Source organism: Micromonospora inaquosa, assembly GCF_003857055.1.
GTDB classification, from domain to species: domain Bacteria; phylum Actinomycetota; class Actinomycetes; order Mycobacteriales; family Micromonosporaceae; genus Micromonospora; species Micromonospora inaquosa.
In genome coordinates this window covers 1-57671 of sequence record NZ_QGSZ01000214.1, presented here as the reverse complement: position 1 = coordinate 57671, position 57671 = coordinate 1, and the positions used below count along the sequence as shown (strand labels likewise).

The window sequence follows — 57671 nt, the reverse complement described above, 5'->3', positions numbered from 1 at the left end:
AACCGTGGGTCATGACGCCGCGCAGCTCCTGGGAACCCTGGCACCGCGCCTACCAGGAGCAGTTCCGGCAAGCGGGCTTCACACCGAACATCGTTCAGGAGGAGGCCGGCGTGCAGAGCCTCCTCGGCCTCGTCGCCGCCGGGCTCGGCGTCACCCGGCTCGCCGGCTCGGCGGCCAGCCTTCGCCGCACCGGCGTGGTGTTCGTCCCGCTGGTCGGCGCCTACGCGTACACCGAGATGGTGTGGTTGGCGGGCAACACCGCACCCGCGCTGCACCGGCTCCTGGACGTGGTCACCGACCTCGCGGCGACGACCGACCTCACCAGCACCGGTTGACGGTGAGGCGGCCGAGGCAGGTCGATGTGACACGCGCGAGGGCCACCGTCGGACGGCCGCGTTCACTATCCTTGGCGCGATGAGCCGATCCGTTGCCTCCGGTCGGGCTCCACTCTGGCGGGATCGCACCTTCGGCACGTACTGGGTCGCGCAGTCGCTCTCGGCGGCCGGCGACTCGTTCGCCTACCTGGCCGTGCCGCTGCTGGTGCTCCAGGCGACCGGGTCGGTGGCGCAGATGGGCCTGCTCACCGCGGTCGCGGGTGCGGCCTCCGTGGTCGCCGGGATCTTCGGCGGGGTGCTGGTCGACCGGTACGACCGCCGCACCCTGATGATCGTGGCGGATCTGACCCGGTTGGTGCTCTACGCCCTGGTGCCACTGGCGTGGCTCGCCGGCCCGCAGGTGTGGCTGCTCTTCGTTGTGCTGCCGATCTGCGAGGCGGCCGGCATGGTCTTCCAGGTCGCCGCGGTGACCGCGGTCCGCAACCTGGTCGACTCCGACCGGATCACCGAGGCCAACGGGCGGTTGCAGGCGACGTACGCGGCGGCGGCCGTCCTCGGGCCGCTGCTCGCCGGGGTGGTGGCGGCCCGCTTCGGCCCGGCGACCGCCATCGCCGTCAACGCGGCCAGCTTCGCGCTCTCGGCGGCCGGGCTGTGGCTGATCCGACTGCGCCCCGTCGAGGTGGACGAGGGGGTGACCCGGCAGCGCCCGCTGGCCGAGTTCCTCGCCGGGGCGCGGTTCCTGTGGCGGCACCCCGTGCTGCGGGCGCTGACCGTCCTGCTGTCGGTCTTCATCTTCCTCACCTACGGCTTCGTCGACGTGCTGATCTACCACGTCACGCACGATCTCGACGGCTCGGAGGGCACCGTCGGCGCGGTGCTCGGCCTGGCGGCGCTGGGCACGGTCGCCGGTGCGCTGCTGGTGGCCCCGCTGCGTCGCCGCCGCGGCTTCGGTGCCACCTGGATCGGCGCGCACGCGATCTGCGGTTTCGCGGTGGCGGGTGTCGGCGTCGCCACGACAGTGCCGGCGGTCACCGCGCTGACCGCGGTGTACCTGTGCTGTCTCAGCGTCGGTGGGATCTGTTCGATGTCGCTGCGTCAGGAGATCACCCCCGATCACCTGCTGGGCCGGGTCACGTCGGCGTTCTGGAGCACGCACTACGCCCTCGGTCCGGCCGGAGCTGTGGTGCTGACCTGGGCCGCCGGCCGGCACGGTGCCGCGGTGGTCACGCTCGCGGCGGGCACGGGGTGCCTGCTGGTCGCGGTCGGTGGCCTCTTCACCCCGATCCGCCGCGCCGGTGGGGAGCCAGCCGCTGGACAACCCGGGCTGCGCCCGGCACCGGCCGGAGGCACCGTCGGTGGTTGAGACGCTATGGAGCTGATGTCGTAAACGATTCACACGGTGGCGACGGTCCGGGTGGTGGCGACGGTCCGGCCAGGGGAGCAGACCCGACGGTGGAGACGGCTCGGGCGGCACGGCCAGCAGCCGATTCGTTTGTGACATCAGCTCCAAAGGCGCCGACCACCGGCACAGCTCCGAGGGCGCCGACCACCGGCACAGCTCCGAGGGCGCCGACCACCGGCACAGCTCCGAGGGCGCTGACCACCGGCACCGCTCAGAACCCCTGGTACATCACATGCAGGCCGACCCGGCCGAGGGTGGGGTGCCGGAACGCGCCCGGCACGGTGCCGACCACCGCGAAGCCCTCGCGCTGGTACAACTCCACCGCCGACCGGTTGCTCTGCGCCACGGCGTTGAACTGCATCCCGGCGTACCCCCGCGCGCGGGCCCAGGCCAGCGCGTCGCGGCACAGCGCGGTGCCCACGCCCCGCCCGCGCGCGTCGGCGGCCACCATGAAACTCGCGGTGGACACGTGCGCGCCGGGCCCGGGGCGGTTGGTGCCCATCTTCGCGGTGCCGAGGACCCGCCCGCCGTCGACCGCGACGACGGTCCGGCCCGGCGGGGCCCCCACCCACATGCCGTACGACTGCTCGGCGGTCATCGCGGGATCGTAGGTGAACGTCTCCTGTGCCCGGATCACCTCCTGGATGATCGGCCACACCTGCGACCAGTCCTGGTCGACGAACTCCCGAATCAGCACTCGGGGAGGTTAGGCCCCGGGTGGCGGCGCGGACAATCCGTTATCCGCAGCCGCATCCAGCGCGGCGATCTCCTCGTCGAGCAGGGCCGTCAGTTGGGCGTACCGCCGGGGATGGCTCTGCTCGGTCATCCCACGGCTGGGCATCTCCACAGTCATCAGCAGGTACAGGTGCAACCGGTAGAAACCGAGCCGGCGGCGTGCCGACGCGTCCAGCACCAACGGCTGGGGTGCGGTGGCCCGGTAACCGCGCAGCAGGGGGTGCTCCGGTTCGTCCTCGACGCGCCGGAAGAGCCGCGGCGAGACCAGGTCCAGCAGTGGATCGCCGTAGAGGAAGCGCTCGCCGTCCACCAGGCCACAGAGCCGCAACCGGCCGTCCCGGTCGGGCGCCGCCAGCACATTGCCGTCCCAGCAGTCGAAGTGCAGCAGCGCCGGGCGGCGAACCTCGTCCAGCACGTCGGCGTGCCGCCCCACCAGGTCGTGCAGGCGGCCCGGGGTCACCGGCAGTCGGACGTCCCAGTCGGCCGCGTCGGCCAGGAGTTCGTCGAGCATCGCCGTGAACGCCGACCGCCAGGTCGGCCCGGCGGCCCGATCGCCGTCGTAACCGAACCGGTCACCGGTCACCTGGTGCAACGTGGCGAGGGCCACCCCCAGGTCGTAGCGCGCCGGACCGTCGTCGACCGCGCCATCGGCCTCGGCCAGGTCGGACAGCGACCGGCCGGGCAGCAACTCGGTGACCAACCACTCGCCGTACGCCGGGTCGGTGCCGTGCCACAGCACCGCGGGGACGGGCACCTGCGGCGCCCGGTCCGCGACGAGCCGGAAATATCGCCCCTCGGCGGCGCAGAGCCCGCGCTCGTAGCGCAGCAGCGGCGTCTCGGCCGACGGAGCCAGCTTCAACACCACCCGACGGCCGTCGTCGAGCAGCGCCCACCAGACCGTCGCGTACCCACCGCCGGCCAGCGGACCGGCGTCGCGGACCCGGGTGTGCGCCCCGAACGACGCACCGACCAGGTATGCCACATCGGCGCTGGTGAGGGACTGTTGGGTTGGGCTGAGGGCGGTCACGACGCGGTGCCACCTCGCCGTGCGCGTGGCGCGGAACCCGCGGTGGCGCGGGTGGAATGTGGGACGGGGCCGGCGGTGTCGCGGCGGACCAACTCGGCGGGCAGCACCTCGACCCGGGGTGTCGGGGCCCCGACGCCGAGCACCAGAGACATGGCCCGCACTCCCATGTGGACCAAGGGTAGTCGCACGGTGGTCAACGCGGGGGTCACGTCCCGGGCGATCGGCATGTCGTCGAAACCCAACACCGAGATCTGCTGCGGCACCGCCAGCCCGCGGGCGCGCAGGGTGGCGAGCGCGCCGATGGCCATCGAGTCGTTGAGCGCCACGACCGCGGTCAGCTCCGGGTCGGCGTCGAGCAGTCGGGCGGTGGCCTCGGCGCCACCGTCCCGGTCGAACTCCGCGTACCGGATGCGCCGTTCGGGCAGCTCGCGGCCCTGCTCGGTGAGGGCCTGCCGGAGGCCGGCCAGCCGGTCGGTAGTGGTGGTCAGGATGCGTGGACCGGCGATCACACCGATCGCCCGGTGCCCCAGACCGCACAGCTCCCGCCCGGCCAGGTAGCCGCCGGCCCGGTTGTCCGGCATCACCGCGTCGCCGGAGTGCTCGTGCCGGCCGATCACCGCCACCCGCCCGCCGGTGGCCTCGTACGCGGCGAGCTTCTCGTTGAGCTGCCGGGTGAACGCCTCGTCGTGGTAGCCCGAGCCGGCCAGGATCAGCGCCGCCACCTGGTGGCCGCGCAGCAGCTCCACGTATTCCAACTCGCGGTCCGGGTCCCGGTAGCTGTTGCAGATCATCAGCAGCCGGCCCTGGTCGGTGGCGACCCGTTGCAGCCCCCGGGTGATCTCGGCGAAGTACGGGTCGGAGACGTCGTGCACGATCACCCCGACCGCGCTGCGGTGCGAGCGGGCCAGCAGTTGGGCGTGCGCGTTCGGCACGTACTGCAACTCGGCGACGGCGGCGAGCACCCGCTCGCGCAGCTCGTCGGTGACCGGTTTGCTGCTGCCGTTGATGACGCGGGAAGCGGTGGCCGGTGAGACGCCCGCCCGGCGGGCCACATCGGACAGGGTCGCCATGGCCCGCCCCCTCGATCTGTTGACGGCGTTTCGTCGTGCCGGCTAGCGTCACCGTACCGCAGAGAAAGCCCTTTCCCGCAGGGAGGCCCGGCCATGCCCGATCGCTTCGCCGCCCCGCTACCCGGTGGGATCGGGGTGTCCCGGCTGCGCGTCTACGACAGCGTGGCCTCGGACGGCCTGGTCGGCGGCACCCCACACGTGCACCTGTGCTGCACCGAGGGGTACGTGGTGACCGACGGCGAGGGCGCGGTGCAGACCCTTACCACCGCCGGTTTCCGGGAGACGCCGCTGCGGCCGGGGGCGGTGGTCTGGTTCGAGCCGGGCACCGTGCATCGCCTGGTCAGCCGGGGAGGGCTGCGCATCGTGGTGCTGATGCAGAACAGCGGCCTGCCCGAGGCCGGCGACGCCGTGCTGACCTTCCCGCCGGAGGTGCTGGCCGACCCGGCCGCGTACGCCGCGGCGGCGGCGTTGCCCGACGGGGGAGCGCCGGGCGCGGACGTGCACGCCGCGTACCGCCGACGGGATCTGGCGGTGAGCGGCTTCCAGGCGCTACGAGCCGGCGGGCCGGCGGCGCTGGCCGCGTTCCACGCCGCCGCGATCGCCCTGCGTCAGCCGTTGCTGGCGCGGTGGCGACAGCGGTGGGAGGCCGGCGCCGGCCGCGCTGCCGCCGACACGGCCCGGCAGTTGGACGCCCTGGAGCGGGGGGATCCCGCACACCTGGGCGAGGCCGGGGTGTACGCGGTGGCCGAGCCGGTCGAGCGCGGCCGGTTGGGCATGTGCGGCCTCCTCGAGACCTACCCGACGGCCGGATGACGGCCCGCGACGCGCGCTGAGTCCCGGTTGGACTGTCGACGGATTCACTCGCTGCACTGAGATCGGGGCGTCCGAAGGCCGTCGACAGCCCGGTTTTCAGGAAGCCGAGTCGATCTCGAATAGATCGAGGAAAGGCCTTGCCTGGCGTGAGGGTGCCGCCTACGCTCCAGGAAAGCGTTTGCCTGATCCGCCGACCGGCCCGGTCCCCTGAATGCCGTGCCGGGCCCCGAGGAGGTTCCGCGTGACCGAGAACTCTCTGGACACGGCGGGCCGGCAGGCCGCCACCGACCAGGCCGGCGCCGCGCGGACAGCCACCTCCGGGCCGGCGAGAGCCGGCACGGCTTCGTCCACCCTGGAGCGAGGGCCACACGATGGTGGCCGCCCGCCCCGCCCGACGCTCGGTCGACGGGCGGTGGCCCTCGCCGACTCGCTCTGGCGCCCGGCGCTGGTGCTCGCGGTCTTCTTCGCCGCCTGGTGGTTCGTGGCGGCCCGGGAGTACGTCCCGAACTACCTGGTCCCCACACCCGGTCAGGTCTGGGAGACGATGACCAGCCAGTGGTCCGAGCTGGCGCGGCACACCCTGGTCACCCTCTACGAGACGGTGCTCGGGTTCGTGCTGGCCGCCGCGTTGGGCCTGATCACCGCGGTCGCCATCGCCTACTCCCGCACCCTGGACAAGGCGCTCTACCCGATCGTCCTGTTCGCACAGGTCATCCCGAAGATCGCCATCGCGCCGCTGCTGGTGGTCTGGTTCGGCCTCGGCCTCACCCCGAAGATCATTCTGGCGGTGCTCATCGCGTTCTTCCCGGTGGTCATCTCCGGGGTGGCCGGGCTGCGCTCCACCGACCCGGAGCTGCTCGACCTCGCCGCCACGATGGGCGCCGGGCCATGGCGTACGTTCCGCAAGATCCGCTTCCCGAACGCGCTGCCGCACCTGATGGCCGGCCTGAAGGTGGCCGTCACCCTCGCCGTGGTCGGTGCCGTGGTCGGTGAGTTCGTCGGCGCCAGCGAGGGGCTCGGCTACGTCCTGTTGCTGGCCAACGGCAACCTCGACGCCCCACTGCTGTTCGCCGACCTGATCCTGATGTCCGCCATCGGCATCGTCCTGTTCGTCCTGGTCGAGATCGCCGAGGCACTGCTCATTCCGTGGCACGCCAGCCGCCGGGCCGGCGTGTCCCTCACCACCTCCTGACCGACCCCATCACGGAGGCACCGATGAAACGCACCGCCACCACCATCCTGGCCACCGCCGCCCTGCTCCTCGCCGCCACCGGCTGCGGTGGGGACGACCCCGCCGGCGGCACCAACGCCGACGGCAGCAAGCAGGTCACCCTCACCCTCAACTGGGTGCCCTACGGCGAGCACGCGCCCTTCTACTACGGCCTGCAGAAGGGCTACTACTCCGCCGAGGGCATCGACCTGAAGATCCTGCCCGGCAACGGCTCGGGCAACACGGTCAAGCAGGTCGCCCAGAAGCAGACCGACTTCGGCTGGGCGGACAGCCCGGTGCTGCTCAAGTCGGTGGCCAGCGGGATGCCGGTGCGCAGCCTCGGCGCATACCTGGAGAAGGGTCCGTCCTCGGTGGAGTTCTTCACCGAGGAGAACATCAAGACCCCGGCCGACCTCAAGGGCAAGACCGTCGGCGGCACCCCCGGCGACGCCCTCTACGCGACCTTCCCGGCCTGGCTGGAGAAGAACGGCGTCAAGAAGGACGACGTCAAGGTGGTCAACGTCGACGCCGCCGGCAAGATCGCCGCCCTGGCCGAGGGCAAGGTCGACGCCATCATGGGCTTCTTCCACGACCAGGCGCCCACCATCGAGAGCAAGACCGGCAAGAAGGTCGACGTGCTGCTCTTCGCCGACTACGGGATGAACCTGCTCGGCACCGGTCTGATCGCCAACACCCAGACCCTGCAGAAGGACCCGGAGCTGGCCCGCAAGTTCGTCCGGGCCACCCAGAAGTCCTGGGCCGACGCCGCCCGCGACCCGGCCGGCGCGGTGAGCGCGATGGTGGCACTGGCCGAGAACGAGCCGGCGCCCGAGGTGCTCACCAAGCAGCTCACGCTCAACCTGCCGCTGATCGGCGCGGACGGCCCGCCCGGGGTGAACACCGAGGCCCAGTGGACCGAGACCATCGAGCTGATGTCCCGCTACGCCGAGCTGAAGGACCCGGGCGCGCCCAGCGCGTACTGGGACTCCTCGTACGCGGCGCAGGGGTGACCCGGTGACCGCCGCGAAGGCAGCCACCGGCACCGCCATCGGGATGTCCGGGCTGACCGTCCGGTTCACCACCCGACGGTCGCGGACCACCGCGTTGGACGACGTGTCGCTGGACATCGAGCCGGGCGAGTTCGTCACGATCGTCGGCCCGTCCGGCTGTGGCAAGTCCACCCTCCTGAAGATCGTCGCGGGGCTGGTCAGGCCGACCAGCGGCGAGGTGTCGCTGCTGGAACGCCCGGTGCGCGGCCCGCAGAAGGAGATCGGCTTCGTCTTCCAGAAGGCCGCGTTGCTGGAGTGGCGCGGCGCCCGAGCCAACATCCTGCTCCAGGCCGAGATGCGCGGCATGGACCGGACGCAGGCGGCCCGCCGCGCCGACGAGCTGATCGAGATGACCGGCCTGACCGGCTTCGAGAAGGCGTTGCCACACGAGCTGTCCGGCGGCATGCAGCAGCGGGTGGCGCTCTGCCGCGCGCTGCTGCACTCGCCGCCGGTGCTGCTCATGGACGAACCGTTCGGCGCCCTGGACGCCCTGACCCGGGAGCAGATGAACGCCGAGCTGCACCGGATCTGGCGGGAGACCGGGACCACCGTGGTGCTGGTCACCCACTCCATCGCCGAGGCGGTCTTCCTCGGCACCCGGGTCGTGGTGATGAGTCCCCGGCCCGGCCGGATCATCCGCACCTTCCCGGTCGAGCTGCCGGCGCACCGCGACTACGCGCAGGTGATGTCGGATCCCCGCTTCGACCGGCTCGCCACCGACCTGCGTGGGTTGCTCGGCAGCGCGGCCGCCAACCACTGAGCGCGGATCGGCACGACCAGCACGACGGAAGGAACACCATGACCCGCAGGTCGATCGGCATCATCGTCAACGGCGTGACCGGACGGATGGGCTACCGGCAGCACCTCGTCCGGTCGCTGCTGGCCATCCGCGAATCCGGCGGTGTGGCGTTGGCCGATGGCACCACCATCTGGCCGGAACCGGTCCTGGTCGGGCGCAACGAGACGAAGCTCCGCGAGCTCGCCGAGCGCCACGGGCTGACCGACTGGACCACCGACCTGACCTCGGCGCTGGCCCGCGACGACGTCGAGATCTACTTCGACGCGCAGGTCACCCAGCAGCGGGAAAAGGCGATCCGGCAGGCCATCGAGGCCGGCAAGCACATCTACACGGAGAAGCCCCTGGCCGAGGACACCGCGGCCGCGCTCGACCTGGCCCGGGCGGCGGACGCGGCCGGTGTACGGACCGGTGTGGTGCAGGACAAACTCTTCCTGCCCGGTCTGCGCAAGCTCAAGCGCCTCATCGACGGCGGCTTCTTCGGCCGGATCCTCTCGGTGCGCGGCGAGTTCGGGTACTGGGTCTTCGAGGGCGACTGGCAGCCCGCCCAGCGGCCGTCGTGGAACTACCGGGCCGAGGACGGCGGCGGCATCGTGGTCGACATGTTCCCGCACTGGCACTACCTGCTGGAGGAGCTGTTCGGTCGGGTCACTGCCGTCTCCTGCGTGATCGCCACGCACGTGCCCGAACGGGTCGACGAGGCCGATCAGGCGTACCCGGCCACCGCCGACGACGCCGCGTACGCCATCTTCGAGCTCGACGGCGGGGTGATCGCGCAGATCAACTCGTCGTGGGCCGTGCGGGTGTACCGCGACGAGCTGGTGGAGTTCCAGGTCGACGGCGTCGAGGGCAGCGCGATCGCCGGCCTGCGCAACTGCCGGATCCAGCACCGGGCGGTCACCCCGAAGCCGGTCTGGAACCCGGACCTGCCGGCCACCGAGAACTTCCGTGCCCAGTGGGCCGAGGTGCCGGACAACGAGGAGTTCGACAACGGCTTCAAGGTGCAGTGGGAGGCGTACCTGCGGCACGTCGTGGCCGGCGAGCCGTTCCGGTGGGACTTCCTGGCCGGCGCGCGCGGGGTGCAGCTCGCCGAGCTGGGGCTGCGCGCGGCCCGCCAGGGTGGTCGCGTCGAGGTGCCGGAGCTGAACTCATGACCGGCGAGGTGGTGCTGCCCGGTGGTCGGCGGCACCGGTTCGCCGGGGGAGGCGGCTTCGCCCGACCGGACACGCCCGTGACCAGCCGGATCGCGTACGCCGCCGCGCACGTGGTCGCCGACCCGGGCGCGGAGAACGTCCCGGGTGCCCCGGCGTCGGTGGACTGGGACACCACCCTCGCCTTCCGGCGGCACCTCTGGTCGTACGGGCTGGGGGTCGCCGAGGCGATGGACACCGCCCAGCGGGGGATGGGGCTGGACTATCCGGCGACCCGGGAGCTGATTCGGCGTAGCGCCGCCGAGGCCCGCGCGGTGGGCGGCCGGATGGTCGCCGGGGTCGGCACCGACCAGCTGCCGGTCGGTCCGGCCACCCTGACGGCGGTCACCGCCGCGTACGCCGAACAGCTCGACGACGTGCGTGCCGCCGGCGCCCGGCCGGTGCTGATGTGCAGCCGGCACCTGGCCGCCGCCGCGCGCGGCCCGGACGACTACCTGCGGGTGTACGACGAACTGCTGAGCGCCGCCGACGAGCCGGTGGTGCTGCACTGGTTGGGTCCGATGTTCGACCCGGCGTTGAGCGGCTACTGGGGTGCGGTCGACCTGGACCTGGCCGCCGACACGGTCATCGAGCTGATCAAGGCCCATCAGTCCACTGTGGACGGCATCAAGGTGTCGCTGCTCGACGCCGACCGGGAGATCGCGTTGCGCCGCCGCCTGCCGGCCGGGGTACGCCTCTACACCGGTGACGACTTCCACTACCCGGAGCTGGTCCGGGGCGACGAGGTGGGTCACTCCGACGCGCTGCTCGGGGTGTTCGCGGCGATCGCGCCGGCCGCCGCCGCCGCGCTGGCCGCCCTGGACCGGGGGGACCTGACGGTCTACGACGAGATCTTCGCGCCCACCGTGCCGCTGGCCCGGCACCTGTTCGCGGCCCCGACCTGGCACTACAAGACGGGGATCGTGTTCCTGGCCTGGTTGGCCGGGCACCAGGACCACTTCACCATGGTCGGTGGTGCGCAGTCCGGCCGGTCTCCGGCGCACCTGGCCACCCTGCTCACCCTGGCCGACGCGGCCGGGCTGCTGCCCGACGCCGACCTGGCCGCCGCCCGCGCCCGCGCGTTGTTCACCGTGGCGGGAGTGGCCCAATGAGCCTGGCCCGCTTCTCGTTCAACCAGGCCACCGCGCAGCGTTGGGCGCTGCCGGAGGTGGTGGCCGGGTGCGTGGCGGCCGGCGTACCGGGCATCGGCCTGTGGCGGGAGCCGGTGGCCGAGTACGGATTGGCCCGTTCGGCGAAACTGGTCCGCGAGGCTGGCCTGGCCGTCACGTCGCTGTGCCGGGGCGGGTTCTTCTCCGCCGACGACTGGCGCGCGCAGAACCTGCGGGCCATCGACGAGGCCGCCGCCCTCGGGGCCCCGGAGCTGGTACTGGTGTCCGGTGGCTTGCCGACCGGCAGCCGGGACCTCGACGGCGCCCGGCGTCGGGTCGGCGACGCGATCGGCGAGTTGGCCCCGCACGCCGAGGCCGCCGGGGTGCGCCTGGCCATCGAGCCGCTGCACCCGATGTTCGCCGCCGACCGGTGCGTGATCACCACCCTCGGACAGGCGCTGGACATCGCCGAGCGGTTCGACCCCACGGTGGTCGGTGTGGTCGTGGACGCGTACCACGTCTGGTGGGACGACACGGTGTACGCGCAGATCGCGCGGGCCGCCGCCCGGATCGCCGCGTTCCAGGTCTGCGACTGGGTGACCCCGCTGCCGGAGGGGGTGCTGCTCGGCCGGGCGCTGCCCGGCGACGGGTGCATCGAGCTGCGCCGGCTACGCGAGGCGGTCGACGCCGCCGGCTACGTCGGCCCGATCGAGGTGGAGGTCTTCTCCGCGCAGGTGTGGGCGCGTCCGGGCGCGGAGGTGCTCGACGCGGCGATCGCCGGCTACCTGCGCCACGTTGTCTGACCACCCCGAACGGCGGTGGCCGGCGGCGGTCGGCGCCTGGCTGGGCATCGGCACCGCACCCGCCACGCTGGTGCTCGGCGCGGCGATGGCCGCCCGGCACGGCGGCGCGGTGCCGGTGGCCGGGCTGCTGGTCGGCGGGACGCTGATGGCAGCGCTGCTCTGGGGGCAGGGCCTGATCGGTCTGCGCCGGCCCCTCGGCGACGGCGGAACGCTGACCGCGGTGCTGCCCGCGTACCTGGGGGACACCTCGCGGCTGCTGCTGGCGGCGGTGCTCGCCGTTTCGATGGTCGGTTGGAACGGGTTCAACGTCGGGCTCGGTGGAGCCTCGCTGGCCGCGCTGACCCATCTGCCGGGCTGGGCCGGGCCGGCGCTGCTGGAGGTGGCGGTCCTCGCCGTCTCCTGGGCGCCGGCCCGGCTCGGCAACCGGGTCGCGGTGGTCACCACGCTCAGCGCGGTGGTGTTGGTCGGTTGGTGCCTGACGATGCTGCCACCGCCCGGTGCGCCGGTCCGCCTGGCCGCCGGTGGGCTCGCCGACGCCGCGGCGCTGATCGGGTACGCGGCCGTGTTCGCGCTGCGCGCGCCGGACTTCAGCGTGGGTCTCGGCCGGCGGCGGGACCTGGCCTGGTGCGTGGGCTTGTTGATCGGGCCGGCGCTGCTCGGGGTGCTCGCCGGTGCCGGCCTGTGGCTGCGGAGCGGCTCCGCCGACGTGGTCGCGTTGCTCGCGGCTGGCTCGGGGCTGGCCGCGTACGCGAACCTGTTCGTCGCGGTGGCGGTCTTCGCGGCGGCGCTGACCACCACGTACTCCGGTTCGCTGGCGTTGCGTGGCCTGGCCCCCCGGATGCCGGCGCGGGCGGCGATGCTGCTCGTCGCGGTGCTCGGCGGTGTGCTGGCGGTGGCGCGGTTCGACCGTCTGGTGCTGCCGTGGTTGACCCTGCTCGCCGCCGCGCTGCCGGTGCTGGTGGTGCCGATGGCCGTGGAGGCCGCGGCCCGTCGGCGCGGTCGGGTCCCGCGTACCGTGCCCGCCTGGTGTTGGATGCCGCCGGCGTTGCTGGCGGTGGCCTGCACGCTCGCCGGGGTGGGTGTCGCCCCGCTGCTGGGGCTGGCCCTCGCCGGCGGGTGCACCGCGCTCTGGCGGCGTCGCGGAGGCAGGCCCTAGTCGCTTCGGTTCGTGGCCACCCAGTCCCGGGAGGCGGTGAACTTCTCGACCGGGTCGCCGAGGACCGACCACGGCCACTCGGTGACCATCCCGTCGAGCAACGCGAACGCGTGCGCTGCCGCGTCGAACTCCTCGGCCAGTTCGAAGGTCAGCGCGAAGATCGCCACGCGCGGCGCCCAGCCGGGACCGGCGGGAACGTAGTCCGGGTGGAAGATCGAGTTTTCCGCCGCGGTGAGCAACTCGGCGCGGATCTCGTCCGAGTCGAAGTACGCGTTGCCCTCTTCCGGGTCGGTGGCCTCCCACCTCTCGAAGTGGGCGACGGCCGCCAACTCGTGCAGGAGGCTGTTGGGTCCGGCCGCCGCGGCGGCGCCCCTCGCGAAGTCGAACATCTCCTCGTGGCTGCCCGACCACTTCTCGCACAGATACTGCAACCGCTGCTCGTGCGCGACCACATGCCCCGGGTGGAGGCGCGTCACCGCCTCGAAGCGCCGCTGAGCCTCCGCCGCGCCGACGGGCAGGCCACGGGAACTGGTGACCAGCCAGGCCCGTGCTGTCACGTTGTCGGGTTCCTGGGCGAGGACCTTCTCCAACAACGCTTCGGCGTGGTGCAGTCGCTTGTGGAATGCCGCGAACTGGGCGGCGGCGGTGTACCTGGCCCGTTTGCCGCCACGTGCCTCCCACGCCCAGTGCACCGCGTGACAACCGGCGACCAGCACGGGCAGCGTCGACTCGGGCTCGGCGTCGATCCAATCGCCGATCCAGTCCTGGATCCCGTCGACACCGCCGACCGCCTCCATGAGAAGGCCATCTCGTCCGGGTCCGCGGCCATGGTGAGCAGTTCCCGGGCGAACTTCCACCTGCGCTTCTCCAACGCCCGGATCAGGGCCTTGCGGTGTGGGTCACCATAGGTCGGGTCCAGGGCCGGGGCCTTTGCCCGCTTGATGAATCCCCACATGCCACCGAACCCCCATGTCGTACGCCAGGTGGCCGCTGATACTAGATGATCACGTGGCCGGCGGCCGACCGGTGCGTGCCTCAGCGGTGGCGGCACCGACTGGTGGGGCTCGGCGGTGTGCCCGACGGCTTGTGATCTTATACGCAGCAGTGATCCGTAACACCGCGCGAACCGGCGCTTAACCGTCGACTACTTAGGTGGGGCAGCGCTCCCATCGGCGGATCGCGAAAGATCAGTAGGACTCCACAAGGGAGTACGTGAGAGGAGCCTCGTGGCTACCAGCACGAGCGGAAAAAGACTGCGAAGACTAGCGATACCGACGCTGGTCTTCGCCCTGGTCAGCGGCACCACCGGTGTCGCGGGAACGGCGTCGGCGGCACCCGTCGGGTCGTCGGGTAACGGCAACGGCGCCGGTTACTTCACCTCGGGGTCCGACAAGAAAGCCACACTGACCGACGGAGCCGACCGTCGACCCGGCGGCAACCGCGCGGCCAACCCGAAGGCGGCCGTGGACGCGACCGGCTCCGGCATGTACGTCGTCGAACTGGCCGAGGAGCCGTTGACCACGTACACCGGTGGGGTGTCCGGTCTGGCGCGGACCCGCCCGGCGGCGGGCAACCGGCTGGACGTGACGTCGACGCCGTCGCAGGTGTACCGCCGGCACCTCGACGCGCAGCGCGGCGCCGTCGCCGCCGCAGCCGGGGTCAAGGTAAACGCCGTCTACACCACAGCCTTCAACGGGTTCTCGGCGAAGCTGACCGCCCAGCAGGTGAGCACGCTGCGGGCGGACAAGCGGGTCCGCGCCGTCACCGCCGCGCAGGCCCTCGGCACCCCTTCGACGCCGCCCGCCGCAGCCACGCCGCCGGCCGCCAACCCGACGCCCGCCGCCCCCAGTGGCGCCGAGCAGTCGGCACCGACGGACCGCGCCGGCCGACCGGCCAAGCCCGGTCCCGGCACGGGCGCGGGCACGGTGATCGGCGTCCTGGACACCGGCATCTGGCCGGAGAGCGCGTCGTTCGCCAAGAAGATGACCGCCCCCGCGACCTGGCACGGCACCTGCCAGGCCGGCGTCGCCTTCGTGGCCGAGCACTGCAACGGCAAGATCGTTGGCGCCCGCTACTTCGCCGACACCTGGCTCGCCGGCGGCGGCTCGGTACCCGACGGTGAGGTGCTCTCCCCCCGCGACATGTCCGGGCACGGCACCCACACCGCGTCCACGGCGGCCGGTCTGGCCCTGCCGAACGTCACCATCGACGGCCGCGGCTTCGGTCCCGTCTCCGGGGTGGCGCCGGACGCCCAGATCGCCGTCTACAAGGTGCTCTGGGGCGGCATGGGGTTCGACGCCGACATCATCGCCGGCATCGACGCGGCCGTCGCCGACGGCGTGCAGGTGCTGAACTTCTCGATCGGTTCCGAGCTCGGCGACTGGGAGGCCAACACCCCCATCGGCGTGGCGTTCCTCAACGCCTCGCTGGCTGGGGTCTTCGTAGCGGCGTCGGCCGGCAACACCGGCATCGTGAGTGGGGCGATCAGCAACGCGGCACCCTGGGTGACCACGGTCGGCGCGGCGGTGACCAAGCTCGACGAGGCCACCGCCAAGTTGGGCGACGGCACCAAGCTGGTCGGCGGCTCGCTGGACGCCCTGCCCGGTGGCGACGCACGGCCGATGGTCTTCGGTGAACAGGCCGGCTCGCCGGATCTGGGTGCGGTCTACTGCGAGCCGGGCAGCCTCGACCCCGCCAAGATCAAGGGCAAGGTGGTCGCCTGCGCGCTCTCCGACATGTTCGGCTCCGCCGCCGAGATCAAGGCCAAGGGCGGGGCGGCGATGGTGGTGTTCGACCCGGTCGGCAACTACCGGATCAACTCCATCTTCAACTTCCCGGTGGTCTACCTGCCGACCGAGAAGCAGGCCGGCAAGCTGTTCAACTACCTGATGCGCCACCCGACCGACGCGACGGTGTCGTTGCGCACCGGCGGCGACGGCTCCAGCGTTCCCGGCATCCCCAGCGTGGCGGACTTCTCCTCCACCGGCCCGGACAAGGTGACCCTCGGCGTCTTCAAGCCGGACCTGGTCGCGCCGGGGTCGAACATCATCGCCGCGGTCTCACCGGCGGGCAACTTCGGGCGACAGTACGACGCGTACTCGGGCACCTCGATGGCCTCGCCGTACGTGGCCGGCGCGGCAGCGATCCTGCGCGCCACCCACCCGGAGTGGTCGCCCGGCGCGGTCGCCTCGGCGTTGCGCACCACCGCCACCGACACGGTCGGCACCAGCAACCCCCTGGAGCAGGGCAGCGGGTTCATCAACCTGCCCGGGGCCTCCGACCCGGGTCTGGTCATCGAGCCGACGGCGGCGGAACTGGTCGAGTTCAGCGAGACGGCGCAGCCCGACGGCAAGGCACTCAACCTGCCGGCCATCTCGTTGCGCGAATACGACGGCACCCGCCCGGTGACCCTCACCCGCACCCTGACCAATGTGGGCAAGGCGCGGGAGACCTACCGCTCGTCGGTTTCCGGCCTGCCCGGCATGAAGGTCACCGTGTCGCCGGCAGCGGTGACGCTGGCCCCCGGCAAGTCCAAGACGGTCACCATCACCCTGCGTCGGGGCAGCGCACCCTGGGACCGGTACGTGACCGGGTCGATCACCTGGCGCGGCACTGCCCACACCGCCCGGATCCCGGTCGCCGCCCGGCCGTGGGGCATCGCACCCCGCCCGTACGCCGACGACGGTGAGGAATTCGCCCGGATGACCAACGGGGCGCTCGGCTCGGTCCAGCCGGGCTTCACCGGGCCGCTCGCCGGACGCAGCACCGGCTACACCCCGATGCGGCGCGACTCGTACTCGATGCCGGCCGGCGTCTACGGCGGCGTGTTCGACCCGAGCGCCGCCGGCGTGAAGAAGGTCGACTTCACAGTGCCGGCGAACACCGCCGGCATTGTCGTCGAGACCAGCACCGACGATCCGAACGCGAACCTCGATCTCTACCTGTACAAGGGCAACACCCTGATCTACAGCAGTGACAGGTTCTGGACCAGCGACGAGCAGGCGTACAAGTTCCTGCCCGAGCCGGGGCGCTACACCGCCTACGTGTTCGCGCAGGTGTCCGGTGGCCCGGTCGTCGACTTCGACCTGAGTCACGCCATCATCGGTCGCGACGCCAAGTACGCCGGTGCGACCCTCACCCTGCCGTCCACGGTGGAGCGGGGATTGACGTACGGGTTCACGTTGCAGCCGAAGAAGCCGCTGGCCGAGGGTGACTTCTGGGCGTACACCGAGTACCGCACCAAGGGCGGGGTGGTCGTCCCGGGCAACCTCGTCTACACCCAGCAGGGTTCCTGGCAGTAACCGTGCAGCCGGGGTGTGGGGCGGTGCCGACGTGCACCGCCCCACACCCCGGGGCCACCGGTCAGATCATTTGCTGGACATCTGCACGACGTTGCCGGCGATGATCGACGTCGCTGTCTGGGCCACGCGTCCGGGCGCCTTGACGTCTCGGACGGGTCGGGCGGGGCGAGTGGTGGCGGGCGGGCTCGACCTCCGCCCGCCACCGTGCTGTGGTCAGGTGACCCTGATGGTCAGGTTGATCGAGCGGGTCTCGCCGGTGCTGTAGGTGGTCGTCACCCGGGCGGTGAAGGTCCCCTTGCGACTGTAGCTGTGGGCGATCGACCGTAGCGTCGCTCCGTGCGTGACGGCGCTGTTGTCACCGAAGTCCCACGCGTAGTCGGTGATGCTCTGCCCGGCCGGTGCGGTGGCGGTGGCGGTCAGCGTGGTGTTCAGCGTTCCGGTGCCGCTGGCCGGGTTCGCCGCCACTGACAGCGTCCCGCCCGGCTCCAGTTTGACCCCGGCGCCGTTGAACCGTAGCCAGTCGAGTGCGAGCAGGTCCGGGGTGCCGCCGGACTGGGCGGCGTTGACGAACTTCGCGTACAGGGTGGTGGTGCCGGTGGGCTTGTTGGTCAGGGTGACGGTGGGGGAGACCAGGTTGTCCCACCCGCCGGTCGACCCGATGGTGGCCGAGCCGATCAGCGTGCCGGTCGGCGAGCCGGTCCGCAGCTCGATGGTGCCGCCGAAGCCGCCGTTGGTCACCCCCAGCGTCACCGAGCCGACGTTGCGCAGGTCCGCCGGCCCGAACGCCACCCAGTCGTTGTGGTCGACGTCGCCGAGCCGTTTGCCGGCGCGGGCGGTGGCCCGGTCGTTGACCGTGACGCCGGACTGGGCGCTGAAGTGCTCGGCCTCCTTGCTCTTGGGCTGCAACTGGACCCGGGTCGAGCCGGTCAGCGCCGGTACGCCGCCGGCCGCGCCGCCGTCGGTGTACTGCGCGGTGATCAGGGTGTAGAGGTTCTGCCCCGGCCCGTGGCCGTCACCCGCGTCCGCCTCGGTGGCGAGCAGCCCCGAGCAGCCGGTATACACGTCCAACGGGTGGGCGTGCTGGTCGTGGCCGAGCTGCGTCTGCACCGTCACCTTCGCGCAGTCGATGTTGGTGTCCTCCGGGTCGGTGACCGTCACCGTGTACGGGATCTTGTCGCCGAAGTCGAAGAAGCCACCGTCGGGCACGCTGATGGTCACCGTGGGTCGGGTGTTGCCGACCACCACCTCGGTGACCGCGGTGGCGGTCAACCCGTTGCCGCCGTTGCGGACGGTCAGCCGGGCGGTGTGCCTGCCGGCCGTCGAGTAGGTGTGGCTCGGGTTGGCGGCGGTGGAGTCGGTGCTGCCGTCGTTGGTGAAGTCCCAGGCGTAGCTGAGCGCCGACCCGTCACCGGCTGTCGACCCGGCCGAGGACAAGCTGACAGCGAGCGGCGTACGCCCGCTGTCCGGGGTGGCGGCGATCTTCGCGGTCGGTGGCCGTCCGTTGGCGACGTAGTCGATCCGGTAGATGCCCGCGCCGGCGTTGCTGCCGCCGCGTCCGCTGCCGGTGCCCTCGCCGAAGTCGATGACGTAGAGCGAACCGTCCGGGCCGAACTCCGCCTCGAAGGGCTGGACCCAGCTCATGTTGCCGAAGATCCCGTTGATCGACTGGAGGTCACCGACGGCGGTCGGCCCGAAGCGCGAGTTGTTGAAGGTCTGCGCCGTCTTGTGGATCGACAGCGTCTTGAACCACCTGCGGGTCAGCTCATAGGTGATCCACTTGCCCTCGAAGTACTCCGGGAACTTCGTCGTGCGGGTGTTGGCCGGGTCGTAGTCGTAGACCGGGCCACTCATCGGCCCGCCACCGCCGGTGCCCAGCTCCGGGAACTGGGTGGAGGCGGAGTACGCGTACCAGACCAGCGCCGACTTTGCCGCCGGCAGGGTGGTCAGGCCGGTGTTGTTGGGTGAGTTGTTCACCGGTGCGGCGCAGTTGAACTTCGCCCCCGAGGTGTTGGTGGCAAAGTTGTAGTCGTTGAACGGGATGTTGTTGCCCACACAGTACGGCCAGCCGAAGTTGCCGGCGCTGGTGATCCGGTTGAACTCGACAGTCCCCTCCGGGCCACGGTTGGGGTCGGCGGCGCGGGCGTCCGGGCCGTAGTCGGCCACCAGCACCGCGTTGGTCTGCGGCTCGATGGTGATCCGGAACGGGTTGCGCATGCCCATCGCGTAGATCTCCGGCCGGGTCCTCGCGGTGCCGGCAGGGAAGAGGTTGCCGCTCGGCACTGTGTACGTACCGTCGGCTTGTGGGGTGATCCGCAGGATCTTGCCGCGTAGGTCGTTGGTGTTGCCGGCGGTGCCCTGGGCGTCCCAGGCGGCGCGGCCGGCGCGCTCGTCGACGGGGGTGTAGCCGCTGGAGGCGAACGGGTCGGTGTTGTCACCGATCGCCGCGTAGAGCCGTCCGGCGGCGTCCATGGCCAGCGATCCGCCCATGTGCGAGTTGGCCCGGCCCTCACCCCGGTAGGTGGGGATGGCCAGCAGGCGTTTCTCCGAGGAGAGCGCGACGCTGTTGTTGGCGACAGTGAACCGGGACAGGTTGAGCTGTTTGAGGGTCTTGTCCGACCAGAGCAGGTAGATCCAGCCGTTGCTGGCGAAGTTGCGGTCCAGGGTCATTCCGAGCAGCCCGTCGGACTGGTCGGTCATCGCCGAGGTGTACGCGAAGTCCAGCAGCGTGGTGACCTGGAGGGTGTCGGAGTTGACCACCTTCAACGCGCCGGTGCGCTGGATGTAGTAGACCTTCCGGTCCGGGCCGACGGCCAGCTCGAACGGGTCGGCCAGGTTCTCGGTGACCAGCCCGACCCGTTCGAAGTTGCTGGTCTTCGTGGCCGAGCAGTCACCAGCGACCGCTCCGGCCGCCCACTCGATGCCGTAGCGCAGGTGCTCCAGGAAGGTCGCGCTGCTGAACTGGGAGCTGGCGTGCCCACCGGCGGTGAACCAGGACCGGCCGCCGTCGTAGCGCTGACACCAGGAGTACGCGTGGTCGACGCCCTCGTCCAGGCCGTTGATCCCGTCGCGCACCTTGATCTGGGCGAGGGTGTGCACGTTGCCGGTCGGGTTGGTCCGCCAGTTGTACCACTCCTCGCTCTGCTCCCAGAGCTCCGGCAGGTTGCGGGTGGAGGGGTGCGCCCGGTCGAGCACCTTGACCCGGCCGGGGAAGGCGCCGCCGGTGGACGAGAAGTCGGGGTGGTAGTCGAAGATCGTGCCGACCAGGCCCTCGTACCACTGCCAGTCGCGTTCGCTGGCTGAGGCGGCGTGCAGGCCGGCCCAGCCGCCGCCGTTGCGGATGAACGTCTGTAGTGCCGCCCGCTGGCTGGCGTTGAGCAGGTCGCCCGAGGTCGGGAGGCTGTTGGTGTTGTTGAAAACGAGAGCGTCGAAGGTGGCGAGGTTGGCGTCGGTGAAGGCACCGGCGTCGGTGGTGGCGACGACCTCGAAGTTGTGGGCGGTGCCGAGCTGCTGGATCGCCGCGATGCCGGCCGGGATCGAGTCGTGGTAGAAGTTGGTGATCTTGGAGAAGACCAACACCCGGAAGCGTGGGGCGGCCTCGGCGGGCAGGGCGGTGGTGGTGCTCGCCACGGTGGCGATGGCGAGCAGGATCAGGCAGAACGCGCGGAGGTGTCGGGGCATGGGGGCGCTCCCTGTCGGACGGTGAGGGTCGGAAAGCGCTTTCTCGCTGCCCGCATCACGGTACTGACGGCCAGTGACGATCGTCAATAGCTTGCTGGTAAGCGGTTTCCCACCGTGCCGGCGTCCACCGAGTTCCAGGTGTCGACACGTCATCGAACTTCTGGTGATTGACTTCCAGGCGCTCCCCGGCGAAGTCGAGCACCACCGGGCAGTCGGCAAACCACTCGTCACGTTCGGAATCCCACACGATCCACGAACCCGTGAGCGTTCGGCCGACTAGCCTGCCCAGGCGCCCTCCGTGTTGCTTCGCGACCCGGTCTGTCCCGTTCAACCAACACGGTTGATACCCGTCGATCCCGAAGTCGAAGACCCGGCCAAGTGTGCCGGCCTTTCGGCCGACGGCTCAGCGACGCGACGTGTCTCGTCGAGCGGTATATCGCTGAGTCATAGAAATACCTTCGAGGTATACCGCCTTCCACCAACCTGGCGCTCGACGGTGGACCGGCCCTGGGCGTGGTGCAGCACGGTGCCACCGACCGGTAGGAGATCGCGACGTCGCGACGACGGCGCATCCTGATGAGCAATGAGGTAGGGACCGCAGCCGGCCGCGTCGGGCGTCGCGGCGCGGGCCAGGCTCGTCCCCGGTCAGGCGAACGGCTTCGGGTCGAAGCCGATGCCACCCCGTTCGGCCATCCGGAGCACCCGAGGGCCGTAACGCGGGGGCTGGCGCAGGTACAAGGTGTAGCTCGACGCCTGGAACCTCAGGTCCAGGTTGCGCCCCTCCAGGTGCCAGCAAGGCTCCCCTGACTGTGAGGGGGCCTCCTGGCGCAGGTTCTTCAACTCGAACGGCAGACACACGGAGTGCAAGCCGCCGACGATGTCCCACACGCTGTGAAAGATCAGCGTGGCCGGCGCGACCCAGAAGCGGATGTCCCGCATCGGCCCCGGATCGACCCGCCGCACGATGTAGTCGAGGTCGAGACGCAACTGCAAGGCCGACGGTGCGGTGGGGTCGAGGTCGTCGTCCTCCCGGTAGTCCAGGGTCGGGTCCTCGGGCGGGCCCTCGTCGTCGGTCACGGCGAGCGCGTGAACTCGGCAGTGATCCCACGATGTTTCCACCAGGTCCTGATCCGTCAAGGTGGCCTTGCGAAGACCGGATTCAGGGTGCGCATCCGTCGTCATAGCACGATTATCGCCCGCCAACGTCCACAGTGGCAGATGTCAGTCTGTGCGTGCCGGTTCCGCCGGCCGGCTGAAGAAGCGAACAATGTCTTCCGCCGCGGTAGGGGAGAGCATCATGGCCTGGACTCGTGCGGACATCTCGGCGATCGGGTGAGTCCTGGTGAACATCGACTCTTCGTAACTCCGGATCGCCGCATTCGGGTCGGCGGGGTTGGCGGCGAGCTGGCCGGCGAGTTCTGCGGCGTCGAGCATGGCCTGGTTCGCTCCCTCGCCGACCGGTGGCATGAGGTGCGCGGCGTCGCCGATGAGGGTGACGCCCGGCCGGTTGGTCCAGCGCGTACCGGTGGGCATCGCCTCGATCAGGCGTGGCGTCGGCGGGCTGTCGGCGGCCATGATGAGTGCGGTGAGGCAGGGGTCCCAGCCAGCGAACATGTCCAGCAGGGCTCGCTCACTACGGTACGTGTCGAGGGGCTGGTCCTGCGCGCGCAGCGAGATTCCGACCCGGAGGCTGCCGTCGCCGAGACGTTGTGCTGCCAGGATCCGGTTCACGCCGACGCACCACAGGTTCCCGGGGCCGACCAACTCGGCGAGATCGGGATGGCGCCGGTCGACGTCGTCGACACTCAGCTCCACGAGCGTTGCCACATAGGACAGTTCGACGTCGGTCAGCAGTGACCGGACGACCGAACGTGCGCCGTCCGCGCCGATGAGGATGTCGCAGCTGGTTCGGTGGCCGTCGTGGAACGTCAGTTCCCAGCCCGTGTCGGGTCGCGGGGTCGCCGCGACCAGCCGGTGCCGCCAGAGAACCGTGTCGCCGGGGAGGGAGTCGAGTAGGAGATCACGCAGTGCGCTCCGGTCGATCTCGGGTCGTCCGGAGAATGAGCCAGGTTGCGGCTCATGGTGCACCAGGGTGCGTCCGGTCGGGTCGAGGATGCGATGTTCCTCGCCGTCGGGCCGCGCCTCCGACCGGAACCGGCCGGCGAGACCCGCCTCAGCCAGGGCCAGTTGCCCGGACTCCGGGTGCAGATCGAGGGCACCGCCCTGGGGGCGCGCGGACCGGCTTGCCTCCCGGTCGTACACCACCGCGTCGATGCCGTGCTGGTGCAGGATCCGTGCCAGCGTCAACCCGCCGAGACCGCCACCGGCGATCGCAATTCGCGTTCTCACGGAGCTACCGTACACTGTATCTGTGGATACACCGTACGGTAGCGGGCCGCTCCCCGTGTGGGAGCGGCCCGAACCTCAGCCGAGGGCGGTGCCGGTGCCGTTGAGCCGGGAGAAGATCGCTGCTACGGCGATCCGGCTTGCCGACGCGGACGGCCTCGACGGGCTGTCGTTGCGCAAGATCGCCAAAGAGCTCGGTGTCGGTCCGATGCGGCTCTACGACTACGTGATGAACAAGTCCGAGCTACTCGACCTGATGGTCGACGTTGTCTATGCCCGGATCGCCGAGGTAGGCCAGCGGGGCGGGTGGCGCGCCACGGTGCTGGGCATCGCCCAGGCGACCCGCGATGCCGCCCTTGATCATGAGTGGTTCGCGGACCTGCTCGGCGGACGGCCACACCTGGGACCGCACGCGCTCGCCGTGGGCGAAGCGACCGCAGCGGCGCTCAGTGCGGCCCCCGGCGTGCGTGACATCGACGACCTTCAGCGAGCCGTGGGTGCCCTCAACGCCTTCATCATCGGAGCGGTCCGCAAAGAGGTCACCGAGCGACGCACCGCACGTTCCACCGGCACCGACGAAGCCGCCTTTCAGGCCAGCCTCGGCCCATACCTCACGCGCATGTTGAAAACCGGCAGGTACCCCACCGTGGCCCGGCTCGTCATCGACGGCGCCCACCTCAATGCCGAGGAAACCTTCAACCACAATCTGACCACCATCCTGGACGGCATCACGCGCCGAAGCCCAACGTGATCCGAAGCGCGACCACGAGCGGGTCAGCACCGACCTCCCGCCCCACCGCGGTCGCCGGGCTGGCCGCAGCGCCGGCCGTCGGGCGATCCTGGCCGTACCCACACAATGGCGACGCTAGCCCAGACAGGAGCCTACGAGTGCAGGTCAGCATGGCGACGAGCGCCGGCAGGGCCGATCGGCCGAACGAGGACTTCGTCGGTGCGGTTCCTGGCGCTGTCGTCCTGCTCGACGGTGCCGGCATTCCGGGGGCCGAGCACCTCTGCTTCCACGGTGTCGCCTGGTACACGCACCGCCTCGGCGGCGCGCTGCTCGGCCACCTGTCACGCGGCGACGGGCGGGACCTCGCCGCGGTCCTCGCCACCGCCATCGGTGAGATTGCCACCGAGCACGGCGACACCTGCGACATCGCGGATCCCAGCAGCCCGCAGGCCACGGTCGCGATGGTCCGCGTCCAGCCGGGCCGCCTGGACTGGCTCGTGCTCGCGGATTCCTTCCTCGTCCTCGACCGGGCCGACGCCGGCCCGCAGGTGGTCACCGATGAGCGCGAGACGGCCGCACGGCGGGAATGCTCGGCGCCGCTGGCCGGCGTGGTCCGGGGAACCCCGCAGTACGACCGGGTGCGCGCCTCCTGCGCCACCGTGCTGCGTGCCCGCCGCAACCAGCCGGGCGGCTACTGGATCGCCAAGGACGACCCGCGCGCGGCGCGCGAGGCGGTGACCGGCAGCCGATCCCTCGCCGGCCTGAACGGCGTCGCGGTGCTCAGCAACGGCGCCAGCCGCATCGTCAGCCCGTACGGTCAGACCGACTGGCCGGGTGTGCTGGACCTGCTCCGCAGCAGCGGGCCGGCCGGCGTCATCGCCCGCGTCCGGCAGGCCGAGGCGCAGACCACCGGTGGCGCGGATGGGCACAGCCCGGACGACGCCACAGTGGCCCACTGCACGCACCTGCCGCGTTGAGCACCCACCCGTGCCGCGAGAGCGTGCTCGGCTTCACGCGTGCGACGGGGGAGTCGCGACAGGGGCTCGGTCGTCCGACCCCTCGGGCAGGGTGATCGGTGCCGCGATGAGCCGGCTGGGCACCACCGGCGCGTCCCGGCCCGTGCCCCGCCGGCTGTCGCCGCCACCGGATTGCTCGTGATAGTCCTGCTCCACGTTGACCGACCAGACGTCGTGCGTACTCCCGGTGGCGATGTTCTCGGCGGTGAGCATCGCGGTCAGCATCGAGTGGTCCTGGTTGTTGTAGCGGTGCATGCCGTTGCGGCCCACCGGATGCACGTTCGGCACCGCCTCGGCCAGCCAGGCCCGAATCACGTCCACGTTGTGCTGGTAGCGCTCGTCGTACACCGGGTAGGCCTTGGGCATGCGCACGACGTAGCCGGCCTCCACCACACCGGGTCGCACCAACCCCAACCGCGTAAGCTCCGCGGTGGCGAGGGCCACCAGATCGGCATCCGCGGTACGCCACATCTCGTCGTCCTCGAACACGAAGTACTCCAGCCCCAGGCAGGTGCGGCCGTCCTTCACCAGGTACGGCGACCAGGAGCCGAAGTTCTGAATTCGGCCCACCCGCACTCCCGGATCGTGCACGTAGATCCAGTTGTCCGGAAACGAGAATTCCGCCGGCACGACCAGGGCGACCGTCAGGAAGTCGCGGTAGCGCAGGTCAGCCGCGCAGGCCAGCACCTCCGGCGGCGCCGGTGGGTGAAGCGCGGTCACCAGCTCCGAGATCGGCATGGACGAGATCACATGGTCGGCTGCCTCGGTACGCTGCCCGCCCGTGCCGTTGACCGTCACGCTGATCGCCCGCTGGCGGGCCGGGTCGCGGTGCACGGCGGTGACCCAACTGCCGGTGGACAACTGCCCGCCTCGCTTGCGGACCTGCTCGGCGCAGCGCTCCCACATCATCCCGGGCCCGTACTTCGGGTACTGGAACTCCTCGATCAGGCTGGTCACGTCGGTGCGCCGACGCCGGGGCAGCAGCGCGTTGCGGATCGCCGTGGCCAGCGACAGGTTCTTGATCCGTTGCGCCGCCCAGTCGGCCTGCAACCGGTCCGCCGGCATACCCCACACCTTCTCGGTGTACGTCTTGAAGAAGATCGAGTACAGCCGCCAGCCGAACCGGGCCGACACCCAGCCCTCGAAGTGTGACTGGTCGCGTGGGGGTCGCAGCCGGGCGCGGGCGTACGAGCCGAGGCAGCGGGCGGCCTCCGGCAGACCCAGATTGCGCAGGGCGTTCATGGCGCTCAGCGGGTAGTCGAACAGGGCTCCCCGGTAGAAGATGCGGCTCATCCGGGGCCGGGTCAGGAAGTCCTCGTCCGGCAGGATCTCGTGCCAGAACGCCTGCACCCGCGGCACCTTGGTGAAGAACCGGTGCCCGCCGATGTCGAACCGCCACCCGTCGCGCTCCACGGTCCGGCTGATCCCGCCGACCACCTCGTCGGCCTCGAACACATGGACCGACCGGCCGTGCCGGAGCAGTTCGTAGGCCGCGGTGAGCCCGGCCGGCCCCGCGCCGATGACCACCGTGCAGTTCTGCTCGCTCATGCTGACGCGCTCCCCCTGCTCACCGCCATGGTTGAGGCGCGGCGTCTACCCGTTCTGCGCAGAATGTCACACTTAGTGGCGGCTGGTCCTCGCTTCGGCGGGGCGCGCTGCGGCGTACCACGAGAAGAGCGACGTTCCGCGCGGCCGGCGGAGCGGGGGAGCGGGCGGATGGACAGGTGGCGCAGCGGCGCGGCGGCGCTGGCCGCGCGGGCGGTCGTGGCAGGCCGCGGCGGGGCGCGCCTGGCCCGTCGGGTGCCGGCGCCCTGGCCGTACGTCATCGGCCTGTTCCTCGGCGCGAAGCTGCTGCTCACCCTGCTCGGGCTCCTGGTTCTGCACGCCTGGGACGGTGTCCCCGGGGCCCCGCCGCCGGACGAGGCGTTGATGTGGGCACAACAGCGGGAGGTCTCCGGGCACCGCTGGATATCCTTCTGGTTCGCCTGGGACTCGCTGCTCTACCTGCGGCTGAGCACCCTGCCGCTGACCGGGACGTGGGTGGACTTCGGCTTTCCCCTGCTGTACCCGTTCCTGGCCCGGCCGGTCGGTGTGCTGTTCGGCGGCGACACCGCCCTCGCCCTGCTGCTGATCAGCAACGTCGCGTTCCTGCTGGCGCTCTGGTACGGCTACCGGCTGGCCGAGTTGCTGCTCGGCGACGTCCACGCGGCCCGCCGGTTCACCCGGTATCTGGTGCTGCTGCCGACCGCGTTCCTGTTCCAGGCCGCGTTGACCGAGTCGCTCTTCGTCTGCCTCGCGTTGGCCACCTTCTACTACGCCGAGCGACGCCGGTGGCTGCTGGTCGGAGTGTTGGGTTACTTCCTGGCGATGAGCCGCTCCGTCGGCCTGCTCGTGGTGCTGCCGCTGGCCCTGGTGCTGCTCCGGCAGCACGACTGGCGGCTCGGCCCCCGCGCCCTGCTCGGCTACCTGCGCATCGGTTGGCCGTTGCTGCTGCTGCCCCTCGGGTGGTTCACCTTCATGGCGTACTGCCGGTGGCGGGGTGGGGACTGGTTCGCCTACCAGCATGCCCAGCAGACCGGGTGGGGGATCAAGGTGCAGAACCCGGTGCCGGTGCTGGTGAACGGGTTGACCGGAGAGCCGTTCGACGCCGCCCGGGTGTGGTTCGCCGTGGCCGTCCTGGCCGTGCTGGTCGCCGGGTTCCGCCGCCGGGAACTGGCCTACCTGGTGTACGGCGTCCTCATGGTGCTGGTGCCGCTGTCGATGGGCCCGCCGGTGTACAAGAGCCTGCTGCGCTATCTGCTCGCCGCCTTCCCGGTGGCGTTGGTGCTGGCCCGCTGGGCCCGGCACGCCAGCGTCGACGTGTGGCTGACCGCGATGCTCGCCCTGGTGCAGGGCGTGCTGTTCGTGCTCTGGCTCAGCTACTGGACCCACACGATCATCTGATCGGGCCGTGCCCCCGACGCGATCCCCGGCTCCCTGCCTGTGCGAGCCTGCTACCCGTCGTTGGAAGCGCACCTTTGCTGGAGGCCCGGTGTTCGCCCTACCGCTGACCGAGGACGTCGAACTGCGCCCGCTGGAGCCGTGGCGGGCCGAGGAGTTCCTCGCCAACCTCGATCGGGCCCGGGAACACATCCGGCCGTGGGTGTCACCGACCTTCGTGGCCACCGACCTTTCGTCGGCCCGAGCGGTGTTGCAGCGGTACGCCGACCGGTGGGCCAGCGACAGCGGCGGCATCTGGGGGCTGTGGTGGCGCGGCACGCTGGTCGGCGGGGTGATGCTCGTGTCGTTCGACGTGACCCGAGGTGTCTGCGAGGTCGGCTGCTGGGTGGAGCCGGCAGCCGAGGGAAGGGGCATGGTCGCACCGGCGGTCCGCCGGATCGTCGACTGGGCGGTGCGCGAGCGCGGCATCCAGCGGGTGGAGTGGCGGACCACCGCCGACAACACCCGCAGCAAGGCCCTCGCCCGTCGGCTCGGTCTGCGCCTCGACGGCACGCTCCGCCAGGTCAGCCCCGGTCCGGACGGTCGGATCGACCTCGAAGTCTGGTCCGTGCTGGCCGACGAGTGGCGGGACGCGCCAGTCACTCTCCACTGACGACCGCGAATAGTTGTCATACCCGGGCGACACCATGCATCCATGGCCGTCCCCGCGCTCACCCCTCGTCCCGACCCGCCGCGTTCCGTGCCGCTGCGTGAGGCGCGCACCCGGTTCAGCCAGCTCGTCGCGCTGGCCGAGCTGACCGACGCGGTCACCGTCGTCACCCGCGACGGCGATCCCCGCCCGATCGCCGCGATCGTTCCCGCCGCGGCCGCCCGCAGCGCCGCGCAGGCCCGCGCCGACACCGACCGGCTCGCCGCGGTCACTGCCGGCTGGGCCCGGCGCCTCGACGAGCAGCACCGACGCAGCAGCCAGCGGCACGCCGCCGAGCTGGGTGCGGTCCGCGCGGCGCTGGCCGAGGTGTGGTCCGAGCTGGATCGCCGGATCGTTCCGGGCAGCGACCCGGCACTGGCCCGGCTGCGCGCCGCACACAACGACCTGCTCGCCGGCTGACCCGCGTCCACGCCAGGCAGCGTCCACACCGGTCAGCGGCCCGGTCCGTGCGGGCCAGCGGCCCGGGGTCAGCCGGTGGCCGGGTACGCGTGCGTCTCGGTCGCCTTGACCGCCACCCACACCCGCTGACCCGGGATCAGCCGCAGTTGAGCCGCGGCGGCCGGCGTGACGTCGGCGGCCACCCCGATCGGCCCGTCCAGTTGCACCCGCACGTTGTCACCGTGGCGTTGGACGCCGACCACCGTCCCCGCCCAGGTGTTGCGCGCGCTGCCCTCCGGCCGGGCCGGGTGCAGAGCCACCGCAGCCGGGCGGAACGCCACGAACGCTTCGCCGTCCAACCGGTCGGCGACAGTGAGGGTCAGGTCCGGTGAAATCCGCACCCCGTGCCCGTCGGCGCGGCCCCGGTACAGGTTCAACCCGACCAGCCGGGCGACGTAGTCGGTGCGCGGCCGGGCGGTCACGCTCGGGCCGTCGCCCTCCTGCACCACCCGGCCACCCTCGACGATGACCAGTCGGTCGGCCAGCGCCAGCGCGTCCAGCGGGTCGTGGGTGACCAACACCGTCGCGCCCGCGTGCGCGGACAGGTGCCGGTGCAACTCCGCGCGGGTGTCCAACCGGGTGCGGGCGTCCAGCGCGGCGAGCGGCTCGTCCAGCAACAACAGCGACGGCGCCACGGCCAGCGCGCGGGCCAGCGCCACCCGCTGCGCCTGACCGCCGGAGAGCTGCCGGGGCCGGCGCTGCGCCTGCGCGTCAAGCCCCACCCGGGTCAGCCACTCCCGGGCCGTGGCGCGGGCGGCCCGCCGCTCGACGCCGTGCCGGCGCGGCCCGAAGGCCACGTTGTCCAATGCGCTGAGGTGCGGGAAGAGCAGGTAGTCCTGGAAGACCACGCCGATCGGCCGGCGCTCGGTGGGCACCCAACCGCGCGTCGCCGGGCGGTCCAGGTCGACGGCGTCGAGGGTGACGTGGCCGGCGGTGAGCGGATGCAGCCCGGCCAGCGCGCGCAGCGCGGTGGTCTTGCCGGCGCCGTTCGGGCCAAGTAGCGCGACCACCTCGCCGGGCGCGACCCGAAGCGGCACGTCGAGTCGGAAGGCACCCCGGTCGACGACGAGCCGGGCGTCCAGCAGCGCGCCGCTCATGCGCTGCTCATCCAGCGGTCGCGCAACGCGACCAGGATGCCCACCGACACGACGAGCAGCACCAGGCTGAGCACGATCGCGGACTCCAGGTCGGTCTCCAACGCGAGGTAGACGGCGAGCGGCATGGTCTGCGTACGGCCGGGATAGTTGCCGGCGAAGGTGATGGTGGCACCGAACTCGCCGAGCGCCCGCGCCCAGCAGAGCACCGCCCCGGCGGCCAACCCGGGCGCCACCAACGGCAGCGTGACGTGGGTGAAGGCGGTCCACCGGCTGGCACCCAACGTCGCGGCGGCCTCCTCGTAGCGGTGGTCGGCGGCGCGCAGCGCACCCTCGACGGCGATCACCAGGAACGGCATGGCCACGAACGACTCGGCCAACATGACACCCGCGGTGGTGAACGGCAGAGTGATGCCGAAGGTGGCGTCGAGCCATCCGCCGAGCAGCCCACGCCGGCCGAAGACCAGCAGCAGCGCCACCCCACCGACCACCGGCGGCAGCACCAGCGGCACGGTGACCAGCGCGCGCACCAGCCGGCGGCCGGGGAACTCGACCCGGGCCAGCACCCAGGCGAGCGGCACCCCGAGCAGCAGGCAGAGCGCGGTGGCCAGGGTCGCGGTCTGCACCGACAGCCGCAGGGCGGTCAACGCGCCCGGCTCGGTGAGCCGCTGCGGCAGGGTGGTCCACGGCACCCGGATCACCAGCCCGACCAACGGCAGGACGAGGAAGAGCAGCCCCAGCCCGGCGGGAATCAGCAGCGCCGCCGGCACCCGCCCTCGCCGCCGCGGCGTGACCCGGCGCTCGCGTGCCGTGTCGTCACGCTCGCGTGCGGTGTCGTCGCGGACCTGCCTCACGGGGCCTGGAACCCCGCCTCGGCGAGGACCGCCTGCGCCGGCTCCGAGCGGACGTACGCGACGAACGCCCTCGCGCCGGCGGGGTTCGGCGCGTCCTTCAGCGCGACGATCGGATAGTCGTTCACCGCCCGCGCCGACTCGGGAAACTCCACAGCGGTCACGTCCGCGCTCGCCGCTCGCACGTCGGAGCGGTAGACCACTGCCGCGTCGACCTCACCGAGCTTCACCTTGGCGAGCGCGCCCCTGACGTCCTGTTCAAGGGTGACGGGCGTCAGCGCGACGCCGGCCGTGTCCAGGGCGGTGCGGGCCGCCGCGCCGCAGGGCACCTGGTCGGCGCAGCGCGCCACCTTCACGCCGGGCCGGCTCAGGTCGGCCAGCCCGGTCACGCCTCCCGGGTTGCCCCGGGGCACCGCGATGACCAACTGGTTGCGGGCGAAGGTGGCCGGTGTGCCGTCGGCGTTGCCCGCCTCGGTGACCGTGGCCATGTTCGCCGGGGCGGCGGAGGCGAACACGTCCGCCGGCGCACCCTGGTTGATCTGGTTGGCCAGGGCGGAGCTGCCCGCGACGTTGAGGGTCACGGCGCTGCCGGGGTTGGCGGCCTCGAAGTCCTCGCCGATCCGGCGGAACGACTCGGTCAGCGAGGCGGCCGCGAACACGGTCACCGTGCCGGTCACCCGGCCGTCCCCGCTGCCGTCGGTTGCTCGATCGTCGCCCGCGCCGCAGCCGGCGACCGTCAGCGCCATGACCACGGCCATCGCCGTACGCGTCGCCCGCGCGCTCATCCGCCCGACCTTCCCCTGTTCGGGGCTGGTGCGGCCCGCTCCACCACCACCGTTGTCGACTTGATCACCGCGACGGCCACCGACCCGACCCGCAGATCGAGCTCGTCGACCGCCTCCCGACTCATCAGCGACACGACCCGGAACGGGCCGGCCTGGATGTCGACCTGGGCCATCACCGTGTCCTTGCGGACGTCGACGACAATGCCGCGCAGCCGGTTGCGGGCCGAGGAGAACTCGGTGCCCGCGTCCGGGTCGGCGGCCTGGGCGCGGGCGAACGCCGCCAGGTCGACGCCGTCGATCACCCGGTGGCCGTGCTCGTCACGCCCTGCCGTCAGCCGCCCGGCGTCCACCCAGCGGCGAATGGTGTCGCTGCTGACACCGAGCAGGTCGGCCGCCTCACCGATCCGGAACATCGTCACCGGCTCACCCTAGCTGCCGCATCTGCGAGCGCAAAAGGCCATGGCGAGTCGTGTCTGCGTACCTCTGTGGGCTTCTGCTGCCGTGGCTGCGTGTCTCCCCTTCGGCCTGGGGGCGGCGTCGTGCCGGGGGCTCAGGCGTCCCGGTTGTCGTACGTGGCGCGGTTGGCGAGCACGTCGTCCATGTGCGTTTCGGCCCAACCCTTCAGGCCGCGCATCACGTGGTGCAGGGAGATGCCGAGGTCGGTCAGTTCGTAGGTCACGGTGACGGGCACGGTCGGCACCACGGTGCGAGTGATCAGACCGTCGCGTTCCAGGGAGCGCAGTGTCTGGGTGAGCATCTTCTGACTGACTCCGGCCAGGAGGCGCGACAGCTCCGAGTAGCGCATTGGCCGGGGCTCGCCGGCGCAGTCGAGGCCGAAGCGGTGCGACCCGTCGCTGTTCAGCGCCGCCAGCACCAGGGTGACCCACTTGTCCGCGATGCGGTCGATCAGTTTGCGACTCGGACATTGCGCCAGGAAGGCGTCATATTCCACCTTGGCCTGAGCCTTCTTCTGCGCCGCCGTGGTCGTCGTCATCGCCGCTCCTCCAGCCGCCGGGGCGTTACGCACCTTCAGGTGCCTACTTCCGATAGTGAAGTTACACCCCGATTGTGGAGCAGGTAGACGATGCGCCAGCACCGCTCGGCGCGACACGAGAGCCAGAGGTAAGAACATGATCACCACCTCCCTTCCCGGCGGCACCTGGACCTTGGGAGGCCTGACGGTCACCCGGTTCGGCTACGGCGCCATGCAGCTGGCCGGCCCCCGGGTCATGGGACCGCCGGCCGACCACGATGGCGCACTCGCCGTCCTGCGCACGGCCGTCGAGCTGGGTATGACCCACATCGACACCTCCGAGGCCTACGGGCCGCACGTCACCAACCAGCTGATCCGGGAAGCGCTGCACCCGTACCCCGATTCGCTGCACATCGTGACCAAGGTCGGTGCGAACCGTGACCAGCAGGGCGGCTGGCCTCCGGCCCGTGATCCGGAGAGCCTGCGCCGGTCCGTGCACGAGAACCTCGAGACCCTCGGTCTCGACGTGCTCGACCTTGTCAACCTCCGGCTCGGCGACGCGGCGGGCCCGCTGCCCGGTTCGGTCGCCGAGGCGTTCGAGACACTCGCCGACCTTCAGCGGCAGGGCCTGATCCGGCACCTCGGCGTGAGCAACGCGACGCCGGAACAGGTCGCCGAGGCGCAGGCGATCGCACCGATCGTGTGCGTGCAGAACATGTACAACCTCGCGCACCGTCGCGACGACGAGCTGATCGACGCGCTCGCCGGGCAGGGCGTCGCCTACGTCCCGTTCTTTCCCCTCGGTGGCTTCAGCCCCCTGCAGTCCTCGGTGCTCTCGACCGTGGCCGCCCGGCTGGAGGCGTCACCGATGTCGGTGGCCCTGGCCTGGCTGCTGCGACGGTCGCCGAACATCCTGCTGATCCCGGGCACCTCGTCCGCGACGCACCTGCGCGAGAACGTCGCGGGTGCCGCGCTCTCCCTCTCCGACGACGATCTCGCCGAGCTGGACAAGATCGGCCGCTAGCGCCTGGGTGGACCCGCCGGCGTCGCCGACGGGTCCACCCGGCGCCCTCAGCAGTTGCGAAGCTCCGGCGACTGGTTGAGCAGTTGGCCACGGGTCGACACGAAGCGGCGGTAGCGCTCGCCGTCGACGGCCGACGGGCGGAACGCGGCGACACGGTGGCAGTTCTGGAACGCCAGGCGTACGCCGAAGTGCCGTTCCAGACTGGCGCGGATCGCGTCGCTGGCCAGCGCCCGGAGCAGTTGCCCCCGGTCGGCGTCGGTCGGCGGCGGGACGACGTTGTCGGCCAGGTCGTCGTCGCCGGTCTCCAGCTCGGCGACCACCCGGCTGACGGTGGCCCATGCGTAGGGCAACGATTCGCGGACGCAGGCGATGAACGCCTCGTCGTCGACGGGGCCGCGTTCGGCGGCGTCGAGCAGGGCGGGCGGGACGGTGAGTGACATGGTTCTCCTCCGCATCAGCTAACGATTACCGTTTTCATTAACGGCGTCGACTGAGCAGACCACGTTCGTCGAACGGCGTCAACGATGTCCGGCCGCGCCGCGCCGCACCCCGTGCGAAAGACGCGCGCGACCGGCGTGAGTGACAGTGACCCGGACCGACGATCCGAGGTCAGGGCCGGCGGGGGTGGCCCTTGAGGTGCCGGCCCAGCTCGCGGGCGATCTCCCGGTTGGCGTCGCGCTCGGCCAGCGTCTGCCGCTTGTCGTAGGAGCGCTTGCCCTTGGCCAGCGCCAACTCGACCTTGGCGAAGCCGTTCTCGAAGTACATCGACAGCGGGACCATGGTCACCCCGCCCTCGCGGACCTTGTCCAGGATCCGGTCGATCTCGGCCCGGTGCAGCAGCAGCTTGCGGTTGCGGCGCGGGGCGTGGTTGGTCCAGGTGCCGTACGCGTACTCGGCGATGTGTAGGCCGTACAGCACGATCTCACCGTCGCGCTCGTGTGCGAACGCGTCCACCAGCGAGGCCCGCCCCTCGCGCAGCGACTTCACCTCGGTGCCGACCAGCACGATGCCCGCCTCGTACGTGCGCAGCACCGTGTACTCGTGCCGGGCCTTCTTGTTCGAGGCGATCAACCGGCGTGCGGGTGGCGTGGAGGGGCTCACCCCGCGACGATATCCGGCCGCCGCCTCAGCCGGTCGTCCGGTGTTCGGGGCGTAGCCGCCCGGTCAGCTCCCGTACCGCCTCGGCGAACGCCTCCTGCGACTCGCACGGCCAGTGCCCCAGGATCGGCGGGGGAACGCTGTCGCTGGGTGCCGGCACCACGTCCTGCGGGTCGACCAACCGTCGATCCACCGTCGCCGCCGGCCCGGTCAGCGTCTCGGCCTTCCCGGGACGGTGGGCGGCGAAGATCCAGCCGCCGATCGGGTCGGTGTCGCGCCACAGGTTGATCCAGCGCCAGCCGACCCGCTCGCCGATCTCCCGCAGCGCCGGCTCGTCGGCGTACGCCGGGAACAGCCGGGAGTACAGCCGGCCCAGCGGCGACCCGTAGGTCAGCAGGGCGACCCGGTCGGTGACCCGGTCGGGCAGTTGCAGCACCGTGGCGGCGAGCAGCACCGATCCGTGGCTGTGCCCGGCCAGCAGCACACAGTGCCCCTGCTCCACCAGGTAGGAGATCCGCTTGGCCAACTCCGGCACGGCCCGCTCGGCGTAGCAGGGCGGCGCGAACGGGTGCGCCGCCCGGGGCCAGAAGGTGCCCAGATCCCAGAGCACACCCACGTACCGACGGAACTGCGCTGTCCGGTACGCGAAGATGCCGCCCACCACCAGGCCGAGCAGGATCGCGGCGATGGCATAGCTACCCGACCCGATCAGGAAGTTGACCATGCCCTCCGGCACGCCCACGTAGCGCTGCGCCACGTCACCCGGTAGGAGCTGGAGCAGGCCGAGCACGCTGGTGGCCAGGCCGAGCGCCGCCAGGCAGGCGTACACCACGGAGAGCGGTTCCAGATTCTCGGTGAAACGGGCCCGGGCCACCGTCTGCTCGACCCGCCGCAGCCGGTCCGCCGCCTGCGGCGGCGCGTGCGGAAAGTCGGCGGCCACGATCGCCCGAGCCGCTCGACGCCGCTTACCGCGGGTCATCCTGGTGACCAGACCGGCCACCAGTAGAGCGGTCACCACGGCCAGGAAAAACCCGAAGATCGCCCACTTGTACGGCAGGGGAGGGCTGGTCTCCAGGCTGTCCGCGGTCGTTCCGTCGCGATCGAGCAGATCCGCCACCCGGTAGACCAGCTCGGCGGAGAACGCCACGGCGAGCCCGGTCGAGATCGTCATGAAGACCGGCGCTCCCAACGCGCGGATGGGTGACCGGCTCTGCCCGCCGCCCCGCCGCCAGATCACCAGTGTGCCGAGCACGGCCACCAGCACGGTCTGGCTGACGAACAGCCAGGCCACGATCGCCCCGTAGGCGGGCAGCGAACCGCCTTGCGGCCACGGTGCCGGGCTGATGACGACGTGCACGATCACCAGCATCGTCAGGCCGCAGGCGATGGTGCGTAGCCCGCGGAAGACCCCGTCCACCCGAGGCGACGGGTCGGTGCGGTCGATGCTCGGCACCACGGTGACCAGGACCAGGCAGGCCAGCAGCACCGCCGCGGTGGCCGTCATCAGGGTCACCATCACCCACGAGCGGTGCTGGCTGGCTCGCGCGGCCAGCAGGCTGGCGCTCAGCGTGGCGAACGCCGCCGCGACGTGGACCGAGCGCAGTCGACCCACCAGCGGCTCGCCGTCCCACTGGCCGACGGCGCTCAACTGGTGTTTCGACGTCAGCGTCGAGGGCGTCCGGAACGCGTCGAACGAATGGCCCGGGCGAGCGCCCAACCACCAGACGAGCCCGATGGCGGCGACCGGCACGAGCGCCAGCACACCCAGGCGCAGCCCGGTCGGTCGCCCGCCGAGCCAGGACAGCCAGCTCCGGCCGGCCAGGCACGACGGGGTGTCCATGCAGCGCCAGGCGACCAGGTCCAGCGCCACTCCGACGATGGAGAGCACGTAGAGCGCGGTGAGGGTGAGCGCGAGCACCCGGCACAGCGCCATGAAGCCGCGCTTCGACACGGTGTTCGCCGGGCGCATCCAGAGCGCCACGTTGCAGAGCATGAACGGCAGCAGGAAGACCAGCGACAACGTCCGTACGGCCGTCCCGGACGGCAGGTCACTCCAGCGGTACGCCTCCAGCGTCACCCCGTCCGTCCCGGTGGAGTCCGGATAGCCGGGACGCGGCCGGAAGAACCCTCCGCTGCGGTCCCCGGCGACCTGGTGCACGTACGGCCGGTTCAACACCTGGTCCGCCCCCGCGCCGGAGACGCCGTGCACCCGCAGCTCCACGATCCCGCCCGACGTCGTCGGTCCGGTCGGTGTCGCGTCCGCCATGGGCCCCCCGAGGTGTGCGCGGCAACCGGGCGGGTCGTCGATGTTCGGCCGCCCGCGCGGCTTCCCGGCTTACCCGTCTGCGGGGCGGTCAACCGTGGGCCCGGCCTCGGCGATGGTGCGGTCGACCCTCGACAGGTGATTTCATGGCGCCATGGCGAACCCGGTGATCCTGACCGTCGACGACGACCCCGTGGTGTCCCGGGCGGTCGCCCGGGACATCCGGCGCCGCTACGGCGACCGCTATCGGGTGCTGCGGGCCTCCTCCGGCCCCGAGGCGCTGGACGCGCTGCGCGAGGTCAAGCTGCGCGGCGAACAGGTGGCGCTGCTGCTGGCCGACCACCGGATGCCGGAGATGACCGGCGTCGAATTCCTCGAAGCGGCCATGGACATCTTCCCGGCCGCCCGTCGGGTGCTGCTCACCGCGTACGCGGACACCGACGCCGCGATCGAGGCCATCAACGTGGTCGACCTGGACCACTACCTGCTCAAGCCCTGGCACCCGCCGGAGGAGAAGCTGTACCCGGTGGTCGACGGGCTGCTGGAGGCGTGGGCGGTCACCCCGGACGCGGCGAGCGTCGAGATCCGGGTCGTCGGGCACCGCTGGTCCGCGCCGTCGTTCAAGGTCCGGGACTTCCTGGCCCGCAACCTGGTGCCGTACCGGTGGCTGTTGTCCGACGACCCCGAGGGCGTCCGGTTGCTCGACGCGGCCGGGGCCACCGAGGCGGACGTCCCGGTGGTGGTGACGCCCGAGGGTAAGGCGTTGGTCGCCCCGAGTGAGGCCGAGTTGGCCGCCCTGGCCGGGTTGACAGTGGTGCCGGCGTGTGACTTCTACGACCTGGTGGTGATCGGTGGTGGCCCCGCCGGTCTCGGCTCGGCGGTGTACGGCGCGTCGGAGGGGCTGCGCACCGTGCTCGTGGAGCGACGGGCGACCGGCGGTCAGGCCGGGCAGAGCAGCCGAATCGAGAACTACCTGGGCTTCCCGGACGGCGTGTCCGGCGCGCAGTTGACCGATCGGGCCCGACGGCAGGCGGTCAAGTTCGGCGCCGAACTGCTCAGCGCCCGGGAGGTGGTCGGTCTCAGCGAGGCCGGTGGCGCCCGGCTGCTGCGCTTCGGCGACGGCACCGAGATCGCCGCGCACACGGTGGTGCTGGCCACCGGCGTGTCGTACCGGGTGCTCGACGCCCCGGGGCTGGCCGACTTCACCGGGCGGGGGGTGTTCTACGGCGCTGCCGCCACCGAGGCGCCGAGCTGCGTCGAGCAGGACGTCTACATCGTCGGCGGGGCCAACTCCGCCGGTCAGGCGGCGGTCCACTTCTCCCGGTACGCGTCGAGGGTGCACCTGCTCATCCGGGGCGCGGACCTGACCGCCTCGATGTCGCGCTACCTGATCGACCAGCTGGAACGGATCGACAAGATCACCGTGCACCCGCACACCGCCGTGGTCGGCGGCGCGGGGGAGGACCACCTGGAGCGGCTCACCCTCTGCGACACCCGCACCGGGGAGGCCCGCTCGGTCGACACCTCGTGGCTGTTCATCTTCATCGGCGCGGAGCCCCGCACCGACTGGCTGGACGGGGTGCTGGTCCGCGACGGGCGCGGGTTCATCGTGACCGGACCGGATCTGCTCACCGGGGGGCGGCGGCCGCCCGGCTGGTCGCTGTCGCGCGACCCGTACCACCTGGAGACCAGCGTGCCGGGCGTGTTCGCCGCCGGGGACGTGCGGGCCGAGTCGGTCAAGAGGGTCGCCTCGGCCGTCGGCGAGGGCGCGATGGCGGTATCGCTGGTGCACCGCTATCTGGAAGCCCAGTGAGCCGGGTTGTGCGAGCCCGACAGTCGCGAGCCAAGGAGGCCCTGTGAGCACCGATTCTGACCGGCTGACCCCGGCGCAGATGCGCACCCTGTTCCTGTTCGAGTCGCTCGACGACGGGCAGCTCGACTGGCTGGCCGAGCGCGGACGGGTCGAGCAGCGCGCCGGCGGCACCCTCGTGTACGGCGAGGGTGAGCCCGCGACCTGTTTCTTTGTGCTGCTGCGCGGCGCGGTGGCGTTGAGTCGTCAGGTGCGCGGCGACGATGTCGAGGTCAGCCGGACCGAACAGCGTGGGGTGTATGGCGGGGCCGTCCAGGCGTACCTGGGTGATCAGGTCGACCAGATCTACCGCAACAGTCTGCGGGCGGTGACCGATGCGGACTTCTTCGTGTTGCCGGCGGAGGATTTCGCGGACGCCCTGCGGTCCTGGTTCCCGATGCCGATGCACCTGTTGGAGGGGCTGTTCTTCGGCATGCGGGACTCGCAGACAATCGTCGGCGAACGGGAGCGGCTGCTGGCGCTCGGTTCATTGTCGGCGGGGTTGACCCACGAGTTGAACAACCCGGCCGCGGCGGCGGTGCGCGCCACCTCGGTGTTGCGCGACCGGGTCGCCGGGATGCGGCACAAGCTCGCCATGATCGCCGACGGGCGGCTGGACGGCACCGCCCTGCACGGCCTCGTCGCGTTGCAGGAGGAGGCGGTCGCCCGGGTGGCCACCGCGCCGAAGTTGACCCCGATGGCGACCGCCGACGCCGAGGACACCCTCACCGACTGGCTGGAGGAGCACGGGGTCGATGGGGCCTGGGATCTGGCGCCGATCCTGGTCGGCGGTGGGCTCGACGTGGCCTGGTTGGTGCGGGTGAAGGCCGCGGTCGGGGCCGCGGACCTTGAGGCGGCGGTGCGTTGGCTCACCTACACGGTCGACACCGAGCTGTTGATGCGCGAGATCGGCGACGCGGTCACCCGGATCTCCGGGCTGGTGGGGGCCGCCAAGCAGTATTCGCAGTTGGACCGCGCCCCGCACCGGGTGGTGGACGTGCACGACCTGCTCGACGCCACGCTGGTGATGTTCAAGGGCAAGATCCCCGCCGAGGTCAAGCTGGTCCGCGAGTACGACCGGTCCCTCCCACCGGTCCCGGCGTACGCGGCCGAGCTGAACCAGGTGTGGACCAACCTGATCGACAACGCGTTGGGCGCGATGGGGGAGAAGGGTGTGCTGACCGTCCGCACCGGACGGTTCGGCGACCTGCTGGCGGTGGAGATCACCGACACCGGGCCGGGCATCCCGCCGGAGGTGCGTCCGCGCATCTTCGAACCGTTCTTCACGACGAAGCCGGTCGGCGCGGGCACCGGTCTGGGGCTGGACATCTCGTACCGGATCGTGGTGCACAAGCACCACGGTGACATCCGGGTGGAGACCGAGCCGGGGCGAACCACCTTCCGGGTCCTGCTGCCGATCGCGGAGGGCCCACCGGACGCGCCGGTCGACGCGCCTACTACCTAGAGGCAGTGGGTGATCGCTGCCAGTAGTCTCGGGCAGTGTTGGTGATCCCCGCCCCGAGGAGGGTCCGTGGAGTCGATGGCCCGCCAGCGCACCGCCGCCGAGGACGACCAGCCGGGCGACCCGCCAGCCGGCCCGATGCTGCCCGAGTTGGAGGATCCGGACTGGTTGCATCACGCGCACGAGTTCGCCCACACCGGCTTCTGGGCGGTGGCCCGCCGGCTACCCCGACTGGTTCGCGAGGCGGTCGGTCTGGCTTCGCCGAGGAGATGGACCGGGCTCGCGACCGCGGAATGGCGGAGGCCGCGTACATCGTCGACCACACGGTCAATCTGGTCACCGGCGTGGTCGGCATGCTCGCCACCGCCGTCGCGGTGACCGTCATCCAACCGCTGCTGCTGCCCTGCCTGCTGCTCGCCGCGGTGCCCCAGGCGATCACCGCGGTGCGGATGGCCCGCCGTGAGTACCTGGCGATGCTGGCCCGGATCACCCGACAACGTCGGATGTGGATGCTGGCCCACCTGATGGCCAATCGGCACACCGCCGCGGAGGTGCGCGCGTACCAGATGCGCGATTTCCTCCTTAGCGAGTATCGCGGCGTGATGGCCGTCGAGACCCGGGCCCAGCTGCGGTTGGTCCGCGCGCAGACCGGCACGCGGGTCGCCGGCGCGACCGTCGCGGGCCTGGCCACCTTCGGCGTGTACGCGGTGCTCGGCGGCCTCCTGCTGACCGGGATGGTGGCCCTCGCCGCCGCGGCCACGGCTCTGCTCGCCCTTCAGTCGGCGCGAAACAGCCTGGGCGTCGCGGTCGTCGCCACGAACTCGCTCTACGAGGACGCCCTCTACTACCAGGACTATCGGGACTTCCTGGCCCGTGCCCATGCCCGGGTGCCGATCGGTGGCGACCGAGTGGCCGACGCCGTCCAGGTCATCGAGTTGGACGAGGTGAGCCTGAGTTATCCGGACACCGGCAAGCCAGCCGTGGACCGGGTGAGTTTGACCGTCCGCCGGGGGGAGGTGATCGCGTTGGTTGGTGAGAACGGCTCTGGCAAGACCACCCTGGCCAAGCTGATCGCCGGGCTCTACCGGCCGACCGGTGGGGTGATCCGCTGGGACGGCGTCGACGCCGTCGAGCTGGACCCACGCGCCCTCGGTGGCCAGGTGGCCGTGATGACCCAGGAGTACTGGAAGTTCCCGTTCACCGCCGGGCAGAACATCCGGGTGGGGCGGCACGACCGCCCACCGGAGCGTTCCGGTCCGAGCATTCAGGAGGCGGCCGGCGCGGCTGCCGCACACGACATGATCGTCGGCCTGCCGAACAGCTACGACACGCTGCTCGACCGGGAGTTCAAGGACGGCCACGAACTGTCGGGCGGGCAGTGGCAACGGTTGGTCGCCGCCCGGGGCCTGTACCGGGACGCCGCGCTGCTGATCTGCGACGAACCGTCGGCGGCCCTGGACGCCCGCGCCGAACACGCCCTGTTCCAGCACCTACGCCGCAGCCCCGACCGGGCGGTCGTCCTGATCACCCACCGGCTGGCCAACGTCCGGCACGCCGACCGGATCTTCGTGCTGGAGCGGGGCCGACTCGTCCAGCAGGGCAGTCATGACGAGCTGATGGCGGCCGGCGGCCTCTACCGGGAGCTGTTCGAACTCCAGGCCAGCGGCTACCTGACCGGCCCCGCCGAACGCCGCCCCGCCGACACCCGCTGACCAGATCGCGCAGAGACCAGCCGAGGAGGCTGCGGACAGACCCTAGGTCCAGGCGCGGTCGAGGACCGTCGCCAGCCGATGTGTCCACTGCTCGACGGTGCCGCCGATACCCGGGTACTCGTCGGTGAAGTTGGCCCAGTCGACGCTCCAGGTCAGCACGGTCTCGGCGACGAAGCGGTCGGCTTCGAAGGCGAGATCCGGTCGCATGAGCCGGCGGACCAGGTCCAGGTCGACGGTGGTGGTTTCGGCGAGGAGGACCGCGTCGTAGAGATCCTTGCCCTGCGGATACGAGTCGGTGGCCAGCCACAGCAGCTTCCACGCCAGCGCCAGCGGGGCGGGTGCGGCCAGCATCGGCGCCGCGACACCCGGCAGCATGACCGTCTCCGGTGGGAGAGGGAGCTGTTCGCCGAAGACGATGTCGATCTGTACGTGGCCGTCCGGAGTCCCGGGCGCGCTGAACGGGACGACGAGGCGCCGGCCGTCGGCTCGCTCGTACGTCCAGATGGCGGCCTCGCTGATCCGGTCCGGTCGCAGGCCCGCATCCGGGGCGGCCCGGACGGCGGCCTTGACGGCGTCGAGTAGCGCACGGGCGTCGGCACTGTCGCTGGTGATGGTGTGCGGGACGACGACGAAGTCGAGATCGCCCGGTTCGCGGGCGCCGTCACCGACCTGGGTCGGCATGAGGACACTGCCGCGCAGCACCAGATGGCGGCTCTCGGGGATCGCCGCGATGACCGCCAGGACCTGTTGCATCGCGGCGCGCCGGGCGGTGGTCCACCGCTGACCGGTGGCGGCCACGAGGAAGTCGGGCTCACCAGCCCGGTACGCGTTCGGATACTGCCTGAGTGCCGGATCGAACGCCGCCCGCTGGCGGACGGGCACGTCGGCGGGCAGTGGGCGGTAGGTCGGCGGGAAGTCCGGCGAGCCCTCCGGTGCGGACCTCATAATGTTCTCGCGCTCCACCTCCCACTCGGTCACGCGGCTCTCGGGCACGTCCAGCCAGCGGTGGTCATGTGCCAGGTTGTTGTCGAACACGACGTACTCCTGCTCGACGGCGACGGCCTCGTGGCCGGCGGCGGCCAGGGTCGCGACGAGGTCGTCCAGGCGCTGTTTGGCGGTGGCGAGCCCGACGCCGTGGCAGCGTTGGTTGACGAACCGTTCCTGCACCCCACCAGCGTGTTCCCGGCGGGCGTTGCGGGACAGTCGCGCCCCGTGCGGCTCGACCAGATCGGTGAGCGCCAACACCTGCGCCACCACCGGGCCGGTCAGCAGCAGTTTGACGTGATGCTCGAAGTACCGGCCTTCCGGCTCCGTCGCCGCCTGTTCGTCGGACTGCGGCACACCGACGCACCACGGTGCCGCTTCGATCTTCGTGCGGTTCACGTACATACCGGTGGCCCGCAGCTCGCGTTGCCAGCGCTGCGCCACGGCCCGCTGCTCGACCAGCGTGCCGCGCCCGGTCAGGGTGAGCATCGGCTGGGAGGCGAAGGTGCCCCGGTCGAGCATGATGTGCACGAACTTCAGCTCGTGCCGGGCCGCGAAGGCAGACAGCGCGTCCGCCTCGTGATCCCGGACCGTGATGTGGATTTCGAAGTCCCCCGACACCTCACGCACCGGCGAAGTCTAGGCCAGGGCGTCAGAGCACGCGGGCGACCCCGCAGTAGCCATCGACCGCGGTCGGGGGCGTGCTGTCGGTCCGCCAGTGCCCCAGCGGCACGACACCCGGCTCGACGAGGTCGAGGCCGTCGAAGAACGCCGTGAAGTCCGCGACCTCACGCAGGTGGTACGGCAGAGCGCCGCTCTCGTTGTACTGCCGATGCGACTCGATGACCCGCTCGCTGGTAGCCGTACCGTCGGACATCGCCAGAAAGCTCCCCGATGGTAGGGACGAGACCAGAGCGTTGACGATGGCCCGCGCCTCGGCCGGCTTCTCGACGTGACCCATGACGCCCAGCATCATCAGCGCGATCGGCTCATCGAAGTCCAGTGTCTCGCGGGCACCCTGGACGATCTTCTCCAGGTCGCGCAGATCGGCGTCGACATACTGTGTGGCACCCTCCTGGCTGCTGGTCAGCAACACCCGGGCGTGCGCGAGAACCATCGGGTCGTTGTCGACGTAGACGACGCGCGCCTGCGGCGTGATCCGTTGGGCGACCTCGTGGGTGTTATCGGCTGTGGGTAGGCCGGTACCGATGTCCAGGAATTGGCGGATCCCCGCCTCTGCGGCGAGATAGGTGACCGCTCGTCCGAGAAACGCGCGCGAATACCGTGCGGCCTCGACGATTTCCGGGAAGACCGCCCGTACCTGTTGGCCGACCTCGCGATCCGGGACGAAGTTGTCCTTACCGCCGAGCCAGTAGTTCCACACCCGTGCCGAGTGCGGCACTGTCGTGTCCAGTTTGGCGGCCGAACCTCCCACCGGCTGCTCAGCTTGGTCCTGCGACATGTCCGTCTCCCCTTACCAGCCATACGACGTCGAGGCCGTAGCCTAGCGGCGCGGCGGCACCCGCATGGTCCTGCAGATCGACCAAACCCTTGTCCCCTGCTGCCTGATGACGGCAAGGCCATGGTCAGAGGTCGTCAGGTCACCCGCCGCGGCCGGTGCCGTCGGTGCCGTCAGGAAGTGGGTGTCAGGAACTCAGCCAGGACCCGGGTGTGGGTGGAGAAGGCCAACTCGACCGGGTCGGTGAGCACCAGCCACTCGGTCGCCTCCTCGGTCGGTGTCGAGGGCGGCAGCTCCTCCGCCGCCCGTTCGGGCAGCACCCCGAAGACCATCATCGTTCCGCCCGCCGGCGCGCCGTGCACCGCGAACAGGCGGGCGTCCTCGGCCGCCGCGATCAGGCCGGTCTCCTCCCGCAGCTCACGCACGAGCGCGTCGGACCACTCCTCGCCGTACTCGATGAAGCCGCCGGGCAGCGCGAGCAGGCCGCGGGCCGGCTCGATGTCCCGGCGGACCACCACCACACCCAGGCCCTCGGCCGTGCGGACCGGCAGCACCGCGACCGCCACCGGCAGTGGGTTGCGCCAGACGGTCTCGCCGCAGACCGCGCAGATTCGTGGCCATCCGACGGCCGGCGGGTAGGCGGCGCCGCAGTAGGAGCAGTGCGAGTACGGCGTGCCGGTCATGGCGCAGCACGTTACTCCGACCGCCGTCCAGGCTGCCGCGCCGCCACCCCGCTCCGCGGTCAGGCCGCCGCCCCGCTCCGCGGTCAGGCCGCCGGGGTGCCCGTGTAGAAGGCGGTGGTGCGTTCGGCGGCGGCCTTCGCCTCGTCGGCGTCGGTGCCGGCGGCGATGCTCGCCTCGCACCACAGGTGGCTGCTCAGCTCCATGGCCCGCCGTCCCTCGGCGGAGGCGGTCCATTCGGCGCCCTGCTCCGGGGTGATCCCGCCGCCGTCGGCGGCCAGGTGCGAGGCGAGGCCGAGCAGCCCGAGGTCCCAGCCGACACCGACCGCGCCCGGCCCGAACTGGGCCCACCGGTCCTGGTCGACGTGCGCGATGTGGTCCAGGTCGAGGCGGGCCCGCTCGCCGTCGACAGCGGTGACGCTCACCTCGATCCAGCTCACCTCGCCGCCCATCTCCCAGGTGGCGGTGAAGCGGTGCGGCGGCTCGCAGCTTTCGATGGTGCCGTGGGCGTTGCCCTCAAGTTGGTACGTGCCGCCCAGCCGCAGATCGCCGGAGATCGGCAGGAACCAGCGCGGGATGCGCTCCGCGCTGGTGCAGGCGTCCCACAGGTCCTCGACCGTCGCCTGGTAGGTCTGACTGATCGTGGTGACCCGCGCCTCGCCGGCTTCCAGGGTGCGGCTGCCGACCTTCCGCTGGACGGCGTTGATCTGCTCGGTGGCGTCGAACATCAGGTGTTCCTCTCGTCGGATGGGTCGGCGGGCCCGTGTAGTCGACGGTCGCGTCGGCCTCGGGCCAGCTCGGTGGCGAGTGCCGCCAGGGGTGGGGCCCAGAACCGGCGGAAGTGCTCCAGCCAGCCGTCGACCTCGCGCAGGGGGCGTGGGTCGACCGCGTAGAGCCGCCGGGTGCCCTCCGGCCGCACGGTGGCGAAGCCGTTGTCGCGTAACACCCTGAGGTGCTGGGACACGGCGGGCTGGGAGATGCCGAACTCCTCGCGGATGACCGCGCTGACCGCACCGGCCGTCTGCTCGCCGTCGGCGAGCAGCTCCAGGATGCGGCGCCGGACCGGATCGCCCAGCACGTCGAAGGCGTGCACGTCGACAGTTGTATCACTGACGGCTTATTTAAGCCAGTTCCGATACTCCGATGAGCTTGTCCAGCCGGATCGGCAGCTCCCGGATCCGTACGCCGGTCGCGTGGTGCACCGCGTTGGCCACCGCCGCCGCGGCACCGACGATGCCGATCTCGCCGATGCCCTTCACCGCGGCCGGGTTCAGCTCGTCGTCCCGCTCGTCCAGCCAGTACGCCTCGATCGACTCCACGTCCGCGCAACCGGTGATGTGGTAGGTGGCCAGGTCGTGGTTGACCCAGTCGCCGTACCGCTCGTCGAGCAGACCCTCCTCGTGCAGCGCCATCGACAGCCCCATCGTCATGCCGCCGATGAGCTGGCTGCGGGCCGTCGTCGGGTTCACCACCCGCCCCGCCGCGAACACGCCGAGCATCCGGTTCAACCGCACCTCGCCGGTGTCCGCGTCGACCCGCACCTCGACGAACTGTGCCCCGTACGCGTACCGGGGCAGCGCCGGCTGGCTGCCCACCTCCTCGGTGGTGTCCGCCTCGGCGGTCACCTCGCCGGTCGGCGGCACGCCGTCGCGCAGCTTCTCGCGCAGCGCCTGAGCGGCCCGTATCACCGCCCAGCTCCAACTGGAGGTCCCCATCGAGCCCCCGGCCACCGGGGCGGTCGGCAGGGCGCTGTCGCCGATGCGGATCTCCACCCGCTCCGGCGGCACCCCGAGCGCGTCGGCAGCCACCTGCCAGATCGCCGTCCGCGCGCCGGTGCCGATGTCGGTGGCGTTGACCCGCACCAGGAAGCTCCCGTCGGGCCGGGCGGTGGCCGTCGCCGAGGATGGCCGGGCGCGGGCCGGGTAGCTCGACCCGGCCACCCCCGTGCCGATCAGCCAACGCCCGTCGCGCCGCGACCGGGGTGACGGATCACGGCCGGTCCAGCCGAACCGTTGTGCGCCCTCGCGCAGACAGGCCACCAGGTTGCGGCTGGTGAACGGTCGCCCCTGGTCGGGGTCGACATCGGTGTCGTTGCGGATCCGCAACTCCACCGGGTCGATGCCGACGGCGACGGCCAGCTCGTCCATCGCCGACTCCAGGGCGTACGCGCCGGGGCACTCGCCCGGAGCGCGCATCCAGAACGGCGTGGGCACGTCGAGGCGGACCAGCCGGTGCGTGGTGCGGCGGTGCGGCGCGGCGTACATGCTGCGGGTGTAGACGGCGGTCTGCTCGGCGAACTCGTGGATGGTCGAGGTCTGGCTGATCGCGTCGTGGCAGATGGCGGTGAGCCGGCCGTCGGTGTCGGCGGCGAGGCGGACCCGCTGGATGGTGGGGGTGCGGTAACCGACCGGCCCGAACAGTTGTTGGCGGGTCAGCGCCAGCCTCACCGGGCGGTCCACGTGTCGGGCGGCGAGGGCGGCCAGCACCACTGCGGCCTTGGCGTACCCCTTGCTGCCGAAGCCGCCGCCGACGTGCTGCGCGACGACCCGGACCGACTCCGGAGGCAGCTCGAACAGCTCGGCCAACGTGGCCCGTACCGACGACGCGCCCTGATTGGAGTCGTGCACCAGCAGCCGTCCGTCGCGCCACTGCGCCGTCGTGGCGTGCGGCTCCATGGGGTTGTTGTGGTACGCCGGAGTGCGGTACGTGGCGTCCACCCGTACCGGGGCGGCCGCGTAGCCGGCGTCGAAGTCACCCTCGGCGGTGTCCGTCGGATAACTGGGGTTGACGTGGTCCGGCTTGTACAGGCCCGGGTGGTCATCGGTGAGCACCGTGCTGTGCGGGCCGGTGTCGTAGTCGATCCGGACCAGCCGGGCGCCCTCGCGGGCCGCCTCCAGGCTGGTGGCCACCACGACGGCGACGTACTGCCCCCGGTAGTGCACCGCCGGCTCCTGCAACAGCCACAGCTCCGTCTGCTGGCTGGGCGCGATCCGCGGCGCGTTGCCGTGGTGCAGCACGGCCAGCACGCCGGGCGACGCCAGCGCCCGCGTCGTGTCGACCCGGGTGATCCGACCCCGCACCACCGCCGACGGCACCGCCCAGCCGTAGGTCACCCCGTCCACGGGGTACTCCACCGCGTACCGGGCCGTGCCGGTGACCTTCTCGCGTCCCTCCAACCGGGGGTACGCGCGGCCGACCGCGTCGGTGCTCACGACGACGCCAGCTCGGTGAGCGCCCGCACGGTGATGGCCCGGGTCAGCGGCAGCTTGAACCCGTTGTGCCGCAGCGGGCGCGCCTGCGCCAGTTCCGCGTCGGCGGCCCGTGCCGCCAGGTCCGGGCTGAACGGACGGCCGCGTAGCTCCTCCTCGGCCCGGTACGCCCGCCACGGCCGGTGCGCCACCGCCCCGTACGCCAGGCGCACGTCGCGAACCACGTCCCCGTCGAGGTCCAGCACCGCGGCCACCGACCCCGCGGCGAAGGCGAACGAGGCCCGGTCGCGGACCTTGAGGTACGTCGAGCGGCGCGCGGCCGGCAGTGGCGGGAGCCGGACGGCGGTGATCAGCGTGCCCCGGGCCAGGGTGGTCTCCCGTTCCGGGTGGGTGCCGGGGGAGCGGTAGAGGTCGGCGATCGGGATGTCGCGGGGCCCGTCGGGCTCGTGCACCTCCACCACGGTGTCCAGGGCGGCCAGCGCGACGGCCAGGTCGGACGGGTGGGTGGCCACGCACTGCTCGGACCAGTCCAGCACCGCCAGGTCGCGGTTCTGGCCGTGCAGGGCTGCGCAACCGCTACCCGGCTCCCGCTTGTTGCACGCCTTGCCGGTGTCCTGGAAGTAGACGCAGCGGGTGCGCTGCAACAGGTTGCCGCCGGTGGTGGCCATGTTGCGTAGTTGTCCGGAGGCGGCGGCGAGCAGGGCGCGGGCCAGCACCGGGTAGTCGCGGCGCACCACCGGGTGGGCCGCCAGGTCGCTGTTGCGGACGGTCGCGCCGATCCGCAGCCCGCCGTCGGGCAGCTCCTCCACGGTGTCGAGTGGGAGCCGGGTCACGTCCACCAGCACGTCGGGGCGCTGCACCCCGAGCTTCATGAGGTCCACCAGGTTGGTGCCGCCGCCCAGGTAGGCGGCCTGCGGCTCGGCGGCCAGCACGGCGACCGCCTCGGCCACGTCGGCGGGCCGGTGGTAACGAAAGGCCCTCACCGCGTCGCCGCCGTCCCACTGGCACCCGCCGTCTCGCGCACGGCCGCGACGATGTGCGGGTACGCGGCGCAGCGGCACAGGTTGCCGGCCATCCGCTCGCGGATCTCCGCGTCGGTCAGGTCGGCGGGCGAGTTCAGGTCGCCGGTGACGGCGCTGGGCCAACCACGGGAGACCTCGTCGAGCATGCCGCGGGCGGAGCAGAGCTGCCCGGGGGTGCAGTAGCCGCACTGGAACGCGTCGTGCGCGATGAACGCCGCCTGCAACGGGGACAGCTCGTCGGGCCCGGCCAGCCCTTCGACGCTCACCACCGACCGGCCGTCCACTGTCACCGCGAAGACCAGGCAACTCTTCACCCGGCGGCCGTCCAGCAGCACGGTGCACGAGCCGCACTGGCCGTGGTCGCAGCCCTTCTTCGCCCCGGTCAGGTCGAGGTGTTCGCGTAGCGCGTCGAGCAGGGTGGTGCGGTTGTCCAGGGTCAGCTCGCGGGACGCGCCGTTGATCTCGACCGTCACCCGGGACGAGTGCCGTTCGTCGATCGTCGTCGTGTTCTCCGGTCCGCCCTGCACCGGCCCAGACTAGCTTTGTCGGTATATCCCGGGGCGAATAACGCAAAGCCCTTCGTACGGGAGGTGACCACGGTGACCGCCGGACTGCTGCTGGCCGCCGGCGCCGGGCGGCGCTACGGCCGGCCGAAGGCGCTGGTCGAGCTGGACGGCGAGACACTGGTGCGGCGCGCGGCCCGCCTGCTCGCCGACGGTGGCTGCGCACCCGTGCACGTGGTGCTCGGCGCGGGCGCCGACGAAGTGCCCGACCTGCCCGGCGCGGTGCCGGTCCGCCACGACCGCTGGCCCGACGGGCTGGGCTCATCGCTGCTGCGGGGCCTGGCTTCGCTGCCGGCCGACGTGCCGGCCGTCGTCGTGGTCCTGGTCGACCAACCGCTGCTCAGCCCGGTCTCGGTGCGCCGGGTGCGCGCGGCGTACGCCGACGGCGCTGTCGTCGCGGTCGCCACCTACGCCGGCCGCCGCGGGCACCCCATCATGTTGGCTCGGGAGACCTGGCCGCTGCTGAGCGCTTACGCCGTCGGCGACCGGGGCGCCCGCGACCTGCTGCGCGACCGACCGGACCTGGTGGTCGAGGTGGCCTGTGACGACGTCGGCTCCCCGGTCGACGTGGACACCCCGGCCGACCTGCTCCGACTTCGTCCGGTCAGCGACGGGTGAGCCAGCGGGGCAACCCCTCGCTGGTGACAGCGTGATAGGCGATCATGACGATGACGCCGATCAGGCCCAGCACCGGACTGACGAACCAGCCGAGCAGACCACTGAGCCCGTACAGGATCAGGCCGGTGATCGGCCGCAGCCGCTGCGCTCGCACGTACCCGGGGCGGACCCGACGGTCGAGCAGCGCCGGGTGCCGGTGCAGGTAACTGAAGAACACCAGCCAGGGGGCCGACATCAAGGCCGCGGCCAGCGCGTACAGGGCGACGGCCGCGCGCTGGTCGTCGGTGTCGCCATGAGTGAACGCCGACGCCAGCACCGCGGTGGGGAAGGGAATGATCACCGCGCCGAAGAGCACGGCGAGGTTGATCCAGCTCAGCGTGAGTGTGGTGCCACGGATCAGCCGCAGCAGCGCGTGATGGTTGAGCCAGAGCACCCCGACGTAGACGAAGGACACCACGAAGGCCAGGTAGGAGGCGCCCTCGCCGAGCAGACCGGTGAGCAGGTCGCCCTCGTGGTACTCGGGTACCCGCAGCTCGATGACCAGCAGCGTGATGACGATGGCGAAGACACCGTCGCTGAAGGCCGTCATCCGGTCGGTGGCGGACACCCGCCCCCGGGCGCCGGGCTGCTCGACCTCGTCAGGTGCTGCGGACACTGCCGCAGGCTAGCCACTGGGCAACGGGACCGGTGGCGGTTTCGTCCGATCGGGGCGGCAACGGCCGCCCGGGATGTCCACCCCGGGCGGCCGGCCGCACGCCCCCGTTCACGCCACCGGCGTCGCGCTGCCGGTCGTGCGGCCAAGCCGATGGTGGGCGCGGATCAGCTCGGCGTAACGCAGACCGCTCGCCTTCACCGTCCGACGCTGGGTGGCGTAGTCGACGTGCACCAGCCCGAAGCGCTTGTCGTAGCCGTACGCCCACTCGAAGTTGTCCAGCAGCGACCAGACGAAGTAGCCGTCCAGGGGAACCCCCCGGGCTGCCGCCGCCGCGCACGCGGCCAGGTGCTGCTCCAGGTGGTCGGTGCGCTCCTTGTCCTCCACGGTGCCCTCCGCGGTGACGTCGTCCGGCCACGCCGAGCCGCTCTCGGTGACGATGATCCGGCCCGGCCGGTACTCCTCGTGCACGTCAACGAGCAGCCGCTCCAGGCCCGCCGGGTACACCTCCCAGCCCATCGCGGTCTCCACCGAACCGGGCACCGGCACCTGCCGGGCGTACGGGGCCGCGCCGCTCGGGTCGTCGACCACCAGTTGACGGAAGTAGTAGTTCACCCCGAGGAAGTCCGTCGGGGTGGCGATCGTCGCCAGGTCGTCGCCGCGTACCGGTGGCTCCACCCCGTAGGTGGCGATCATGTCGGCGGGGTAGCCGCGCCCGTGGATCGGGTCCAGCCACCACCGGTTGACGTGCCCGTCGGCCCGGCGGGCCGCCGCGACGTCCTCGGGCCGGTCGGTCGCCGCCTCGATCGGGCTGAGGTTGAGCACCAGACCCACCGAGGCCGGCCGGGCGGCGTTGGCGCGGATCGCCTGGGTGGCCAGGCCGTGCCCGAGCAGCACGTGGTGCGAGGTGTGCACGGCGCGGGTCAGGTCCCGCTCGCCGGGGGCCATGTTCCCCTCCAGGTGCCCGATCCAGGACACGCAGAGCGGCTCGTTGACAGTGCACCAGTCGGCGACCCGGTCACCGAGGCGGCCGGCGACCACCGCCGCGTAGTCGGCGAACGCCTCGGCGGTGGCGCGCTCCGGCCAACCGCCCCGGTCCTGCATCACCTGCGGCAGATCCCAGTGGTAGAGCGTGACGAACGGCCGGATCCCGTCGGCGAGCAACGTGTCGACGAGCCGATCGTAGAAGTCCAGCCCAGCGGCGTTGACCCGCCCGACGCCGTCGGGCATGACCCGGGGCCAGGCCACCGAGAAACGGTACGCGTCCACGCCGAGGCGGCGCAGCAGCGCCAGGTCCTCCGGCCACCGGTGGTAGTGGTCGCACGCCACCGCTCCGGTGTCGCCGTTGTCGACCTTGCCGGGGGTCGCCGAGAAGGTGTCCCAGATGGACGGCGCCCGGCCGTCGACGTCGACGGCCCCCTCGATCTGGTACGCCGCCGTGGCGACACCCCAGAGGAAGTCGGGTGGCAGCTTGGACAGGTCGGGCACGGGTCGGTTCTCCTCTGGGGTTGGATGACTCACTTGACCGCGCCGGCGGTGAGGCCGGCGACGAAGTACCGCTGTAGGGCCAGGAAGCCGACGACGACCGGGACGCTGACCACCAGCGAGGCGGCCATGATCTGGTTCCAGTAGACGTTGAACTGGGTGGAGTAGCCCTGGAGGCCGACGGCCAGGGTGCGGCTGCCCTCGTCGGTCATCACCGAGGCGAAGAGCACCTCACCCCACGCGGTCATGAACGCGTACACGGTGACCGCGACGACGCCGGGCACCGCGGCCGGCAGGATGACCTGGAACAGGGTGCGCAGCGGACCTGCGCCGTCGACCTGCGCCGCCTCGTCCAGACCCCGGGGGATCGAGTCGAAGTAGCCGACCAGCATCCAGATCGAGAACGGCAGCGAGAACGTCAGGTACGTGATGATCAGGCCGGTCCGGCTGGCGTACAGCTCGATGCCGGTGGCGTTGCCCAGGTTGACGTAGATGAGGAACAGCGGCAGCAGGAACAGGATGCCGGGGAACATCTGCGTGGACAGCACCGTCACCGAGAAGACACCCCGGCCGCGGAACCGGTACCGGCTCACCGCGAACGCGGCGAAGATGGCCACCGCCACCGAGCAGATCGCCGCGATGCTCGACACCACCAGGCTGTTCACCAGGTACCGGGCCAGCGGCACGGTGCTCCACATGTCGATGAACGGTTGCAGGGTGGGCCGACTGGGCCACCAGGTGAAGCCGTTCTGCACGTCCTGCAACGGCTTGGCCGCCGAGGTGACCATCACGTAGAGCGGGATGACGACGAAGAGGGCGAGCAGGGTCAGCACGATGCGCCGGCCCCAGCGCTCACCGGCGGTCTCACGCATGGTCGTCCCTCCGACGGTTGGTGATCAGCAGGTACGCGGCCGAGACGACCAGCAGGAACAGCAGCAGCGCCACCGACATCGCCGACCCGGAGCCGAAGTCCCAGGTCTTGAAGGAGCTGCGGTAGATGTGGATGGAGATGAGGTCGGCCTGCTCCGGAGCGGAGCCGCCGAACAGCACGAACGGGGTGTTGAAGTCGTTGAACGTCCACAGGAACAGCACCAGCAGCAGCACCAGGTTGACCGGCCGCAGCATCGGCAGGGTGACCGAGCGCAGCCGGCGCCAGAAACCCGCGCCGTCGATCGCGGCGGCCTCGTACAGCTCGCCGGGCACGTTCTGCAACCCGGCCATCAGACACAGGAACGCGAACGGCCAGTTGCGCCAGACCGACACCACCAGCAGCGACCAGAAGCTGTTGTCGCCGATCAACCAGAACGGCCGGTCGTTCATCAGCCCCAGCTGGTCGACGAGCACGTGGTTGACCAGGCCGGTGTCGCGTTGCAGCAGGAAGCTCCAGGTGATGACGGCGGCGTAGACCGGCAACGCGTACGGGGTGAGGAACAGCGCCCGCAGGATCGCCCGACCCCGAAACGGCCGTTGCAGGACGACCGCCGCCGAGATGCCGAGCAGCCAGGCGAACCCGACCGAGAGCAGGCTGTAGGCCAGGGTGACCCAGAACGAGTGCAGCAGTTCCTTGCCCGCTGCGCTGTTCAGGTCGAGCGTCGCCCGGTAGTTCTCCAGCCCGATGAAGGGCGCGGTGGACCAGTTGCGGATGTGGAACTGGGTCAGCTCCAGCAGGCTCATCCAGACCCCGACCACCATCGGGATCACGTGGATGGCGAGTTCCAGCACGACGGCCGGGGCGAGCAGCAGGTACGGCAGGAGCGAGCGGCGGGGGCCGCGGGGCCGGCGGGCCGGCCCCCGGGCCGGCGACCCGGCCCGGGGTTCGCGCTGGTCGGCGTCCGGCGCGGTGGTGCTGGTTGCCATCGGGGTCCTCTCGGAGGCGGTGGCCGTGGCCGGGCTCAACACCCGACCACGGCCACCGGTGACGCCTGGGTCAGCGCATCTTCTGCTGCGCGTCGGTCAGCTTGGCCTTCACCGACTCCTCGGTGACCGGCTTGCCGCTGGCCGCGTCGGCGAACAACTCCTTCATCGCGGTGCCGACCAGGGTCTCGAACGTGCTCTCCTCGGGCACCTGCGGCAGCGGGGCCGCGGTGGTGACCAGGGTCTCCTGGATGCTCTTCTGCTCGGGGGCGCTGAACGCCGGGTCGGAGGCCGCGGTCTTCACCGCCGGCAGCGAGCCGTACGTGCGGTTGAGGATCGTCTGCTCCTCGTCGCTGGTCATGAACTTCACGAAGTTCAGCGCGCCGTCGCGGTTCTTGGTGTGCTTGAAGACCGCCATGTTGATCCCGGCGACCATGCTGTTGACCTTCTTGCCGCCGGCCGGTGGGCTGGCCAGGAACGGCACCGGGGCCACCCCGTACGCGTCGGCGGGCATGTTCTGCGTCTTCAGGTTCGACCCGGCGGACTGCCACAGCAGCATGGCGGCCTTGCCGTTGGCGAAGTCGGAGACCGACTGGTTCTGGGCGTACTCGGCGTTGCTCGGGTTGGTGATCTTGTCGGCGGCCATGAAGTCGATGTACCGCTTGATCGCCGAGACGTTCTGCGGGGTGTCGAAGGTCGGCTTGCCGGCCGAGTCGAACCACTCGCCGCCGTACTGCTGGCTGAAGGTGAAGGCGTGGTGGGCGTTCTCGGACGGGTTGGCGCCCTCGATCGCCAGGCCCCACTTGCCGCCGGTGCTCAGCTTCTTGCCGTACTCGGCGAGCTGTTCCCAGGTGGTCGGCGCGGCGGTGATGCCGGCGTCGGCGAACGACTTCTTGTTGTAGTACAGGCTGTACGCCATGCTGTAGAGCGGCACGGCGGCCGGCGGTTTTCCGGGGGCGCCGGCGGCGGCGAGCGCGGCGGGCACGATCCGGTCCTTGCCGCCGACGGCCTGCAGGGTGGCGTCGTCGAACTCGACCAGCGCGCCGGTGGCCTGCAGCGACGCTGACCAGGTGTTGCCGATGTTGACCACGTCCGGGCCCTGGCCGGAGGCGGCGGCCGCGAGTAGCCGGTTGAGCAGATCCGACCACGGGACCACCTCGAGGGTGACCTTGATGCCGGTCTGCTTCTCGAACTTGTCCAGCTCGGGCTGGAGGGTCGTCTTGTCGGCCTCCAGGCTGGCGCCCTGGTTGCTGGCCCAGTAGGTGAGCGTCTTGGGTGACGCGGCGGAGTCGTCGCCGGAGCCACCGCAGGCGGTCAGCGAGGCGGCGGCCAGTACGGCGGCGGTGAATATCCCGAGGTGTCGTCTCGACACGGGTCAGCCCTTCCGGTGCGTGGTGGGGGTCCGCTGGCCTTCGTCGCCGATAGGGGTCGGGCGACGGGGGCCGGCTGCGGGCAGGGTTTCGGGGGTGCGCCGTCGGGGTCCGTCGGCGTTTCCCGGGAGTTACATCACGGCTTAATTTATGTCGTCATTAAAGTTGTTGGCCGGTGGGTCGTCAAGCACGAGGCGGTTACAGTCGCCTCGAACGGCCGACAGGAACGAGGTGACGAGTGGAGCTGGCGCGTGCCACCAACCGCAGCGTGCGGCTGCGCAACCGGTCCGCCCTGCTGACCAAGCTCTTCCTCGATGGCCCGCTCACCCGGCAGGACCTGGTGCGCAGCACCGGGCTGAGCCAGCCCGCGGTCAGCAACGTCGTGGCCGACATGATCGACGAAGGGTTGGTCGCCGAAGCCGGTGCCGCCGAGTCCGACGGCGGCCGGCCCAGCATGTTGCTGCGGATCGAGCCCCGCTTCGCCTTCGTGGTCGGCGTGGACGTCGGCGAGACCCGGGTCCGGATGGAGCTGTTCGACTTCGCGATGACCCTGCTGGCCAGCGTCGAGTACCCGCTCGACCCGGCCCGCACCGAGCCCGACCTGGTGGCCGGGCACGTGCTGGCCGGCATCGACGCGGTGACGGGCCAGGCCGGGGTGGCCCCCGGCGACGTGCTCGGCGTCGGCATCGGCGTCTCCGGCGTGGTCGAGCAGGGCGTCGAGGCCGTCGTGCACGCCCAGGCCCTCGGCTGGGACCGGGTGCCGCTGGAGCGTCTGATCGCCGCCGGCACCGACCTGCCGCTGCACATCGACAACGGCGCGAAGACGCTGGGCCAGGCCGAGATGTGGTTCGGCGCCGGTCGCGGCGCCCGGCACGCCGTCTTCGCGCTGGTCGGTTCCGGGGTGGGTGCGTCGGTGGTGACCAACGGCGCCACCTACCGGGGCGCGTCCAGCAGCGCGGGGGAGTGGGGGCACACCACACTGGTGTACGGCGGCCGGGCCTGCCGGTGCGGCGCGCGCGGCTGCCTGGAGGCGTACGTCGGCGCGGAGGCGATCATCGACCGCTACCGCGAGGCGCGCCGGGGTCGAGCGGTGCCGGGCGAGGACGAGGAGTCCCAGCTCGCCGCGCTGGTCGCCGCCGCCGATACCTCGACCACCGCCCGACGGGTGCTGGACGAGACCGCCGGTTACCTCGGCGCCGGGGTGGCCAACCTGATCAACCTGTTCAACCCGGAGCGGGTGGTGCTCGGCGGCTGGGCGGCGATGGCCCTCGGTGACCTGCTGCCGGCCGTCCGGGAGGCCGCCGGCCGGCAGGCGCTGCGCCAGCCGTACGAGCAGGCGTCGATCGAGCTGTGTCGACTCGGGGTGGACGCGGTGGCGCTGGGCGCGGCGACGCTCCCGATCGCCCGCTTCCTCACCGAGGGTGGCGTCCGCCGCTGAGCGGAAGCGACCGTGCCAGCGCCCAGCAAATTACACAAAACCTGATCCTCGGGATAAATAACAGAGTTATAGATCGATGTCTTGACGCCGTCGCAATCTCGCCGCAACACTCCTACGAGAGCGCTCTCCGACCCGCGACGCCGCATCGGCGGCACCACCCACGGCGCCACGGGGCGAGCCGATCCCATCCGCGCGGCACCCCCGTAACCCCCTATCGACAGGCGATGTCATGACATCTCATGCAACATCCGTACGCCCGCGTCCCCGCCGGGCCGTCCGGCACCTGCTGGTCGGGCTCACCGTCGCCCTGGTCGCGGCACTCACCCCGACCGGCGCCACCGCCCCCGCGCAGGCCGCGCCCACCCTGCTGTCC

Annotated in this window: 51 protein-coding genes (1 of these 51 running past the window's edge); 22 read left to right on the top strand and 29 right to left on the bottom strand. The window is 71.4% G+C overall.

Annotated elements, in window-relative coordinates:
- Together DLJ59_RS16385 and DLJ59_RS16380 are read left to right on the top strand one after the other, a co-directional pair.
- On the top strand, nt 1–335 hold the 3' end of the coding sequence (locus DLJ59_RS16385; RefSeq protein ID WP_244236063.1) for a LysR family transcriptional regulator. Its footprint begins 571 nt before the window's first position; only the last 335 of its 906 coding nucleotides appear in the window; the start codon falls outside the window, past its left edge; its stop codon occupies nt 333–335.
- Between the two features lie 79 nt (nt 336–414).
- On the top strand, nt 415–1698 hold the full coding sequence (locus tag DLJ59_RS16380; RefSeq protein ID WP_124773504.1) for an MFS transporter: 1284 nt from the start codon (nt 415–417) through the stop codon (nt 1696–1698).
- Between the two features lie 250 nt (nt 1699–1948).
- On the opposite strand, the gene DLJ59_RS16375 is transcribed toward DLJ59_RS16380, so the two are convergent.
- The 3 genes from DLJ59_RS16375 to DLJ59_RS16365 are packed head-to-tail and all read right to left on the bottom strand — an operon-like array spanning nt 1949 to nt 4569.
- Nucleotides 1949–2434: a GNAT family N-acetyltransferase gene (locus DLJ59_RS16375; RefSeq protein WP_124773503.1), complete on the bottom strand. Its 486-nt coding sequence runs from the start codon at nt 2432–2434 to the stop codon at nt 1949–1951.
- Nucleotides 2435–2443: 9 nt separating this feature from the next.
- Nucleotides 2444–3499: a phosphotransferase family protein gene (locus DLJ59_RS16370; RefSeq protein WP_124773502.1), complete on the bottom strand. Its 1056-nt coding sequence runs from the start codon at nt 3497–3499 to the stop codon at nt 2444–2446.
- Nucleotides 3496–4569, bottom strand: coding sequence for a LacI family DNA-binding transcriptional regulator (locus tag DLJ59_RS16365; RefSeq protein WP_124773501.1), 1074 nt, complete (start codon nt 4567–4569; stop codon nt 3496–3498). Before DLJ59_RS16365 ends, DLJ59_RS16370 begins: the two co-directional genes overlap by 4 nt.
- A gap of 93 nt (nt 4570–4662) precedes the next feature.
- On the opposite strand from DLJ59_RS16365, the gene DLJ59_RS16360 reads away from it, so the two are divergent.
- The 8 genes from DLJ59_RS16360 (at nt 4663) to DLJ59_RS16325 (ending at nt 12695) form a co-directional block, all read left to right on the top strand.
- A complete protein-coding gene (locus DLJ59_RS16360; protein WP_124773500.1) occupies nt 4663–5382 on the top strand; it encodes a cupin domain-containing protein in 720 nt (239 codons plus the stop codon).
- Nucleotides 5383–5623: 241 nt separating this feature from the next.
- A complete protein-coding gene (locus DLJ59_RS16355) occupies nt 5624–6574 on the top strand; it encodes an ABC transporter permease (protein ID WP_208648719.1) in 951 nt (316 codons plus the stop codon).
- A gap of 23 nt (nt 6575–6597) precedes the next feature.
- Complete coding sequence (locus tag DLJ59_RS16350; RefSeq protein ID WP_124773499.1) at nt 6598–7602, top strand: ABC transporter substrate-binding protein; 1005 nt, start codon at nt 6598–6600, stop codon at nt 7600–7602.
- A gap of 43 nt (nt 7603–7645) precedes the next feature.
- Nucleotides 7646–8401, top strand: coding sequence for an ABC transporter ATP-binding protein (locus DLJ59_RS16345; protein WP_425271430.1), 756 nt, complete (start codon nt 7646–7648; stop codon nt 8399–8401).
- A gap of 38 nt (nt 8402–8439) precedes the next feature.
- Nucleotides 8440–9591, top strand: coding sequence for a Gfo/Idh/MocA family protein (locus DLJ59_RS16340; RefSeq protein WP_124773497.1), 1152 nt, complete (start codon nt 8440–8442; stop codon nt 9589–9591).
- Complete coding sequence (locus DLJ59_RS16335) at nt 9588–10739, top strand: dihydrodipicolinate synthase family protein (RefSeq protein WP_124773496.1); 1152 nt, start codon at nt 9588–9590, stop codon at nt 10737–10739. Before DLJ59_RS16340 ends, DLJ59_RS16335 begins: the two co-directional genes overlap by 4 nt.
- Complete coding sequence (locus tag DLJ59_RS16330) at nt 10736–11539, top strand: sugar phosphate isomerase/epimerase family protein (RefSeq protein WP_124773495.1); 804 nt, start codon at nt 10736–10738, stop codon at nt 11537–11539. Before DLJ59_RS16335 ends, DLJ59_RS16330 begins: the two co-directional genes overlap by 4 nt.
- On the top strand, nt 11532–12695 hold the full coding sequence (locus tag DLJ59_RS16325) for a purine-cytosine permease family protein (protein ID WP_124773494.1): 1164 nt from the start codon (nt 11532–11534) through the stop codon (nt 12693–12695). Before DLJ59_RS16330 ends, DLJ59_RS16325 begins: the two co-directional genes overlap by 8 nt.
- On the opposite strand, the gene DLJ59_RS16320 is transcribed toward DLJ59_RS16325, so the two are convergent.
- Nucleotides 12692–13492: a DUF4034 domain-containing protein gene (locus DLJ59_RS16320; protein WP_244236062.1), complete on the bottom strand. Its 801-nt coding sequence runs from the start codon at nt 13490–13492 to the stop codon at nt 12692–12694. The genes DLJ59_RS16325 and DLJ59_RS16320 overlap by 4 nt on opposite strands.
- A gap of 429 nt (nt 13493–13921) precedes the next feature.
- Here DLJ59_RS16320 and DLJ59_RS37900 point away from each other — a divergent pair, with 429 nt between their 5' ends.
- Nucleotides 13922–16996 carry a S8 family serine peptidase gene (locus DLJ59_RS37900; protein WP_124773493.1) on the top strand — a complete coding sequence of 1025 codons (3075 nt, stop codon included), beginning with the start codon at nt 13922–13924 and terminating at the stop codon, nt 16994–16996.
- A 213-nt stretch (nt 16997–17209) separates the two neighbouring features.
- On the opposite strand, the gene DLJ59_RS16310 is transcribed toward DLJ59_RS37900, so the two are convergent.
- The 3 genes from DLJ59_RS16310 to DLJ59_RS16300 all read right to left on the bottom strand — a co-directional run bounded on the left by DLJ59_RS16310 (nt 17210) and on the right by DLJ59_RS16300 (nt 23023).
- Nucleotides 17210–20674, bottom strand: a complete 3465-nt coding sequence (locus tag DLJ59_RS16310) for a ThuA domain-containing protein (RefSeq protein ID WP_124773492.1) — start codon at nt 20672–20674, stop codon at nt 17210–17212.
- A 645-nt stretch (nt 20675–21319) separates the two neighbouring features.
- Nucleotides 21320–21751, bottom strand: a complete 432-nt coding sequence (locus tag DLJ59_RS16305; RefSeq protein WP_124773491.1) for a hypothetical protein — start codon at nt 21749–21751, stop codon at nt 21320–21322.
- Between the two features lie 144 nt (nt 21752–21895).
- Complete coding sequence (locus tag DLJ59_RS16300; protein ID WP_124773490.1) at nt 21896–23023, bottom strand: FAD-dependent oxidoreductase; 1128 nt, start codon at nt 23021–23023, stop codon at nt 21896–21898.
- An 88-nt stretch (nt 23024–23111) separates the two neighbouring features.
- Here DLJ59_RS16300 and DLJ59_RS16295 point away from each other — a divergent pair, with 88 nt between their 5' ends.
- The gene (locus tag DLJ59_RS16295; protein WP_244236061.1) at nt 23112–23771 is read left to right on the top strand and encodes a TetR/AcrR family transcriptional regulator; all 660 of its coding nucleotides are present in this window, start codon (nt 23112–23114) and stop codon (nt 23769–23771) included.
- Nucleotides 23772–23908: 137 nt separating this feature from the next.
- Nucleotides 23909–24727: a hypothetical protein gene (locus tag DLJ59_RS16290; protein ID WP_208648718.1), complete on the top strand. Its 819-nt coding sequence runs from the start codon at nt 23909–23911 to the stop codon at nt 24725–24727.
- A gap of 33 nt (nt 24728–24760) precedes the next feature.
- Here DLJ59_RS16290 and DLJ59_RS16285 read toward each other — a convergent pair whose 3' ends face one another.
- A complete protein-coding gene (locus tag DLJ59_RS16285; protein ID WP_124773488.1) occupies nt 24761–26314 on the bottom strand; it encodes an NAD(P)/FAD-dependent oxidoreductase in 1554 nt (517 codons plus the stop codon).
- A 168-nt stretch (nt 26315–26482) separates the two neighbouring features.
- On the opposite strand from DLJ59_RS16285, the gene DLJ59_RS16280 reads away from it, so the two are divergent.
- From DLJ59_RS16280 to DLJ59_RS16270, 3 genes are all read left to right on the top strand, one after another.
- The gene (locus tag DLJ59_RS16280) at nt 26483–27709 is read left to right on the top strand and encodes a hypothetical protein (RefSeq protein WP_124773487.1); all 1227 of its coding nucleotides are present in this window, start codon (nt 26483–26485) and stop codon (nt 27707–27709) included.
- Between the two features lie 88 nt (nt 27710–27797).
- Nucleotides 27798–28358, top strand: a complete 561-nt coding sequence (locus DLJ59_RS16275; RefSeq protein WP_124773486.1) for a GNAT family N-acetyltransferase — start codon at nt 27798–27800, stop codon at nt 28356–28358.
- Between the two features lie 42 nt (nt 28359–28400).
- Complete coding sequence (locus DLJ59_RS16270; RefSeq protein ID WP_124773485.1) at nt 28401–28814, top strand: type II toxin-antitoxin system Phd/YefM family antitoxin; 414 nt, start codon at nt 28401–28403, stop codon at nt 28812–28814.
- Between the two features lie 68 nt (nt 28815–28882).
- Here the strand turns inward: DLJ59_RS16270 and DLJ59_RS16265 are convergent, their stop codons facing one another.
- The 5 genes from DLJ59_RS16265 to DLJ59_RS16245 form a co-directional block, all read right to left on the bottom strand.
- Nucleotides 28883–29950, bottom strand: coding sequence for an ABC transporter ATP-binding protein (locus tag DLJ59_RS16265; RefSeq protein ID WP_124773484.1), 1068 nt, complete (start codon nt 29948–29950; stop codon nt 28883–28885).
- Nucleotides 29947–30717: an ABC transporter permease gene (locus tag DLJ59_RS16260; protein ID WP_124773510.1), complete on the bottom strand. Its 771-nt coding sequence runs from the start codon at nt 30715–30717 to the stop codon at nt 29947–29949. Before DLJ59_RS16260 ends, DLJ59_RS16265 begins: the two co-directional genes overlap by 4 nt.
- An 80-nt stretch (nt 30718–30797) precedes the next feature.
- A complete protein-coding gene (gene modA / locus DLJ59_RS16255) occupies nt 30798–31583 on the bottom strand; it encodes a molybdate ABC transporter substrate-binding protein (protein WP_208648717.1) in 786 nt (261 codons plus the stop codon).
- Nucleotides 31580–32002, bottom strand: a complete 423-nt coding sequence (locus DLJ59_RS16250; protein ID WP_124773483.1) for a TOBE domain-containing protein — start codon at nt 32000–32002, stop codon at nt 31580–31582. Before DLJ59_RS16250 ends, modA begins: the two co-directional genes overlap by 4 nt.
- Before the next feature lie 131 nt (nt 32003–32133).
- Complete coding sequence (locus tag DLJ59_RS16245; RefSeq protein WP_124773482.1) at nt 32134–32577, bottom strand: winged helix-turn-helix transcriptional regulator; 444 nt, start codon at nt 32575–32577, stop codon at nt 32134–32136.
- Nucleotides 32578–32713: 136 nt separating this feature from the next.
- Between DLJ59_RS16245 and DLJ59_RS16240 the strand changes: the two genes are divergently transcribed.
- On the top strand, nt 32714–33580 hold the full coding sequence (locus DLJ59_RS16240) for an aldo/keto reductase family oxidoreductase (RefSeq protein WP_124773481.1): 867 nt from the start codon (nt 32714–32716) through the stop codon (nt 33578–33580).
- A gap of 47 nt (nt 33581–33627) precedes the next feature.
- On the opposite strand, the gene DLJ59_RS16235 is transcribed toward DLJ59_RS16240, so the two are convergent.
- From DLJ59_RS16235 to DLJ59_RS16225, 3 genes are all read right to left on the bottom strand, one after another.
- Nucleotides 33628–34020 (bottom strand): SCO5389 family protein, encoded by a 393-nt coding sequence (locus DLJ59_RS16235; RefSeq protein WP_124773480.1) that lies wholly within the window; start codon nt 34018–34020, stop codon nt 33628–33630.
- A 169-nt stretch (nt 34021–34189) separates the two neighbouring features.
- The gene (gene smpB, locus DLJ59_RS16230) at nt 34190–34681 is read right to left on the bottom strand and encodes an SsrA-binding protein SmpB (protein ID WP_030327414.1); all 492 of its coding nucleotides are present in this window, start codon (nt 34679–34681) and stop codon (nt 34190–34192) included.
- Nucleotides 34682–34706: 25 nt separating this feature from the next.
- Nucleotides 34707–36944 (bottom strand): hypothetical protein, encoded by a 2238-nt coding sequence (locus DLJ59_RS16225; RefSeq protein ID WP_124773479.1) that lies wholly within the window; start codon nt 36942–36944, stop codon nt 34707–34709.
- A 151-nt stretch (nt 36945–37095) separates the two neighbouring features.
- Between DLJ59_RS16225 and DLJ59_RS16220 the strand changes: the two genes are divergently transcribed.
- The 3 genes from DLJ59_RS16220 to DLJ59_RS16210 all read left to right on the top strand — a co-directional run bounded on the left by DLJ59_RS16220 (nt 37096) and on the right by DLJ59_RS16210 (nt 41964).
- Nucleotides 37096–38754: an NAD(P)/FAD-dependent oxidoreductase gene (locus tag DLJ59_RS16220; protein WP_124773478.1), complete on the top strand. Its 1659-nt coding sequence runs from the start codon at nt 37096–37098 to the stop codon at nt 38752–38754.
- Nucleotides 38755–38797: 43 nt separating this feature from the next.
- On the top strand, nt 38798–40255 hold the full coding sequence (locus tag DLJ59_RS16215) for an ATP-binding protein (RefSeq protein WP_208648716.1): 1458 nt from the start codon (nt 38798–38800) through the stop codon (nt 40253–40255).
- 266 nt (nt 40256–40521) lie between these two features.
- On the top strand, nt 40522–41964 hold the full coding sequence (locus DLJ59_RS16210; protein WP_244236060.1) for an ABC transporter ATP-binding protein: 1443 nt from the start codon (nt 40522–40524) through the stop codon (nt 41962–41964).
- Between the two features lie 42 nt (nt 41965–42006).
- On the opposite strand, the gene DLJ59_RS16205 is transcribed toward DLJ59_RS16210, so the two are convergent.
- From DLJ59_RS16205 to DLJ59_RS16170, 8 genes are all read right to left on the bottom strand, one after another.
- The gene (locus DLJ59_RS16205; protein WP_124773477.1) at nt 42007–43578 is read right to left on the bottom strand and encodes a nucleotidyl transferase AbiEii/AbiGii toxin family protein; all 1572 of its coding nucleotides are present in this window, start codon (nt 43576–43578) and stop codon (nt 42007–42009) included.
- 22 nt (nt 43579–43600) lie between these two features.
- On the bottom strand, nt 43601–44410 hold the full coding sequence (locus DLJ59_RS16200; RefSeq protein WP_124773476.1) for an SAM-dependent methyltransferase: 810 nt from the start codon (nt 44408–44410) through the stop codon (nt 43601–43603).
- A gap of 170 nt (nt 44411–44580) precedes the next feature.
- Nucleotides 44581–45090, bottom strand: coding sequence for an NUDIX domain-containing protein (locus DLJ59_RS16195; RefSeq protein ID WP_124773475.1), 510 nt, complete (start codon nt 45088–45090; stop codon nt 44581–44583).
- An 83-nt stretch (nt 45091–45173) separates the two neighbouring features.
- Complete coding sequence (locus tag DLJ59_RS16190) at nt 45174–45815, bottom strand: SRPBCC family protein (RefSeq protein ID WP_124773474.1); 642 nt, start codon at nt 45813–45815, stop codon at nt 45174–45176.
- A complete protein-coding gene (locus tag DLJ59_RS16185) occupies nt 45815–46180 on the bottom strand; it encodes an ArsR/SmtB family transcription factor (RefSeq protein ID WP_124773473.1) in 366 nt (121 codons plus the stop codon). The genes DLJ59_RS16190 and DLJ59_RS16185 overlap by 1 nt, the downstream gene beginning before the upstream one ends.
- Before the next feature lie 28 nt (nt 46181–46208).
- Nucleotides 46209–48299: a xanthine dehydrogenase family protein molybdopterin-binding subunit gene (locus DLJ59_RS16180; RefSeq protein WP_124773472.1), complete on the bottom strand. Its 2091-nt coding sequence runs from the start codon at nt 48297–48299 to the stop codon at nt 46209–46211.
- On the bottom strand, nt 48296–49279 hold the full coding sequence (locus tag DLJ59_RS16175) for an FAD binding domain-containing protein (protein ID WP_124773471.1): 984 nt from the start codon (nt 49277–49279) through the stop codon (nt 48296–48298). Before DLJ59_RS16175 ends, DLJ59_RS16180 begins: the two co-directional genes overlap by 4 nt.
- On the bottom strand, nt 49276–49791 hold the full coding sequence (locus DLJ59_RS16170) for a 2Fe-2S iron-sulfur cluster-binding protein (protein WP_208648721.1): 516 nt from the start codon (nt 49789–49791) through the stop codon (nt 49276–49278). The genes DLJ59_RS16175 and DLJ59_RS16170 overlap by 4 nt, the downstream gene beginning before the upstream one ends.
- A gap of 126 nt (nt 49792–49917) precedes the next feature.
- Between DLJ59_RS16170 and DLJ59_RS16165 the strand changes: the two genes are divergently transcribed.
- On the top strand, nt 49918–50499 hold the full coding sequence (locus tag DLJ59_RS16165; protein WP_244236059.1) for a nucleotidyltransferase family protein: 582 nt from the start codon (nt 49918–49920) through the stop codon (nt 50497–50499).
- Here the strand turns inward: DLJ59_RS16165 and DLJ59_RS16160 are convergent.
- The 5 genes from DLJ59_RS16160 to DLJ59_RS16140 form a co-directional block, all read right to left on the bottom strand.
- The gene (locus DLJ59_RS16160) at nt 50486–51154 is read right to left on the bottom strand and encodes a TMEM175 family protein (protein WP_124773468.1); all 669 of its coding nucleotides are present in this window, start codon (nt 51152–51154) and stop codon (nt 50486–50488) included. The genes DLJ59_RS16165 and DLJ59_RS16160 overlap by 14 nt on opposite strands.
- A 108-nt stretch (nt 51155–51262) precedes the next feature.
- Nucleotides 51263–52639: a GH1 family beta-glucosidase gene (locus DLJ59_RS16155; protein ID WP_124773467.1), complete on the bottom strand. Its 1377-nt coding sequence runs from the start codon at nt 52637–52639 to the stop codon at nt 51263–51265.
- Between the two features lie 29 nt (nt 52640–52668).
- A complete protein-coding gene (locus DLJ59_RS16150) occupies nt 52669–53508 on the bottom strand; it encodes a carbohydrate ABC transporter permease (RefSeq protein WP_124773466.1) in 840 nt (279 codons plus the stop codon).
- Nucleotides 53501–54493, bottom strand: coding sequence for a carbohydrate ABC transporter permease (locus tag DLJ59_RS16145; protein ID WP_124773465.1), 993 nt, complete (start codon nt 54491–54493; stop codon nt 53501–53503). The genes DLJ59_RS16150 and DLJ59_RS16145 overlap by 8 nt, the downstream gene beginning before the upstream one ends.
- A gap of 70 nt (nt 54494–54563) precedes the next feature.
- Nucleotides 54564–55862, bottom strand: coding sequence for an ABC transporter substrate-binding protein (locus DLJ59_RS16140; RefSeq protein WP_124773464.1), 1299 nt, complete (start codon nt 55860–55862; stop codon nt 54564–54566).
- A gap of 236 nt (nt 55863–56098) precedes the next feature.
- On the opposite strand from DLJ59_RS16140, the gene DLJ59_RS16135 reads away from it, so the two are divergent.
- Entirely contained in the window at nt 56099–57298 is a 1200-nt protein-coding gene (locus DLJ59_RS16135) for an ROK family transcriptional regulator (RefSeq protein ID WP_124773463.1), read from the top strand.
- Nucleotides 57299–57671 lie beyond the last annotated feature (373 nt).

Coding starts and splice junctions, on each gene's coding strand:
- DLJ59_RS16340 (WP_124773497.1), top strand. CDS start 8,440: ATGACCCGCAGGTCGATCGGCATCATCGTCAACGGCGTGACCGGACGG.
- DLJ59_RS16210 (WP_244236060.1), top strand. CDS start 40,522: ATGGACCGGGCTCGCGACCGCGGAATGGCGGAGGCCGCGTACATCGTC.
- modA (WP_208648717.1), bottom strand. CDS start 31,583: ATGAGCGCGCGGGCGACGCGTACGGCGATGGCCGTGGTCATGGCGCTG.
- DLJ59_RS16220 (WP_124773478.1), top strand. CDS start 37,096: ATGGCGAACCCGGTGATCCTGACCGTCGACGACGACCCCGTGGTGTCC.
- DLJ59_RS16150 (WP_124773466.1), bottom strand. CDS start 53,508: ATGCGTGAGACCGCCGGTGAGCGCTGGGGCCGGCGCATCGTGCTGACC.
- DLJ59_RS16195 (WP_124773475.1), bottom strand. CDS start 45,090: ATGACCGGCACGCCGTACTCGCACTGCTCCTACTGCGGCGCCGCCTAC.
- DLJ59_RS16280 (WP_124773487.1), top strand. CDS start 26,483: ATGGACAGGTGGCGCAGCGGCGCGGCGGCGCTGGCCGCGCGGGCGGTC.
- DLJ59_RS16360 (WP_124773500.1), top strand. CDS start 4,663: ATGCCCGATCGCTTCGCCGCCCCGCTACCCGGTGGGATCGGGGTGTCC.
- DLJ59_RS16265 (WP_124773484.1), bottom strand. CDS start 29,950: ATGAGCGGCGCGCTGCTGGACGCCCGGCTCGTCGTCGACCGGGGTGCC.
- DLJ59_RS16145 (WP_124773465.1), bottom strand. CDS start 54,493: ATGGCAACCAGCACCACCGCGCCGGACGCCGACCAGCGCGAACCCCGG.
- DLJ59_RS16285 (WP_124773488.1), bottom strand. CDS start 26,314: ATGAGCGAGCAGAACTGCACGGTGGTCATCGGCGCGGGGCCGGCCGGG.
- DLJ59_RS16350 (WP_124773499.1), top strand. CDS start 6,598: ATGAAACGCACCGCCACCACCATCCTGGCCACCGCCGCCCTGCTCCTC.
- DLJ59_RS16335 (WP_124773496.1), top strand. CDS start 9,588: ATGACCGGCGAGGTGGTGCTGCCCGGTGGTCGGCGGCACCGGTTCGCC.
- DLJ59_RS16310 (WP_124773492.1), bottom strand. CDS start 20,674: ATGCCCCGACACCTCCGCGCGTTCTGCCTGATCCTGCTCGCCATCGCC.
- DLJ59_RS16345 (WP_425271430.1), top strand. CDS start 7,646: ATGTCCGGGCTGACCGTCCGGTTCACCACCCGACGGTCGCGGACCACC.
- DLJ59_RS16380 (WP_124773504.1), top strand. CDS start 415: ATGAGCCGATCCGTTGCCTCCGGTCGGGCTCCACTCTGGCGGGATCGC.
- DLJ59_RS16330 (WP_124773495.1), top strand. CDS start 10,736: ATGAGCCTGGCCCGCTTCTCGTTCAACCAGGCCACCGCGCAGCGTTGG.
- DLJ59_RS16235 (WP_124773480.1), bottom strand. CDS start 34,020: ATGTCACTCACCGTCCCGCCCGCCCTGCTCGACGCCGCCGAACGCGGC.
- DLJ59_RS16225 (WP_124773479.1), bottom strand. CDS start 36,944: ATGGCGGACGCGACACCGACCGGACCGACGACGTCGGGCGGGATCGTG.
- DLJ59_RS16320 (WP_244236062.1), bottom strand. CDS start 13,492: ATGGAGGCGGTCGGCGGTGTCGACGGGATCCAGGACTGGATCGGCGAT.
- DLJ59_RS16270 (WP_124773485.1), top strand. CDS start 28,401: ATGGCCGTCCCCGCGCTCACCCCTCGTCCCGACCCGCCGCGTTCCGTG.
- DLJ59_RS16200 (WP_124773476.1), bottom strand. CDS start 44,410: ATGTCGCAGGACCAAGCTGAGCAGCCGGTGGGAGGTTCGGCCGCCAAA.
- DLJ59_RS16240 (WP_124773481.1), top strand. CDS start 32,714: ATGATCACCACCTCCCTTCCCGGCGGCACCTGGACCTTGGGAGGCCTG.
- DLJ59_RS16190 (WP_124773474.1), bottom strand. CDS start 45,815: ATGTTCGACGCCACCGAGCAGATCAACGCCGTCCAGCGGAAGGTCGGC.
- DLJ59_RS16245 (WP_124773482.1), bottom strand. CDS start 32,577: ATGACGACGACCACGGCGGCGCAGAAGAAGGCTCAGGCCAAGGTGGAA.
- DLJ59_RS16365 (WP_124773501.1), bottom strand. CDS start 4,569: ATGGCGACCCTGTCCGATGTGGCCCGCCGGGCGGGCGTCTCACCGGCC.